The sequence below is a fragment of the Glaciihabitans arcticus genome, from assembly GCF_004310685.1.
Lineage (GTDB): Bacteria > Actinomycetota > Actinomycetes > Actinomycetales > Microbacteriaceae > Conyzicola > Conyzicola arctica.
This window is the reverse complement of sequence record NZ_SISG01000001.1, coordinates 1,523,503-1,581,173: the sequence shown is the minus strand read 5'-3', so window position 1 is coordinate 1,581,173 and position 57,671 is coordinate 1,523,503. Positions and strand designations below refer to the sequence as shown.

The 57,671-nt window shown below is 62.2% G+C and carries 45 protein-coding genes, 1 tRNA gene and 1 pseudogene (1 of these 47 running past the window's edge); 23 read left to right on the top strand and 24 right to left on the bottom strand.

Going from position 1 to position 57,671, the window contains the following annotated elements:
- The first annotated feature begins 489 nt into the window (after positions 1-489).
- From EYE40_RS07600 to EYE40_RS07585, 4 genes are all read left to right on the top strand, one after another.
- Positions 490-1,395: an ABC transporter ATP-binding protein gene (locus tag EYE40_RS07600; protein ID WP_130981383.1), complete on the top strand. Its 906-nt coding sequence runs from the start codon at positions 490-492 to the stop codon at positions 1,393-1,395.
- Between the two features lie 10 nt (positions 1,396-1,405).
- Positions 1,406-2,113, top strand: coding sequence for an ABC transporter permease (locus tag EYE40_RS07595; RefSeq protein ID WP_130981382.1), 708 nt, complete (start codon positions 1,406-1,408; stop codon positions 2,111-2,113).
- Between the two features lie 366 nt (positions 2,114-2,479).
- A complete protein-coding gene (locus EYE40_RS07590; protein ID WP_130981381.1) occupies positions 2,480-3,025 on the top strand; it encodes a HEAT repeat domain-containing protein in 546 nt (181 codons plus the stop codon).
- A 2-nt stretch (positions 3,026-3,027) separates the two neighbouring features.
- Positions 3,028-3,558, top strand: coding sequence for a HEAT repeat domain-containing protein (locus EYE40_RS07585; protein ID WP_130981380.1), 531 nt, complete (start codon positions 3,028-3,030; stop codon positions 3,556-3,558).
- A gap of 6 nt (positions 3,559-3,564) precedes the next feature.
- On the opposite strand, the gene EYE40_RS07580 is transcribed toward EYE40_RS07585, so the two are convergent.
- The 4 genes from EYE40_RS07580 to EYE40_RS07565 all read right to left on the bottom strand — a co-directional run bounded on the left by EYE40_RS07580 (position 3,565) and on the right by EYE40_RS07565 (position 5,540).
- Complete coding sequence (locus EYE40_RS07580; protein WP_130981379.1) at positions 3,565-4,323, bottom strand: DedA family protein; 759 nt, start codon at positions 4,321-4,323, stop codon at positions 3,565-3,567.
- A 129-nt stretch (positions 4,324-4,452) separates the two neighbouring features.
- A tRNA-Leu gene (locus EYE40_RS07575) sits at positions 4,453-4,534 on the bottom strand.
- A gap of 14 nt (positions 4,535-4,548) precedes the next feature.
- Entirely contained in the window at positions 4,549-4,998 is a 450-nt protein-coding gene (locus EYE40_RS07570; RefSeq protein ID WP_130981378.1) for a DUF1801 domain-containing protein, read from the bottom strand.
- Positions 4,999-5,042: 44 nt separating this feature from the next.
- Positions 5,043-5,540, bottom strand: a complete 498-nt coding sequence (locus EYE40_RS07565; protein WP_130981377.1) for a hypothetical protein — start codon at positions 5,538-5,540, stop codon at positions 5,043-5,045.
- 108 nt (positions 5,541-5,648) lie between these two features.
- On the opposite strand from EYE40_RS07565, the gene EYE40_RS07560 reads away from it, so the two are divergent.
- Complete coding sequence (locus EYE40_RS07560) at positions 5,649-6,149, top strand: Flp pilus assembly complex ATPase component TadA (protein ID WP_130981376.1); 501 nt, start codon at positions 5,649-5,651, stop codon at positions 6,147-6,149.
- 132 nt (positions 6,150-6,281) lie between these two features.
- Here the strand turns inward: EYE40_RS07560 and EYE40_RS07555 are convergent, their stop codons facing one another.
- The 10 genes from EYE40_RS07555 to EYE40_RS07505 all read right to left on the bottom strand — a co-directional run bounded on the left by EYE40_RS07555 (position 6,282) and on the right by EYE40_RS07505 (position 21,608).
- Positions 6,282-7,367 (bottom strand): CHAT domain-containing protein, encoded by a 1,086-nt coding sequence (locus EYE40_RS07555; RefSeq protein ID WP_130981375.1) that lies wholly within the window; start codon positions 7,365-7,367, stop codon positions 6,282-6,284.
- A 9-nt stretch (positions 7,368-7,376) separates the two neighbouring features.
- Positions 7,377-8,114, bottom strand: a complete 738-nt coding sequence (locus EYE40_RS07550; RefSeq protein WP_204742225.1) for a YfbU family protein — start codon at positions 8,112-8,114, stop codon at positions 7,377-7,379.
- A gap of 115 nt (positions 8,115-8,229) precedes the next feature.
- Positions 8,230-10,872: an ATP-dependent DNA helicase gene (locus tag EYE40_RS07545; RefSeq protein WP_240034754.1), complete on the bottom strand. Its 2,643-nt coding sequence runs from the start codon at positions 10,870-10,872 to the stop codon at positions 8,230-8,232.
- A 727-nt stretch (positions 10,873-11,599) separates the two neighbouring features.
- Entirely contained in the window at positions 11,600-16,099 is a 4,500-nt protein-coding gene (locus tag EYE40_RS07535) for an nSTAND1 domain-containing NTPase (protein WP_130981373.1), read from the bottom strand.
- A gap of 309 nt (positions 16,100-16,408) precedes the next feature.
- Positions 16,409-17,221: an AAA family ATPase gene (locus tag EYE40_RS07530; RefSeq protein ID WP_130981372.1), complete on the bottom strand. Its 813-nt coding sequence runs from the start codon at positions 17,219-17,221 to the stop codon at positions 16,409-16,411.
- Entirely contained in the window at positions 17,221-18,606 is a 1,386-nt protein-coding gene (locus EYE40_RS07525) for a Mu transposase C-terminal domain-containing protein (protein WP_130981371.1), read from the bottom strand. Before EYE40_RS07525 ends, EYE40_RS07530 begins: the two co-directional genes overlap by 1 nt.
- Positions 18,607-18,613: 7 nt before the next feature.
- Positions 18,614-19,210 carry a recombinase family protein gene (locus EYE40_RS07520; protein WP_130981370.1) on the bottom strand — a complete coding sequence of 199 codons (597 nt, stop codon included), beginning with the start codon at positions 19,208-19,210 and terminating at the stop codon, positions 18,614-18,616.
- A 185-nt stretch (positions 19,211-19,395) separates the two neighbouring features.
- Positions 19,396-19,815 (bottom strand): DUF2269 family protein, encoded by a 420-nt coding sequence (locus EYE40_RS07515; protein ID WP_130981369.1) that lies wholly within the window; start codon positions 19,813-19,815, stop codon positions 19,396-19,398.
- Positions 19,816-19,848: 33 nt separating this feature from the next.
- Positions 19,849-20,541 (bottom strand): ABC transporter ATP-binding protein, encoded by a 693-nt coding sequence (locus EYE40_RS07510; RefSeq protein WP_130981368.1) that lies wholly within the window; start codon positions 20,539-20,541, stop codon positions 19,849-19,851.
- Positions 20,538-21,608: an FtsX-like permease family protein gene (locus EYE40_RS07505; protein ID WP_130981367.1), complete on the bottom strand. Its 1,071-nt coding sequence runs from the start codon at positions 21,606-21,608 to the stop codon at positions 20,538-20,540. The genes EYE40_RS07510 and EYE40_RS07505 overlap by 4 nt, the downstream gene beginning before the upstream one ends.
- Before the next feature lie 165 nt (positions 21,609-21,773).
- On the opposite strand from EYE40_RS07505, the gene EYE40_RS07500 reads away from it, so the two are divergent.
- From EYE40_RS07500 to EYE40_RS15805, 7 genes are all read left to right on the top strand, one after another.
- Positions 21,774-22,958, top strand: a complete 1,185-nt coding sequence (locus EYE40_RS07500) for a sensor histidine kinase (protein ID WP_130981366.1) — start codon at positions 21,774-21,776, stop codon at positions 22,956-22,958.
- Entirely contained in the window at positions 22,955-23,581 is a 627-nt protein-coding gene (locus EYE40_RS07495; protein ID WP_130981365.1) for a response regulator, read from the top strand. Before EYE40_RS07500 ends, EYE40_RS07495 begins: the two co-directional genes overlap by 4 nt.
- A 277-nt stretch (positions 23,582-23,858) precedes the next feature.
- A complete protein-coding gene (locus tag EYE40_RS07490; RefSeq protein ID WP_130981364.1) occupies positions 23,859-24,440 on the top strand; it encodes a recombinase family protein in 582 nt (193 codons plus the stop codon).
- Positions 24,441-25,250: 810 nt separating this feature from the next.
- Positions 25,251-28,235, top strand: coding sequence for a LamG-like jellyroll fold domain-containing protein (locus EYE40_RS07485; RefSeq protein ID WP_130981363.1), 2,985 nt, complete (start codon positions 25,251-25,253; stop codon positions 28,233-28,235).
- 80 nt (positions 28,236-28,315) lie between these two features.
- Positions 28,316-35,344 carry a colicin D domain-containing protein gene (locus tag EYE40_RS07480; protein ID WP_161972362.1) on the top strand — a complete coding sequence of 2,343 codons (7,029 nt, stop codon included), beginning with the start codon at positions 28,316-28,318 and terminating at the stop codon, positions 35,342-35,344.
- A 1,816-nt stretch (positions 35,345-37,160) separates the two neighbouring features.
- Positions 37,161-37,673 carry a hypothetical protein gene (locus EYE40_RS07470; protein WP_130981360.1) on the top strand — a complete coding sequence of 171 codons (513 nt, stop codon included), beginning with the start codon at positions 37,161-37,163 and terminating at the stop codon, positions 37,671-37,673.
- Positions 37,674-37,768: 95 nt separating this feature from the next.
- Positions 37,769-37,888: an SHOCT domain-containing protein gene (locus EYE40_RS15805; RefSeq protein ID WP_130982836.1), complete on the top strand. Its 120-nt coding sequence runs from the start codon at positions 37,769-37,771 to the stop codon at positions 37,886-37,888.
- 117 nt (positions 37,889-38,005) lie between these two features.
- Here EYE40_RS15805 and EYE40_RS07460 read toward each other — a convergent pair whose 3' ends face one another.
- The 4 genes from EYE40_RS07460 to EYE40_RS07445 form a co-directional block, all read right to left on the bottom strand.
- Positions 38,006-38,269, bottom strand: coding sequence for a helix-turn-helix transcriptional regulator (locus tag EYE40_RS07460; protein WP_130981359.1), 264 nt, complete (start codon positions 38,267-38,269; stop codon positions 38,006-38,008).
- Between the two features lie 813 nt (positions 38,270-39,082).
- Entirely contained in the window at positions 39,083-40,543 is a 1,461-nt protein-coding gene (locus EYE40_RS07455; RefSeq protein ID WP_130981358.1) for a hypothetical protein, read from the bottom strand.
- A 530-nt stretch (positions 40,544-41,073) separates the two neighbouring features.
- The gene (locus EYE40_RS15800) at positions 41,074-41,364 is read right to left on the bottom strand and encodes a helix-turn-helix domain-containing protein (RefSeq protein WP_420810066.1); all 291 of its coding nucleotides are present in this window, start codon (positions 41,362-41,364) and stop codon (positions 41,074-41,076) included.
- Complete coding sequence (locus EYE40_RS07445; RefSeq protein WP_130981356.1) at positions 41,357-42,526, bottom strand: tyrosine-type recombinase/integrase; 1,170 nt, start codon at positions 42,524-42,526, stop codon at positions 41,357-41,359. The genes EYE40_RS15800 and EYE40_RS07445 overlap by 8 nt, the downstream gene beginning before the upstream one ends.
- Before the next feature lie 156 nt (positions 42,527-42,682).
- On the opposite strand from EYE40_RS07445, the pseudogene EYE40_RS07440 reads away from it, so the two are divergent.
- The 4 genes and pseudogenes from EYE40_RS07440 to EYE40_RS07425 form a co-directional block, all read left to right on the top strand.
- A pseudogene (locus EYE40_RS07440) lies at positions 42,683-43,495 on the top strand (CpaF family protein); the annotation flags it as partial.
- Positions 43,492-44,355: a type II secretion system F family protein gene (locus tag EYE40_RS07435; RefSeq protein ID WP_130981354.1), complete on the top strand. Its 864-nt coding sequence runs from the start codon at positions 43,492-43,494 to the stop codon at positions 44,353-44,355. The pseudogene EYE40_RS07440 and the gene EYE40_RS07435, both read left to right, overlap by 4 nt.
- Positions 44,343-45,290: a type II secretion system F family protein gene (locus tag EYE40_RS07430; protein WP_240034753.1), complete on the top strand. Its 948-nt coding sequence runs from the start codon at positions 44,343-44,345 to the stop codon at positions 45,288-45,290. Before EYE40_RS07435 ends, EYE40_RS07430 begins: the two co-directional genes overlap by 13 nt.
- Before the next feature lie 12 nt (positions 45,291-45,302).
- A complete protein-coding gene (locus tag EYE40_RS07425; RefSeq protein WP_130981353.1) occupies positions 45,303-45,761 on the top strand; it encodes a hypothetical protein in 459 nt (152 codons plus the stop codon).
- Positions 45,762-45,879: 118 nt separating this feature from the next.
- Here the strand turns inward: EYE40_RS07425 and EYE40_RS07420 are convergent, their stop codons facing one another.
- A complete protein-coding gene (locus EYE40_RS07420; protein ID WP_130981352.1) occupies positions 45,880-46,617 on the bottom strand; it encodes a phosphatase PAP2 family protein in 738 nt (245 codons plus the stop codon).
- Between the two features lie 204 nt (positions 46,618-46,821).
- On the opposite strand from EYE40_RS07420, the gene EYE40_RS15500 reads away from it, so the two are divergent.
- Genes EYE40_RS15500 through EYE40_RS07405 form a run of 4 tightly spaced genes read left to right on the top strand, consistent with a single transcriptional unit; the run spans position 46,822 to position 48,218 of the window.
- Positions 46,822-46,968, top strand: coding sequence for a hypothetical protein (locus tag EYE40_RS15500; RefSeq protein WP_193554491.1), 147 nt, complete (start codon positions 46,822-46,824; stop codon positions 46,966-46,968).
- Positions 46,932-47,360 carry a TadE/TadG family type IV pilus assembly protein gene (locus tag EYE40_RS07415; RefSeq protein ID WP_338029034.1) on the top strand — a complete coding sequence of 143 codons (429 nt, stop codon included), beginning with the start codon at positions 46,932-46,934 and terminating at the stop codon, positions 47,358-47,360. The genes EYE40_RS15500 and EYE40_RS07415 overlap by 37 nt, the downstream gene beginning before the upstream one ends.
- Entirely contained in the window at positions 47,329-47,784 is a 456-nt protein-coding gene (locus EYE40_RS07410; RefSeq protein ID WP_130981350.1) for a hypothetical protein, read from the top strand. Before EYE40_RS07415 ends, EYE40_RS07410 begins: the two co-directional genes overlap by 32 nt.
- Positions 47,781-48,218 carry a pilus assembly protein TadG-related protein gene (locus tag EYE40_RS07405; protein WP_240034752.1) on the top strand — a complete coding sequence of 146 codons (438 nt, stop codon included), beginning with the start codon at positions 47,781-47,783 and terminating at the stop codon, positions 48,216-48,218. Before EYE40_RS07410 ends, EYE40_RS07405 begins: the two co-directional genes overlap by 4 nt.
- Positions 48,219-48,220: 2 nt before the next feature.
- Here the strand turns inward: EYE40_RS07405 and EYE40_RS07400 are convergent, their stop codons facing one another.
- Both EYE40_RS07400 and EYE40_RS07395 read right to left on the bottom strand, forming a co-directional pair.
- Positions 48,221-48,613: a hypothetical protein gene (locus tag EYE40_RS07400; protein ID WP_130981348.1), complete on the bottom strand. Its 393-nt coding sequence runs from the start codon at positions 48,611-48,613 to the stop codon at positions 48,221-48,223.
- A gap of 62 nt (positions 48,614-48,675) precedes the next feature.
- Positions 48,676-53,553 carry an SdrD B-like domain-containing protein gene (locus EYE40_RS07395; RefSeq protein WP_130981347.1) on the bottom strand — a complete coding sequence of 1,626 codons (4,878 nt, stop codon included), beginning with the start codon at positions 53,551-53,553 and terminating at the stop codon, positions 48,676-48,678.
- A 144-nt stretch (positions 53,554-53,697) separates the two neighbouring features.
- Here EYE40_RS07395 and EYE40_RS07390 point away from each other — a divergent pair, with 144 nt between their 5' ends.
- From EYE40_RS07390 to EYE40_RS07380, 3 genes are all read left to right on the top strand, one after another.
- Positions 53,698-54,207: a GNAT family N-acetyltransferase gene (locus tag EYE40_RS07390; RefSeq protein ID WP_130981346.1), complete on the top strand. Its 510-nt coding sequence runs from the start codon at positions 53,698-53,700 to the stop codon at positions 54,205-54,207.
- A 9-nt stretch (positions 54,208-54,216) separates the two neighbouring features.
- Complete coding sequence (locus EYE40_RS07385) at positions 54,217-54,783, top strand: hypothetical protein (RefSeq protein ID WP_130981345.1); 567 nt, start codon at positions 54,217-54,219, stop codon at positions 54,781-54,783.
- 61 nt (positions 54,784-54,844) lie between these two features.
- Positions 54,845-55,501 carry a YajG family lipoprotein gene (locus EYE40_RS07380; RefSeq protein ID WP_130981344.1) on the top strand — a complete coding sequence of 219 codons (657 nt, stop codon included), beginning with the start codon at positions 54,845-54,847 and terminating at the stop codon, positions 55,499-55,501.
- A 3-nt stretch (positions 55,502-55,504) separates the two neighbouring features.
- Here the strand turns inward: EYE40_RS07380 and EYE40_RS07375 are convergent, their stop codons facing one another.
- The 3 genes from EYE40_RS07375 to EYE40_RS07365 all read right to left on the bottom strand — a co-directional run.
- Positions 55,505-56,764, bottom strand: a complete 1,260-nt coding sequence (locus EYE40_RS07375; protein ID WP_130981343.1) for an MFS transporter — start codon at positions 56,762-56,764, stop codon at positions 55,505-55,507.
- Positions 56,765-56,781: 17 nt separating this feature from the next.
- Entirely contained in the window at positions 56,782-57,597 is an 816-nt protein-coding gene (locus EYE40_RS07370) for an META domain-containing protein (RefSeq protein WP_130981342.1), read from the bottom strand.
- A gap of 68 nt (positions 57,598-57,665) precedes the next feature.
- Positions 57,666-57,671: the 3' end of an META domain-containing protein gene (locus EYE40_RS07365; RefSeq protein ID WP_130981341.1), read on the bottom strand. 813 nt of this gene lie beyond the right edge of the window; 6 of the gene's 819 nt are visible here — the last part of the coding sequence; the start codon falls outside the window, past its right edge — the gene reads right to left on this strand; the stop codon is at positions 57,666-57,668.

The following is a 57,671-nucleotide window of genomic DNA, read 5'->3' as shown; positions in this document are numbered from 1 at the left end:
TCGCTACGGGCAGCAGCATCACGGCGAGGGCCGCGGGTGCGAGCCACTTCCAGCGCCTCTGGGGCGCCTGCGAGACAAGCAGGGAGAGGGCGATGCCGAGCCACACGCTCGTTGCCGGGTACTCGCCGATCATGATCACGAAGACCCACACGGCGCCGGTCACGACGGGCACAACGATCGCGAGCCAGAGCGGCGGGCGACGTTCCCAGTGGAAGCTGAACTCGGTGATGAGAACGCCGGCACCGAGCAGCACGTACTGGAAGGGGATCTCGGTGGCGCCGAGCGCCAGCAGCAGCGAGAAGAGACCGATCATCACGACGAGCGAGGTGGTCGTGTAGGTGCGCATTCGCTGCAGAAGGCGGTCGCCGGTGGATGTCGTCACTCCTACAACTATGTCTTAGTCGTGCGCCCGGAACCCGTGACAAATGTCACTACTTCTCGGGTGCTTCGGCACTGGGGCGCGCCGCTTCTTCGCGCCATCGTTGGAGCATGACAAACGCAACCAGTACCGCAGGCCCGGTGGTCGAAGCCGCCGCGCTGAGCTACAACTACGGCGACAGGGGGGAGTTCCAGGCGGTGAGAAGCCTCGACCTGCGGGTCGAACGCGGGGAGCTGTACGCCCTGCTGGGCACCAACGGCGCCGGCAAGACGACCACGCTGGAGACCCTCGAGGGACACCGCACTCCGACCTCCGGAAAGGTGTCGGTGTTCGGCGGGGATCCTCGTGACCGGGCATCCATTCGTCCTCGTGTCGGCATCATGCTGCAGGACTCGGGCTTTGCCGGGGACCTCACCGTGGCCGAGTCGATCGGGCTCGCCGGGTCGATTTCGGGGCGTGAGGATGACGTTCGCCGGGTACTCGGGGTCGTGGACCTCACGGCTAAATCCTCGACCCGCGCGGGCATGCTCTCGGGTGGCGAGAAGCGTCGCCTCGACTTCGCGATGGCCATCTGGGGCACACCGGAGCTGGTGTTCCTCGACGAGCCGACGACGGGCCTGGACCCCAGCGCGCGCGACGGTCTCTGGGACGCGGTGGCTGAGATCCGCTCTGCGGGCTCGACGATCATCCTGACCACGCACTACCTCGAGGAGGCGCAGAAGTACGCCGATCGCATCGGGCTCATGAACAAGGGCGTGCTGGAACGTGAGGGGACGCTGGAGGAGCTTGTGACGGGGCATCCTTCGCACATCACGCTGGTGGCGCCGCACGGCGTGGACCTGCCGCTCACCGTGACGGCGACCGAGAACGGACTCAGCCGCATCGACACCGCCGACCTCCAGGCGGATCTCTCGACGCTGCTCGCCTGGGCGTCGGCCGGCGGGCACACGCTCGATCGTCTCGGCGCGACGAGCTCGAGTCTCGACGACGTCTTCCGCACCCTCGACCGTTCCTAAGGAGCCCACCATGTTCTCGATAGCCATCTCAGAATTCCGGATGCTGCTGCGCAACAAGCTCGTTGCCGCCTGCGCCATCCTCATCCCGCTCGCATTCGGCGCGTTCTTCATCTTCACCGGCAACCAGGGCGGCACTTCGGTGATCGCGGTGTTTCAGGTGCTCATCATGATCGCGATGGGCGTGTACGTCACGGCCACGACGACCCTCGCCGCGCGCAGGCAGACGCTGTTCCTGAAGCGGCTGCGCAGCGGCGCGGTCTCGGACCAGTCGATCATCGTCGGCCTCGTGCTGCCGATCGTTGTGGTGAGTGTGGTGCAGATCGGCATCATCCTTACAGTGCTCGGGATAACGTCGGGCCAGCCGCCCGCCAACGTTCTCCTCGTGATCATCGGGGTGCTGGCCGCGGAGGTCATGTTCACCGGCTTCGCCCTCGCCACCGCGGGTGTCACCAACTCGCCCGAGCACGCGCAGATCACCACGCTTCCGCTGTTCGCCGCAACGCTCGGCGTCGCGGTCTGGGTGACGTACACGGGCACCACGGAGCTCACCGTGCTCAAGCGGGCACTCCCGGGCGGCGGTCTCGCCGAGCTCATCTCGACCGGATGGGCCGGGGGTGCTATCGACAACGTGCTGCTGCTGATCCTGCCCTCGATCGGATGGGCCGCGGTCGCCGTGTCGGTCGCCCGGGCAATGTTCAAGTGGGAGCCGCGGGCCTGAGTCGGCCGCCTGGCTCGCCTGCCGCTCCGGCTGGCGAGCCGGTCGACGGCGCTGCCCCTGAAGACGTTCGTGTTAAACAGGACCACAACGCGCACCGAGAACAGGACTCCCCTCTACCCGGCGGTCCTGTTCTTGAGGCGTGTGTTTGTCCTGTTTAACACGAACGTTTTGGGGTCACGAGCCCCAGCCGGCCGCAGGGCGATCCCTTCCGTCAACCTTGAGTTAATCAGTCACCTAACCGCGGCCCCGCGAAGGTGACTGATTAACTAGAGCCCCTCGGAACGCGCCACGCATCGGCAACCAGCGACCGACCCAACAGCACCGACAAAGGGGCCGGGCGCCCGAGCCGCGTAGAATCATCCAGCTATGACTTCGACCCCCGCAGACCTGCCCATCGACGCCCCTCCGGCTGATCGCATCGCCCACGCCGTCGCCGCCCTCGGTGAGAACGAGGTCATCGACCGCGCCAAGGCGCTGCTCGCCGGACTGAACGCGGGCGACGAGTTTCTGCTCTGGGTCGGCGGCAAGCACGCACAGGGAATCCTTGACGGCGCCCCGCCCCTCTACTGGCCCGAGGTCTGGGGAGCCCGCACGTTCCTCTACGTCTGGAACGACACCGCGGCCCCCGGCATCGAAGCGGGCCTCACCAATCAGGCCTGGCGCGTGCGCGAGATGTGTGCGCGCGTCGCGGCGGCCCGCCACCTGCCGGTCGCGGAGGCGGTGCGTCCGCTGCTCCAGGACGAGGTCGCGCGCGTGCGCGCCTCAGGAGCCCGCTCGCTCGCCGAGGTGGGCGAGGCATCCGATGCTGACCTGTTCACGCCCCTGTTCCGCGACCCCGAGATCGAGGTTCGCCGCGCCGCCGAACAGTCGCGCAAGCGCCTGAACGCGCGCTTCGCGGCACCTGCCGAGTAGCCGTGCGCGTCCCGGTCGAGCTGTCGCACTCGGCGCGGCTCCGGGCCGCGGTCGACCGCTACGGCGAGCGAGAACTGGTCGAACGTGCCGCCGGGCTGCTGCGCACGGGCGAAGAGGATGATGACTTCCTGCGCTACCTCGGCGGGCGAGCCGCGCCCGGGATCATCGACGGCAGTTATCCGTCCTACTGGGCGAACGCCTGGGGCGCCCGCGCGCTCGAGTATTACTGGCTCGACAGCGCGACCGGTGCGGTGATCGCCGGCCTCGACCATGAACACTGGCGGGTGAGGATGCAGTGCGCTCGCGTCTGCGCCATCCGCGAGCTGGGCGCGCCCGAGCTCCTTGCCGCGCTCCTGCTCGACGAGAACTGGCGAGTGCGGGATGCCACCGCATGGGCCGTGGGAATCGTTGGGGAGTTCGAGCACGCGGAACCCCTGCGCGAGGCGACCGACGACCCCCACAAGAAGGTGCGGGAGCGCGCCACGACAGTGCTAGACGCCCTGCTCCATCGGCTGGAGCGCGAACTCGACTAGCCGAAGTCAGCTGGACTTGTTGTTCTTCTTGTCCTGGTCGAAGAGGGACTTGTCGAGAACGAGTTCGTCGGCCGTGACATCCTCACCGACACCGGCGAGACGCGCCTTGCGTGCCTTCATCGAGGACTGGATGTAGTGGTACACCGTCGGCACCAGGGTGATGACGACAGCGCCGAGCAGGATCACGTCGATGTACTCGGTGACGAACGCGGCAACTGGCGGTATGTAGCCCAGAAGGTAGCCGGCGAAGGTGAGCCCTGCGCCCCAGATGAGTGCGCCGATGGCGTTGTAGAGCGAGTACTTCTTGTAGTCCATGTGCCCGACACCGGCTGCGACCGGGGCGAAGGTGCGCACGATCGGAACGAAGCGGGCGACGATGATCGCGAGGCCGCCGAAACGCTCGAAGAACGAGTTGGTGCGTTTGACGTTCGCGACCGAGAACAGGCCGCTCTCCTTGCGCTCGAAGACGCGTGGGCCGAGCTTGTGGCCGATCAGATAGCCGACCTCGCCGCCTAAGAAAGCGGCGAACGCTATAGCGAGACACACCAGCCAGATCGGCAGGTCGATGATCTGCGTGGCGCCGGCTGCGACGGGGAACGTCAGCAATCCGGTGATGATGAGGAGGGTGTCGCCGGGCAGCAGGAATCCGACGAGAAGGCCGGTCTCGGCAAACACGATGAAGCAGATTCCGAGCAGGGCCCAGGCGCCGAAACCGGTGATCAGGTTCTCCGGGTCAAGGAACGGAATGAGTGCGGTCGAGAGCACGAGTGAGTCTCCAGTCGTCGGTTGCCGTTGAGGTCAATCGGCGGCGGCCAAGGGGCTTTGTCCAAGGGTACCGGGTGGCGAACAGGAGAGACTGGGAAACACGGCGAAATCATCCCGTAGTACTACAAGTGCGGAAGAAGGGACTTGAACCCTCACGCCTTTCGGCACCAGAACCTAAATCTGGCGTGTATACCAATTTCACCACTCCCGCGAGCGGGTATCAGTCTACTTACGGGGGACCTTCTCGTATTCGGCGATGAATTCGTCGACGGATGTCCCGGCTACCGTGTCCGCGATGATGGCGAGATCCATGTCCGCGAGTGTGCGGAAACGCAGGCAGCTCTTGCCCATGTTGAGCTTCAGGCCGGTTGCGGCCCACGCCTCGCGGAAGGCAACATCCTTGTCGGAGTCGCTCACGCAGGTCATCAGGTACAGCGAGTTGTACTGCTTCTGGGCTGCAAGGCCGACGTAGGCGAGGGGCTGCTTGTTGTAGGTGACGGGATACCGCTCGAGCGGCACCTGCCACCCGGGCATGCCGTACGAGATGGCAAGCTCGTAACCCTCGGGCATGGCCTCGAGGGCGGTGTCGAAGACTGCGCGGAGCGATTCGCCGCGGGCGCCCTCGACGGAGTCGAGGTAGGCGCGAACGTCATCCGGAATCTTCTGGCTGGACATGGATCCCACGGTAGACCGGCAACGCCGCTTCTGACAACGACCGACTAGTAGTCGTCCTGGTCGTCGTCGTCGAGGGTGCTGCCGGTGACGGGAGCACCGACCGAGGCGAGCGGGGTGTTGCTGATCACGCGATTCTGCAGCACGGCCAGCAGGCGCCCGAGAACCGTGTAGGACTGCTCGTGCTCGGCGGTCGCAAAACCGGTCGTGCGGTACGCCTCCAGCTGGCTCTCGATGCTGGAGACCGTTGCCTTCAACACCCAGAGCGGAACCTCGGAATCGGGAACCTTCGCCGTCCTGTCATGCAGCTGCACGAGTTGGCCCGACTCGGAGTCGAACTCCTTGACGTTCCAACTGTCGCGGTCGACCGCGAACACCGTGATGACCCGGTAGATGCCGACCCGCAGGAGCATGGTGGCGTCTGCGATACCGAGAGCCTTCTGCTTCTCCCGGGACGGGTCGATGATGTGTGGATCGAGCTCCGCGAGCAACGCTGTTATGGGCGCGGCGATCTTATTCAGTTGCCGTCTTTGGCCTGCACTCATGGCTCGAAGGTATAACGTTCTTCACCTTTCCGTGTATCCCCACTATGGGGATGTCGACACCTGTGGACAACCTGCTCGCGCCATTTTCCGCACGTGCACACTGGCCGGATGTCACAGGCGGTCACCCTCATCACCGACTCCGTGCGCGAGCGGGTTCGGCGCGACGGGGTCGATCTCTCAATTGATAAGGCGCTCGCTCACGATTATGTGCGGGATGAAGTGCAGCGCTACAGCGAGCGTGCGCTCGGCGGGTCCCTGCCGCTCCTCGTCGACGAGGCGGCGACCCTGCGTCAGGTGGTCGCGACGCTCACCGGCTTCGGCCCGTTGCAGCCCTTCCTCGACGACCCCGACGTGGAGGAGATCTGGATCAACGGCCCCGCCCTCGTCTTCGTGGCACGACAAGGGCGCCCCGAACGCACGAGCCTCACCCTCACCGATGTCGAGGTGCGCGACCTGGTCGAGCGCATGTTGCAGTCGTCGGGGAGGCGAGTGGACCTGAGCTCGCCCTTCGTGGACGCGTCCCTTCCGGACGGCTCGCGGCTGCACGTCGTCATCCCGGATACTGGTAGTGCGCAATATTCAAGTGAGCATTGTCGCCCGCCAAGCTAACGAGCGCGAACACTCGTGGTGCCATACAACTCTGGCACCTTGCAGCCTTAGATTCTTCGAGTGTGTACGCACCTTTTCTGGCTGACAAACGAGCTTCGAAGCGTTCAGGTCGTGCTTCGAATTTCTTTTGGGCTATGTTTCGAGCAGTGTCACAAGCCACGTCGAGCGCGGATCGCTGCCGACGGCGAACTCCAATGTCGGTAAATCGCTTCCAGGAAGTCCCGCAAGCTCGAGAGCTACTCGACCTATGCCGTCCGCGGCGGCGATGGATTGGCCGTTGGCTATTGCCGCGTAGAAGTTCGCGGCATAGCTGATCGCATCGCCGTCGTCGATCTCTTGCGCCATTCCGATAGCAAACGGGACTATCGACTCGACGAGGCGGGCTGCCTGTGGCGCCGAATTGCAGGAGTTGAAGAGTACGAGGAGAGGTGGTTCGTCGACGGACGCCAGCGCGCGGGCGAACACGTCGGCCGGGATGCTCACGCTCATGTCCTCATCCGCCGCATCGTCTTCGAAAATATCCTCGTCAGCTTCGAAATAGACGAAGCTCTCGTTGCTATGGCCCGAAAAATGGACCACGTGTGGCCGGAAACCGGTGAGGCCGTCGAGAAGGTCATCTGTAGTCGCAGCGGGGCTGATCTTCAGTTCGACGAGGTCACGACCGAGAGCATTGCGGATCGCGGCCTGGATGCGTTTAGCTTCCCGACCGATCCGAAGATCTCCCTCTGGGGACGCCGAGAGCATCAAGATGCGCAACTTCTCGGGCTTAGGCGGCCGAATTGTTTCCACGACAGCCGAAAGCTGCTCTTGATGTGAATCGAGCCGCCTGCTCGTGGACAGCTGGAACGCGCGGGCTGCGGACTCAGTTCGTTTTTCGAGGGCGGCGCGTTTCCTTTCGGCGGCGACTGTCTCTGCCTGCTCAGCCTTGTCCAGCTTTTCTTGAATGGCAGCTTCTTGTTTGCCGAAGCCGGCCGCTTTTCGTTGCCACTCGCCAACCTGTTTGCCGGCGGCGTTGGCCTCGTTCTCCTTTCGCGACGCCTCTCGCATCTTTGTCGACGCGGTGCTCGCGTTCGATGTCCGTCCTGCCGAAGTGCGCGCCTTTGTTGCGTCAGAGCGCCTTGAGTTCTCCTTGATTCGAAACTCGCTGGCCTTCTTCTCGGCATCAACGCGCTGTTTACGCTTTCGAGCGAGTTCCGCTCTGTACTGGCTGGCGCTCAAGGGTTTCCCTTATCGATTTGACGGGTGGATTCGTTCGTCGGCAATAGACTGCAATTCCTCCGCAGATAACTTATAAGCGTCGGACAGGTGACGCCGCTCGCGAGTTTCCATTACGCGCCGATATACCGTCAGCATCCGGCTGTAAGTCTCGAGCATAGGAAAGTGGGAGTTGCCGCCATCGTGATCGTCCAAGAACGGCTTTAGCTCGGACCACTTGTCGTCATCGACCAGGTGTTGCACATACGAGGCCATCTGTTCCTCGAGGGGGTGGTTGAAGTCGAAGCCGCGATAGGCCAGACGCTCGGCGACGGCGTCGTCTAGGGGCGTACCCTCATCGTTTAGCTGTAGGATGCTGAAGGACAGGATTCGGAACATCTGGAGTATGTCGGAGACTCGCTTGCTGTCCTGTTTAGACAACTCTGTTGCGAAACCGGCCGCTTCCATCCAGTATTCGCCTGTATATCCCTGCTCGAGCACATGTGCGCGTCGAAGCTGATATTCCAAGTCACCATCCTCGCCGTTCGCGTCTTCAGGAAGCACTCGGGCCAGGATGCGATGCAGGAGGGAGAGCACCTTTCGATCCATGAAATCTATTGACTCGGGCGCTTCTTCGTCTCCATGAGTATCTGCAGGGCGCTTCCACACAGGAACCACGGCTTCTCGGAGCAGCTCCCTGACGTACTCGCTGAGAGTGACGCCTTCCTCCTGCGCTCTGGACTCGAGTGCATCGCGAACGTAGTCGTCCACGCGGACATTGATATTTGCCATCATTCTCCAAGTTGTGTCACGGTGTGACGCCACTGTAACACAGCGATACTTGAAGTCGACGGCGCTTCAGATGGCGCACGCATCCTCCGCTGACTTATGACCGGACCAAGCCGCGACGAGCGATGAGAAGGCTCACATCTTTGGCGGTCGACTTCCGCTCGAGTTGAGCGACGATGGTCTTTTCCGTCTCTGGGGTCCAAAAGACCTGGAGGTACTCACGCGCTCGGGTGATAGCCGTGTAAAAAATGTTGTGAGTGATCGCGTCTTCATTTGCGTCGGTGATGACGATTTTCACGGATTCGTATTCAAGGCCCTGGGCGCGGTGTATCGAAGCGGCGTAAGCGACCTGAAACGGCACCGAGGTGTTCGAGGCTGCGTCGTCGTCGTCGCTATCCGCTAACTCGTAGACGTCGAACGCAACGACTGAATCGTGTAGCCAGGTGAGATCCAGGCCCCAAGCGTCGAGCTCGGTTACGGTGCGGTGAAGTTCCACATCGAAGCGGATCAGGCCCAGTTGACGGTCGATGCCGACAATAGTGCCTTTGAGGTTGTTGTAGATCAGCCCTTTGAAACGCTCGCTGTCATTGAAGACAATCGGGTCTCCTGCTTTGAACGTGGCTGGCCCCCATTCAATAGCCGGATTGGGATTGCTGCTTTGCAGGAATCGGTTCACGTTGTTGATGCCGTATAACCCGTCATAGTTGAGACAGAGGATGATCTCGTCGTCGCGGCGCTGGCTGAATAGCTCCGGGCTGAGCGGCGTGGAGTAGTGGCCGCGTGTCATGGTCTCGGTGATGTCTTCGCCGAGATCACGGACTTTTTGCCAGAGCGCGAGCAACTGCGGGTTGTCGGTTCGCCAAGGCTTGTCCAGTTCGAAGACGGAGGATACTGGGACGAAGGACCGCATGATGCTGAACCAGTTGCCGAACTGAATCGATTCGATCTGGTAGACGTCGCCGACCAGAAGCAACAGCTTGAACTTGGTGTTGCTCAGCACGGCTAGTAGATCTTCGTTGCTCACGGTGCTGCATTCGTCGATGACGAGGACCTCGTATTCCGTCGCTGAGGTCGAGTTCTTGTGGCTTGCGATGGTCCGGAACTCTGCGTGCTGGGTATGTACCCGACGTCGGAGGTTATCTACAGCGGGATGCGTGTTCGCGAGGAACAGCATCGGTTTGCCGTTGAAGTAGTTGGCAATGTGGTTGACCATCGTCGACTTGCCCGTGCCGGCGGCGCCGTAGATCATTGCGACGCGTGATTCGCTGTAGAGCGATTTCAGCGCGGCGGCTTTAGTGGGATCGTCGAGGGGGACCGGGAGGTCGTCCATCCACTTAGAAAGAGCCGGCTTCCACCCGCCAACGCCGCTGATGGCGTGGCCTTGGAGTTTCTCGACGATCTGGACGACATCGTTCTCGTAGCCACGGATGAAGACGTGACCCTTCTCAACTTCTAGAGTGCGTGCCAGGTGTCGCGAGTTGTTATACAAAAGCGAATTGTGCCTCTCGATGAGAGGCATGACCTCGTCGCCGAAGTCCTCGAGCTCGGAAAGTGGCGTGTAAAGCATGCCGTGGCGATCAACGTTGTTGTTTATTCGCCGGGCGAGCATTTCGTGCTCTCGTCCAGTCGGATCAATCGATTCCCACAGATCCCAGAAGCGTGTCCGGTGGCCCATCGGATATGTGCAGAACGGCATCGTCTCAAACGGGATGCAACCCCATTGCAGATGGAGGTTGGACAGCCTGTTGCACACACTCGGGCTGTACTGCTTGCGGACGACGACGTTGCGCAAGGACAGCAGCAGGTAGCGCAGCATCAAGTAACCGGGCAGAACCTTCTGAATGATGTCCCGAGCCGCATCGAGCGAGACATAGATGTGCGATGTCTTCGTGCCATCCAGCACCCACCCTTTAATGCGCTCGTAGTCGGTATCCGGGAGGTCTATGACGTCAAGCAGCGTTGACCCAGTTTTCGTGAGGTATCGCATCAGGTTCTTGTACTCGTTGCTAGTGGTGCTAACACGTGAGCGCGGCCCGAAGAAGCGGGAGAAGTTCTCGAGCTCGCACCCGCGGATGGAAACTTCCCAAGCTGTGATAAGCACGATCGGCATGGTCTGGCCGAGCACCTCAATAGTGTCGCTTCGCAAGGTCAAATTCGCGGCGTGCTTGTCGCTGATGTCGTGCTCCGTGAAGCCGATGACGTGATCAAACTTGCTGATACTGGGCCGGTCGGACGGGATGGCGAAAGTGACTTCGTAGTAGATTCGCCCTCCGTCAAAGAACGGCCGCGTTTTAAGAACGTAGTACCGTGACGAGCGGTCGCTGCGTGACGGAGTGCTGCGGGCATTGACGCGCTCGGCGATCTTCTGGTGATACTCCCGCAGCGCGGGGTCGAGGTCGACCGGAAAATCTTCCAAATTATGCAACGTATCCAGCCCGAATTTTCTGCTGAGGAGGTCGCGCACACGGTGGAGGTACTCGTAATACTTGAGCATCAAGCGCTCCGAGCCGTCACCATCGAAGGTGTAGTGCGACGTACTCGGCTGGAGCAACCGGTAAAAGCGGTTGAGGAAGCCGAGTTTGCCCTCCGTCTTTACGAATGCATGACCGGCCTCGATGGCGGGATAGTCGTACTCGGCTGTGGCGTCTTCCGTGTGGATCAGCACGGCGACGCCATCGACCAAGTTTCGAAGCTGGGATAGCAGATTTTGTGAAAGCAGCGCTCGGTCGTTTGCGAGCACAGATATGTTGTTGCAAATGACTCCATCTATGCTGCGAATATGTGCTTCGACACTGGTCATTTGACGCCATCCGATCAGGGAGATACCGGGTGTCTCTTGATTGACACCGGACATCGTTATCCGCTACAGCAAGTATCCACTTACAGCCGATGTTTGCTCAATTGACCGTTTCCCCGCTGTCGATGTTAGAAGTCGATTGCCGGATCCACGAAAGTTGATTGCCTAGGTGAGTCGGCGTCCTTTTGGCGGCGGTTGAACGTCGCCCGGCTCCATCCGACGAACTTGGCGGACTGCGCGGCCGTTCTGCCTTTCGCACGGGCGTCGTCGACGGACGCAAGCTTCGATGCAATGAGCCGCGGGTCTGCGAGAGGGCGGCCGAATGGAAGAAGCAGCTCAAAATGCGGCTCTCCAAGTTGCGGGAGCTCTTGGCCTCGGAGTGTGCATCGGCCACGAATCGATCGGGTGTATTTCGTGGAGGCGAATACAGTCCTCATCGTTTGGTGGAATCCCGCGGTCACAAGCTTTCCACTGCTTCGCGCGTAATCGAGTGCTGGTGGGGTCGGAGATCGCGTGCAGAACGCAATTGTGACACTGACTCTCGACCCGCCCACAAACCGAGCCGCGGATCTCCCCTATAGTCTCTCGACCGGACCTCAGGACCGCCGAGAACATCTCGATGAGCATGCATGCCGACTACGGCTGCCATTCGTGCCGAAGACTCAGCCGCTTATGCGCGTTCAGCCTGCTCGATTGATTGGTCCACTCCGTAAACGCCCAGTTCGAGCAGGCGATCGAGCACATCGAGAAGTGCGGATACGCGCAGCTTGTCGTGAGCCTGCGCCAAACCTCGAACCACTAGTTCCGAAATGTAGTGAGCATCACCGGCTGCACCAGTCCGCATGTCTTGCACATTGTTACCGTGGATGTCGAGGAAGCGATGCGCTGCGAGGTCGACCAACTCGTCCACCTCGTCAGGCGCCTCTTGCAATGTGATGAGCAGTTGCGGTGTGGCGTGGACGTAGCTTGGTGAAGCGATGAGGTCCGCTAGCAGACCGGCGAATGGACGCAAGACGTGGCCTCTGAGATTCGCTGCCAGTCTGCCGACTGCTTTGCGAACCTCGTCGTCAGGGTCGTGCATCAGCTGACGCAATGCTGAAATCACGAGATCGGAATTCGCGGCTCGTCCCACTCTGGCGCTGCAGACGAGAGCGGCGCCAGTCCGGACATCAATGTCCCCGACTAGAGCCCGTTCCAGAAGCTTGGGGCGCTCCCACTGCAGCGCCGCAAACGCAGCCATGCTGCCGCCTGCATGTCTCACCTCAGTGCTGTTGGACGTCATCATGCGGTCGATTACTGGGTCAATCCGATCCGGGTCGACGTTGCCGATATAAATCATCAGATCGCCAACCAGATTCGAAGCTAGAAGGACGTCGTCGGTATCGATAAGGCGCTCGAAGGCATCGTGAGCCTTTGGCCGTGCGTGTCGGAGGGAGGCAGCAATAGTGTGGGCGACACACGATCGAACGCTCAGTACAGGATCGCTGGCGAGGGCGAGCAAGTATGGGCTCACTAAGGCAGTGCGATCGCCATCTGGGTCGTGAATCAGTAAGTCGCCGAGATGTTCTGCGAGGCTGCCTCTTGCAGTATTGATGCCGTGCTGCCTCAGATCGCGACCTAACCTGTCGTTTGACTGACGGGTGGACACTAACGAGTCATCCTTCGGTTGCGTCGCGTGCAGGGCGCGGTCCCTCACCAACTCGACCAGGTCGAGAGGTGCGTCGTCGAGAAGGCGGCGCAACGACCATCCGAGCCACCGATCACATTCGTCCAGCTTCAGACTCGCGATGTGGCGAATGGCATTAAAGACGGCAGGTTGGGCTTCGGAGGGGATCGTCGCCTCTCCGAAACCCCACAGGATGGCACTGGGATACGCGACGTGGGTCGTCACCGTCATCTGCATGGCCAAGCTCGCAAATCGAAGGGGGTCATCAACAGTGCGATTCTTGAGCATTTGCGAGAGCTCGCGGGCACCACCGATGGTGTGGTCATCCCAGTTTCGATCGTCAGTGTCGTGCTTGACTAGGGCTCGCAGCCATTGTTGGTTGGACATCTTCGCACTTGCGGCATCCTCGATCGGAGACCCGACGCTGAAGCTGACGATGCCGGTAGGAGGCGCAGGCGCTTCAACGCCGAACTTTCTTCGGTACTCCCCAAGCCGTCGTCGGCCGAGTGAACTTAGCCGCTCTTGATCAAGCGCAGTGAGAAACTTGAAAGCGGTGTATCCGAATGAGCGGCCACGCTCGTACGGATTGCGAAGGTCGCGCAATTCAGTTTCGAGGCGCGCGTGGTCCTCGTCAGAGACGAACGGGGCAATCGCTTCTACAAGTTCTCGCGAGAGCCATTGGCCGTCTGAGGTGTAGCCGCTTTGCAGTCGGTTGCCGCCCTCGAGAATCAACTGGGCAGCCCAGTCGGTGAAGTGCTCTGCGCTGTGGACCAGAGCCCGGAACAAGAGGGCCTGAGCTGCATCGTGATCGTCCGCGGCGAGAGTATTCAACAGTGGTTCCACCGACTTTGGCTCGGTCGACGCCCAAATCGCAAGGGCGTCGGCAGCGCAGCTGTAGAGCTCCTCGCCTATATCGTCCGAGCCCGGTCGTGTTTTCAACCGAAAGCTGAAATGACGGTCACTGATCAGAGAGTCTTCGTGGCGATCGAACGATGTCCGGTCTATGACCGCTAACAGATAAGGTACGAGCGTTTCAGCGAACTTCTCGGGTTTGGCTTCGCTCGCCCCCTTGATCATTTCTGTGAAGCCGTAACTATGGGACTCGAGAATGCTGATCTTTCCGGTTTGGTCAGTAGCCCACGCCGATGGGTTCTCCATCAGGCACGCGTGAAGGAGCTCTATCGCCCACAGCGGTTCGTGCGCGGCGAGGTTATGGGTGAATAACCCAAGATTGTCGTCGGAAGGGTCCAGGTCGTTTGCTCGCACGGCCTCGAGCATCAAGTCAAACAGCGGCCGATTGCGGTGAAGCTCGGCACGCTGAGTGGTCCTAATCAACCATTCTCGGTAGTCAGGGGCAGCGCGGCGCGGCGCGAGGATTTGTGCCACCACAGCTCCGCGTTCGTCTCCGGCATTGGCGAGCCAAGCAGCTCCACGCTCCCGCAGTACCGTGTCCTTGCTGTCCAGCCAAATTTCGATGAGACCGCGCTTGTGGAATATGTCGAACCAACTCGGGCGGGTGATCTGCTGCCAAAAGCGCCGGCTCAGGGTCGAATCGGTTTCGCTGATACGCAGAAATAGTGCAAGATCCTCGTCTGTCGGCTCGATAACGTTTACGAAGACATTTAATACTGTCTCTTTGATGTGGAGGCGGATCGCCGGTGCAATGAGCACCGCCTCGATCTCCCTGCGGAAGCGTGATGGATCTCGTTCACGGAGCAGCTCGAGGATCTGTCGCACCTGAGCGCGGCGAAAGAGCTCTTGCTCCTGGCCTCCCAAGAACTCGATCATTGATTCGCGCCGCAATAGCCACTGCCGGGCGAAGGTGTAGTCGAAGAACGTTTCATGAAAGAACGAAACCGTGTCGCCGTCAATGGCCAGCACTTGTTCAGATGCCAGAACACGGGCGTCCTGAATAAAGTCCTCGGCGTCAAGCACTTCTACTGGTACCGATAGTGTCTGCTGATCGCTTGCAGCGTTTGCGACGCGAGCCAGCACTTCGTTGAAGCGCACTTCAGGTCGATAGCCCTTGATGGTTTGGAGTTTCCGCTCCCAAAAGGCCCCGAACAGGGATCCGCGTGAGGTGAAGTTGAGTGCGCCCGGTTGGCTCGCGACGGTTTCCAGCAGCACGAGGTTCAGTGGCGATTTGAGAAGCTCTTGTTGTTTCGGCGTTAACCTGCTCGCGTCAAGGCCCATCGCCCCCACCGCATCGATGACGGCCTCGTCGGACAGGGGCAAGACCGTCAGCCGCTTTACGTCCTCCCGGGCATCGAGCTTGCGAATTCGGTGATCGTTCTCGACGTCGAACAATCGACAGGCGAGGATGACCGTCACTCCCTCGACCGCGATAGCCTCGTTGATCAAGTCGGCGATCACGTCGTATCGGTCGGGTAGTCGACCCGACGCTAGTGACACAGCGTCCAGCTGGTCGATGATCAAGACAGCATCGCGGCCATCTGCCGCCATTCGGAGCGCGGCGACCGGTGAGGTTGAGAGGCCGAGCTGCACCCCTAACTCGGCTGTTGAGCTGAACGCTCCTCGACGGTCGAGGCGGAATGCCAACACCTCGGCGCCATTCGACTCGAGCTGGCTTGCCGTCTGGTAGACAACGGAACTTTTGCCGCCCCCGCCCGCGCCGACGACTAGCGCCAGGCGTGTCGCGCTCATCAGATCGACTAGCTCAGCGGACTCGGTTCGCGCAATAGGAGGGCTCAGCAGCTCGCGTTCCACGGTGCTGCGCCAGCTGAGGGTCGTAGCGCGCACCTCATCGTGTGCGGTCCGCTTCGCAGTGGCGTCACGTGCGACAACACCGTAGAGGGACAGGCCTTCGAGCAGTTCACGCCGTGTGAGGCGCCGGCGGAGATTGTCGAGCAAGACTGCACCTACGGCGAGAGGCAGGAGTGATTCCGTTGCGCCCTCAAGCATGGTGGCGGCAAGCATTGCGTTCGTCTTTACCTGCTGCTGCTCGTCCGCGACCTCGAACCACATGCCGCGGAGCACTCGCCAAGCGTTCTCCGCACCGCCGAGGACGTCGGGCGCCGAGAGTTGATCGAAAACTAACCCGAGCTCCTGGGTCAGCTGTTGGCTGATGAATTGATGAAGATTGGCAGATTCACGAGCTCGTCCGCTTAGCTCCCGTAGCGAGGCGGTCGGCGTCATCGAAGTGAAGTGGTAGGCGCGACCGGCAATGATGTGATGCCTTGCCGCGTCAAATATGCCGTGACTTCGAAGAGCCGCAATACTCCATCTGTCTGCGATGCTGTTTTGACGTTTGACCTGCGTGACAGCGAAGTGGCCGTGCTCGTCCACATACGTGAACTCAGAACCCTGGGCGAGGTCTCCGTCGAGGTCTTCAAGGGTGATGCTTCTCCTCACGTCTTGTATGCATTGCAAGGCATGCAGAATCGCCCACGAGAGCTCGAACATATTGCCCCGTTTGTCGGCTACCCCGCCGACTGTACTTTTCTTGCGCGACTCAGTCGTGCGCAACTGATCGAGGTTCTCCATGCTGACCATTGTGACCGGTGGGACACCATTCGCCGTGGTGGCTCCGCGGGCACGCCCGTTCTCGAGCGTCGGTCGATAGAGGTTCCTCCGAAAACAGGTGGAGTAGTTGTTGGGATGGAAGGGCTTCGGGATGTAAGCGGCGGCTCAGTAACGATGTGTATCAGGCGAGTTTTGCGGCGCGGATGCCAGCTGCTGCTGATAGCCGGCTGTCTTGTATCCCATCGGTTATGAGGCGCCTCGTCGGTCGTCGGTGCGATGGTCTGTGGAGTTTGGCGCTTTGTGGCGGCCTTTTGTGATCGCTTCGTGTCGCTAGTTACCTATGACGAGGATGCTGGCGGCGGCTTCGATGACGTCGTCGGTGATGGTGTCGAGCTGGTTGATCTTTAGTACCCGGTTGATATGGGGGAAGAGCCGTTCGAGGAGGCGGAAGTTGCCTCGGGTGATGCGCTCGATCGCGGCAATGGCTTGCGCGTCGGTGAAGTCGTCAGGGTCGAGGGTCTTGCCAAGGCGTTTCCAATGGCGGTCTAGGACGAAGAGTAGTTCGTCACGTCCAAGGGTCCGGTAGTGGTGTGAGAATCCGAGGCGGCTGTAGAGCTGGGGGTAGTGGCGGAATCGTTCGTCGATGCCTGGCATGCCGATCAGGATTATCGCCCGGTGGGTGCGGTCGTGCTGATCGCGGAGCAGCTCCAGGGCAGTGGGGGTGAGTCGCTCGGCCTCGTCGATGATGAGCAGCTCGACAAGCTGTGTGACGTCTTTCTGCCTTACCGTTTCCGGCTCCGGCAGGAGAGAGCGGAGGTACTCATCGGCGCAGATCCCGACCTTGATCTGCCAGTGCATCAGCTCACTCATGAGGTCCTTTGGTCGACAGAGGACTTCTGGCGTGTAGAAGACGGTTCGAGATCGGTTCGCGAGGGCGTAGTGCTTCGCGTCGCGCTCCCCACGCGGACCCCACTCGTTGATGTATGCCTCGAGCGCGTCCCAGTTCGCGTACCGACGGGCGGAGTTAGTTTTCCCCACGCCGGCAGCGCCGTGACAGATCCCGATGGTCTTCTCCTTCCGCACAGCGTTGGCGAACTCGGTGAATCGCCGATGTTCCTTGGTCACGATGAATGCTTGGTTCATCACTCGTCCTCTTCGTAGGTGCGCAGCTTCGGCCTCCGCTTAGTGGGTTCCGGGGTGCGAGGTTCCTCGCGAGTGGCAACGGTCGGGATGCGGTCGTTGATGGCTCGCCGCAGCTGCTTGCGACGGGCGCGGCGGGCAGTTTCGATGTCGCGAAGGCTGAGGCGCAGGTTGGGGTGGGCTTCATCGATAGCGGTACAGATGAACGTGTCCCGGTCATAGACGCGGATCTCAGAGATGTCGCGGGGGTCGTAACGGATCGTGATGGTGTGCCCGACAAACGGAGCAAGGGTCGGAGCGAGGTAGCGCTGACCTTGGAAGTGAATGCCGTCGCGCTGTACAACTCGGTTCTTTGGGACAGTAAGGAGCAATCCATCCAGTTCTTGGAGACTTTCGGGCATCCGTGGCAGCCACCCGTCTGCGACCCAGGAATCTCGCGGCGACATACCCAACTCGCGATGGGTCCGGTCGTTGTAGGTGCCGATAAATACGCCGACCGCACGATCGAGCCCAGCAAGATTCAGGACCGGCGTGGGGGTCCGGCTGCCGGGTCCGAGGTGGCCGGGGAGCGTGGCCAGCAGTTCGGAGTTGATGGTGCCGAAGAACCGTTCGATCTTTCCGCGGCCCTGGGGTCGGCCGACGGTCGAGTGGATGATCCTGATGTGCAGGGCGATGGCAGTCCGCTCGAGGTGGTGGCTGATGAAATCGGAGCCGTGGTCAACGTGCAAGATGTCGGGGATGCCGCACATTGCCCACGCTGGGTCCGTCTTCCGCCAGATCGCCTGCCGGAGGGCGAGGGCGGTGTTGATGGCTGAGGGGGCGCCGCTGAAGACCATGTACCCGCAGATGGCGCGGGAGTAGTCGTCCATCACGGTCGTCAGCCAGGGCCGGTCGGGTTTCCCGTCGGCGCCGACGATGAGGATGTCGAGTTCAGTGTGGTCGGACTGCCAGGTCTGGTTCGGGTGTTCTGCCCGGCGGCGCAGGACGAGTTCGTGTTTGTCTCGGTAAGAGACCGGGCCCTCCAGAGCCAGAGTGACCAGAGCCGGGTCAAGTGCCCGCACGATTTGCCGCACTGTCGAGTAGCTTGGCGCCGGCAGCTCGAGAGCTTGCGCATCATTCACTGCAAGGCGGTGCAAGGTAGCGATGCTCGGGCGTGGTCGAGTGAGGGCCAGCCGTTCGATGAACGCGACTATCTCTGCTGAGGTTCGGCGCGCACCCTTGTCGATGCGGTCATGAGGATCGAGGGCAGCGACGCCGCTGGCCCGGTAAAGCTGGTTCCAACGATGCAGGGTCCGTGCGGAGATCCCGGTTTCGCGTGCGAGAACCGTGAGCGGAATCTGGTCTTCGACATGCAGCCGAAGAACACGCCACCGCTCGGCCGCGTCCAAAAGTCACCTACACGGTGGTGCTCTCGCGGGCCGCAAGGGCCTGCTGATGCCGGTAAAGAGTGGCCCGGCTCCACCCTACGAGCTTTGCCGCATCCTCCGCAGTGCGGCCCTTCGCCCGGGCATCGGAGACGAGCTTGAGTTTGTCTGCCACAACCACAGGATCGGACAAAGGCCGACCAAACTTGGTGCCGCCATTTCGGGCGGCTGTGATCCCTGCGTTCACCCGCTCGGTGATCAGCTCGCGTTCATACTCGGCCAAGGTGGCGAGCATATTCAGCATCAGCCGGCCCGACGTCGTCGATGGGTCGATTCCATCGGAGATGCTCTTCACCTGTATGTCACGCCCCCGGAGCAGCTTCACCGTGTTCAGCACATCGATCAAGGATCTTCCGAGGCGATCGACCCGCCACACGACGACGGTGTCGCCAGGCTGGGCGTGCTCGAGGAGCTTCTTTATCCCGGGGCGTGAGATCGCGGTCCGGCTGCCCGAGGTGACGTCGGAGAAAATGTCCCGCTCCCGCACGCCCGATTTGACCAGAGCGTCAACCTGCAACTTCGCGTCTTGGCTTCTGGTGCTGACCCGCGTATACCCAAGATGTCTCACGGATCTATTCTGCCTTGGAAACTGCTAGAAGCGTCGTTGCAAAGACACTTTGCGGTGAGACATGTTTCCAAGACAGATCGGGTCCCGGAAATCCGCCACTCCCTACCGAGGCTCGGAGGAGCTTTCGCGTGCCTCGGAAAGCTATTGTTTTTCAAGACATTCGACGGTGAGTGTGAGACAAACAGTCACGGTTTCCAGACCATAAGGACGACTACGGCGGTGAGGCAGAGGGTCGCGATTCCAGAGCTTGCTGTTGCACGCGCGTATGCGGACGCCCCTCTATCGCCGTCGGCGTGCTTTAGTGCGGGCGCCGTGATGGCGAGTGTTGCGAGTAGTGCGACGCCGTAGAGGATCAAAGATGTGAGTACCCAGGGTGTCGTGATGGTGAGGTCGTACTTAGGGTCGGACATTCCCATGACACCGAATCCGGTGATTGCGACGAGCAGTGACAGGTAGCTGAAGAGGCGAATACCCTTCGCTGCGGTCGCTGCTCGTGCGGTGTCGCCGGTTCGGAGTGTGCGTAGTGCGGTCATCGGCATGATGGCGAGGGGGCCGACGATGAATACGGCGGCAACGACGTGGAGGATGCTGAAGATGGTTTCCATGGTGAGTTTCCTGACTGGCGTCTGCGGATGGGGTTATGCCGTGGCGAGGGCGTCGACGAATCGGCCGTCGACGATGTGGACTACGCCATGCATGCGTGGAAGGTGGACGAGGTCGTGGGTCACCAGCAGGGTTGAGGTGTTGAGTTCGTCGGTGAGTCGCAGGATGAGGTCGATGATGCTGGCTCCTCGTTCTTGGTCGAGGGCGCTTGTCGGCTCGTCGACGAGGAGAACGCTGGGGTCATTCATCAGGGCTCGGGCGATGTTGATGCGTTGACGCTGACCGCCAGAGAGCTGGTGTGGGCGCTTGCCGCCCTGGTCGCTGAGTCCGACTGCGTCCAGGAGTACATCCGCTCGTGCCGCGGCCTTGGCGCGGTTGCGTCGACTGTGCTGGGCGCCGAGCTCGTTCATTACGGTCAGCTGCTCCCGCGCGGTCAGTGCGGGGACCAGGTTGGATTGCTGGAAAACGATCCCGATGTTGTTGCGGCGTAGGTCCGTTGCTTCGCGGGGGTTCAGCTGGGTGGCGTCGATGTCGTCGATGAGTACCTGCCCGGAGTCGGGACGGATGAGGGTTGCAGCGACGGCGAGGAGGCTGGATTTGCCGGAGCCGCTGGGGCCGGTGATGCCGGTGACGGTTCCGGGGTGGGCGGTGAGTGAGATGTTGTCGACGGCGGTGACACGAGTGTCACCGTCAGGAAAGGTCAGGGTGATGTTGTTCAAGCGGATCATCGGTTGCTCCCGAGGGCAGTGAGGGGGTCGGCGGAGGTGACGGAACGAAGAGCGAATGCGGCCCCGGCGAGCCCGAGAACGATCATGATTACGCCCGGAAGGACGGTTGTTATCGGGCTGAGTAGGAACGGCAGGGCGGTTCCGGCGAGAGCGCCGAATACGGTGACGAGTCCGAGGCCGATCCCGATTCCCAGCAGCAAGACGATCAGCGCCTGGCCGAGTGCGTCGCGGACAAGTGACCGGGTGCTGGCACCAAGTGCTTTGAGGACGGCGATGTCGCCTTTTCGTTGCATGGTCCAGACGGTGAAGAACGCACCGATCACGAGCCCGGAGATGCCGAAGAGCATGACAACCATCAGGAGCAACGATCCGATCTCGGATCGGAATGCGCTCAACGCCATGAGCGACCCGAGTGTGGCCTCGGAGACGGTGCTGTTGGCGGAATCGGCGGCGTCCCAGTCGGGGCTGCCGGTGACTGCGAGAACAGTCGCGAATGCGTCGGGGTTGCCGGTCGCGGCCGAGTAAGCCTGCCAGTCGTGGAGGGTCATCTGTACGACAGGGGTGTGGCTGTACCACCCGTCCCCGGCGATTGTCTCGACGGTATACGTGGTGCCCGCGATGGTGACGTCATCACCGGTCGTCACGTCGAGGGCTTTTGCTGCGGGATCGGAGAGACCGAGTCGGCCGTCCGCCGAGGGGGTGGTGGAGTCGAAACCGGTTTCCACTCCGAATACGGCAATCGCTGCGCGGGTGTCGCCGGCCTCGCCCCGTGTTTGACTGATGCCCACCGGCTGTGCAGCTGTGACTCCGTTTGTTGTCGCCCAGTCTGTGGCTTGCTGCTTCGTGATAGCGGAGTCGGAGAAGGTGGCGCTGGCCTCCCCTGTCGTTGGGGCGGAGAACACGATGCGATCCGCGGGCAGCTCGAGCACGGCCGAAATGTTCTGCGTGGCAAGTCCTCCCGTCAGGCCGCTGAGGAAACCGACGAGAACGGTGATGAGTGCGACGACAGAACCGATGAGGACGAACCGGCCCCGGGCGAAGCGGAGATCGCGTAACGCGACGAACATGGTGTGTGCCTTTCCTGCCACCGTTTTCGGCGACTACTCCACTCTCGCTTTCCACCAGAGCCTGGGCATCGGCCACCCGGACACCGTTTCACGTCTGGAGTGTGTACGCGCCCGTCGTACTTTTGAACGATGAACCGGCCAGGACGGCGGCGTAAAATTCAGCCCATGGCGCACACTGCATTGACCCCCGTTTTCGTGGGTCTGCGCACCGGCCTGCATGTCCTGTTCATCGCCCTCACCGGCCTCGTCATCGCACGCGCGATCTTCGCCACAACAGATGCGAGCGTCACGGTGATCGTCGTATCAGTGACCCTCGGGCTGACATACGCGCTCGGCGCAGTTTTGACCCGCATCACTCGAGCACGTGGCCTGCTGCGACTCGGCTGGTTGACAGTGCTGACCGGGGAATGGATGGTGCTGCTGTGGCTGATCCCTGATGCCGCTTACCTGGTATTTCCGTTGTTCTTCCTCTACATCCATCTCCTTGGCCGCTGGTGGGGCGCAGCCGCGATCCTGGTGTCCACTCTCGTCGCCATCTGCGCCCTCGGGCTGCACAGCGGATGGACCGTTGGCGGAGTCGTCGGCCCGCTCGTCGGTGCGGGCGTCGCGCTACTGATCGGACTCGGCTATCAAGCTCTCGCCCGCGAAGCCGAGCAACGCGAAGCGCTCGTCAGGGAACTGATCGCCACTCAGGGGCAGCTCGCCGCAACGGAGCACGAATCGGGTGTTCTGGCCGAACGCGCCCGACTCGCCCGCGAAATTCACGACACCCTTGCTCAAGGCCTCTCCAGCATTCAGATGTTGCTGCACGCCGCCGAACGCGGCGACCCCGGACGGCCCGGCATCGAACACATCCGACTTGCCCGCGAAACAGCAGCCTCAAACCTGGCCGAAGCACGCCGCTTCATCCGCGAACTCACCCCACCGCAGCTCGACGACCAGACTCTCGGCGGAGCCCTCCGCAGGCTTGCTCGCACTCAATGGGCAAGCCAAGGGCTGGACGTCCAGGTGCGAGTGTCCGACACGATCATCCTGCCCATGCATCTCCAGACGGCGTTACTTCGCATCGCCCAAGGAGCGATCGCGAACGTCATCCAGCACGCCCACGCCACCACTGCAACCATCACTATCGCCATCGAAAATGACCAGCTCCAGTTCACCGTCGCAGACGACGGGAGCGGGTTCGATCCATTACTCAATTCGAAAGAGGCCACAGAAAAGTCCGACTCGTTCGGCCTTCAGGCTGCGTCAGAGCGGGTGCAGCAACTCGGTGGGACCCTCACCGTTGATTCCCTACCTGGTCATGGAACGACTCTGACCGTCGATCTCCGACTGACGGAGCCCGAATGATCCGCCTCGTGATCGCGGACGATCACCCCATCGTCCGCGCGGGGCTCAACGCCCTATTTAGCCTTGAACCAGACTTCGAGGTTGTCGCCGAAGCGGGTACACCCGATGAAGCCGTTGATCTCGCCGAGAACTCCAATCCAGACGTCGTCCTCATGGACCTTCAATTCGGTTCTCACGCAGCAGCCACCGGCGCAGATGCAACACGACGAATCCGCGACCTTGACGCCGCCCCGTACGTGCTCGTGCTCACGAACTACGACTCAGACGCCGATATCCTCAACGCTATCGAGGCAGGGGCCAGCGGCTACCTTCTCAAAGACGCCCCACCCCACGAACTCATCGCAGCCGTTCGCGCGGCCGCAGCGGGCGAAAGCGCTCTCGCTCCGGTCATCGCATCCCGGCTACTCAACCGGATGCGTGCCCCCCAAATCAGTTTGAGCAGCCGCGAGATCCAAGTGCTCGATCTCGTGGCCGCGGGCCGATCAAACACCGAAGTTGCAGAAGAACTTTTCGTCAGCGAAACGACGGTGAAATCGCACCTCGCCCACATCTTCTCCAAGCTCAACGTCAACTCCCGCACCGCAGCCGTCTCGGCAGCACGACGACAAGGAATCCTCCGCTAGAACCAGCCCCATAAGTGGTTCAGATCACTAAGTTGATCAACTGAGGCGGTTTGTTGATCGAGCACAAATACTGTGTCACTCATTCCGGGCGAGGTACCAGGCATTGCCTACCCCGCGCCATTTATCGTCAACAGAACACCGCCAGCTAGCGACAACAATCACAGCGATGGTCCATGACGCCGTGTCTTGAATGGCAATCTAGTCTTACAACCATGTATTGCAAGTAAGCTAAGTGACCAATGTATTGATGCACCCTTGCGAGACACGGAGGCGTGAAGTGACGAAGCTAATTGGATACGCCCGAGTCTCAACGCGACAGCAGAGCTCGGATCGCCAGGAGACGGATTTGCTAGCTGCCGGCGTTCGGCGGGACGACCTTTATCGAGATCATGGAGTTCCCGGAGCACGCGCGTCGCGGCCGAATTTCGACAGGGCGATCGACGCGCTCCATGCCGGCGACACGCTAGTAGTCACGACGCTAGATCGCCTAGGTAGGTCGACCCAGAATATGCTCGCCCTCTCCGAGGAGTTGAGGGTTCGTGGCTCGGGACTGCGCGTTCTTAACCTCGGGGGAGGGGACGTTGATACGTCAACTCCCATGGGGTCAATGCTTTTCACGATAATGGCTGCTCTCGCTCAGATGGAGCTTGAGGTCAAGCGAGAGCGTGTAGTCGACTCTGTGAGCAAAAGACGTAAGGCCGGAATGGACTTGGGTGGGCGCCGGCAGTCGATCAGCGAAAGCCAAATTCGAAACGCTGTTCGTCTTGTGGACGGCGGCGAGCCAGCAGCCCAGGTGGCGCGCGACCTTGGGATGTCTCGCGCTACCTTCTACCGCCGCTCGCGCGCCCTTGCCGATTGATCAGGCTGTTGCTCGCCAGGCGCTCCAGGCCGTCAGCCATGTGATCCGCCGCGTTCCGACAACAGAAGTCAGCCAGTCTTCTGCCGGCGACGTACGAGTGTGCGACTGCTTAGCTCGAATGTCTTATCGCCGAGTGCCGCATCGCAGTCGCAAAATGTTGCCACGCGCCGCTCGCGATCGCATCTAAGAGCAATATTGCGCAACGCCTTGGACCGAAGTAGTCTGGCAAAATCGATTGATCGAGGGCTGTATTTCGACGATTATTCCCGCGATTTCTAAGTAGGGGGCTCGCCGCACGAGCGGCCGCTTCGACGGTAGAACAGGAATCACTGGCGGGAAAGGACGGTCGTCGAACTGCCGATCCCTTCCGTAGCAGAACGGCCGCGGCCTCTCAGAACTGGTGGCGAAAGAAGCGAACTGATCCGCCAGCCATTGCAACGCTTGCCGAGTCGAGCGAGCAGTTCGCCATTTCTCGCACGTCCACGAACCGCTGGCGCGCCCGCGGGAATCAGAGGAGCGGCACCGGCCCGTTGACGGGAGTCCTGCCAACAGGGCTTCGGGTCGGGCGTCCGACGCCGGGCGGATGCAATCCGCGGCGGCCTAATTCTGCGGCGATATTAGCGAGTCGCAGGAGACGGAGTGAGTCCCCCCTTTAGGGGTAGAGCGCCGATCCGGTTTTCCCGATAGATTCTCGACGACGGACTTAGTGACGTTACTAACTAGCGATGTGTTTCACGTCGTGATGGGGCCACATCAAGTTCGCTTGTGTAGCCAACGCGACTGCGCGCGGCGTGGGACAGGGGCTAGACAATGGCGTGGATCGTGTCGCGGTGGCGAATTCTTGTAGCCTCCGCTCTGGCAGTTGCCTTGGTGCTCTCGCTTGGTGTCTGGTTCATTCAGTCGGATCTTGCATCGCGCAACGAGGCCGTGGATTGCTCGCAGTTAGAGGCTGACGACTTTGACCTCGCGGACACATTGGCTACTGCGTGCGACTCGGATGTCGAAGTCCTTTCGGCTCGCACCCCCTGGCAGACCTCGTGGGCGACTCCGCGGAGCGATGTGCGCATGGAACTTTCTGCGGTCCCCGTTCGAGTTCAGGACGAGGGCAGCTGGAAGTCGTTGGATACGTCCCTCGCGGCGGATGCCGAAGATGGCACGCTGTCGGCCGTGGCGCCCGTTTACCCGATTGAGCTGAACGCCGGCGGACTGGCGGGGCGCAACGACCCTCTGGGTTCGATCACTCGCGACGGTAAACGATTCGATGTCTGGTTCCCTCTCAGTCTTCCCGTACCGACAGTCACGGATTCGCAGGCGATCTACGACCTTGCCGTGGGCATCAAGTTGTTCGTGTCCATAAATATCGATGGCACAGGTTTCCTTCCTGTAGTCGAGCTGGAGGATGCCGCGGCCGCCGACAGATTTACCGGACTTCTCGAAGCTGAGCGCATAGTTAGTGGTGGCGAAGCTGAGGGATCTGACCTGGAATTCGAGACGGTTGCGTCCGAGGGGCTCACTCTGACAAAAGACGACGACAACGCAATTCATGTCGTTGACGGCGACGGCGAGACGCACTTTCTCGCAACGTCGCCGTTGATGTGGGACTCCGCCGGTCAGACGATCCCGGCCGATACCAAAGCCACCGAAGTAGGCCCGACCGACCGCACTCGAACACCAGCCGATGGAGACGCAATTGCAGCGATGGGAGTCGATATCTCGGGGGAGACGATCGTGATCTCCCCGGACGACTCGATGCTCGAGGACTCGGAAACCGTCTGGCCTGTGTATATCGACCCGAGTTTCAGCGGTAAGGGGGCGTCCTCATGGGAAGCAGTCCGCTCCGGTGGTTACACCGGCACACTGCACCAGTGGGGCGACATCAGTGCTTCGTCACCAGGGCAAGGATCCGGCTACTGTTCAGCTGCGGCCTCGTGCATCAAGGTATTCAAACAGCGCCTGGCCTGGCGCTTTACGGGCCTCTCCAATGTCAGCGTGCTTGCCGGAGCCGACATCTCGAGCGCTCAGTTCCGCGTAAACGGAGTTCACTCTGCGTCCTGCACTGCGGCGCGCACTGACTTCGTGAGGACGTCACCGATATCTACCGCGTCGACGTGGTCCAACCTCACCTATTCGTCCACCATTTCCGGATACCGGACGGAGGCGCACAGCGTCTCGTGCGCGAACCGCGGGTTCAAAGAGTTCAACGCGCTCCAAGCGGTGCGCTACGCCGCCGACAATAACCAGACGTACATCAACGTCGGGCTCAAAGCGAACAACGAAACGACCATGACGGGGTGGAAACGATTCCGTCATGACGCGACCCTGCAGTTCGTTTACAACAGGACCCCTGCGGTCCCCTCGCTTTTAACTTTGACCGATCCGGTGGAGCCGGCATGCACGACGGGCGCATCTCGCCCCGCGATCGCGACCACGACTCCCACCCTCTCAGCAATCGCATCCGATCCCGACGGACTGAACGTGATGGCCGCGTTCGAAGTGTCCGCGGTAGCTACCCCAACGGTTGTGACGTGGTCGTCTGGAAACCTTGCTGCAGCAGCGTCTGGGTCCCGGCGAACAGCCGCGGTGCCCACCGCGAAGCTCGTTGATGGGGGGATCTATCAATGGAGAGCTCGAGCCAATGACGGCGCTCTCACATCAGCGTGGTCGCCCTACTGCGAGTTCAAGGTTGACACCACTCGACCCCTCGGTCCTGCAGTGACCGCGCTCTCCGCCGGCACCGGCATTCAAGCCGTCTACCGCGAGAATCGCATCAGTGGAGGCGCCCACCAGGCCGGATCCTTCTCCATAGACCGGGGCGCAACCGGCACCGACGTAACCGCGTTCGTCTACGGGTTCAATAACGCCGGCTCGACCCAGACTGTGACACCCGATATAAACGGGATCGCCACGGTGAGCTACACGCCAGCCGCAGCAGGCCCAGTCACGCTGTCTGTGAAGTCGCGAGATGCAGGCGGAAATCTTTCTCTGGCGACCAACTACACCTTCACTGTCGCCACCCCAACCGAGGACGCAACGTGGACTCTTGATGAGGGTCAAGGCGCAACCTCCGCGGGCAGCGTCGGCGAGAACCCTTCCTCGCTGACCATTTCTGGAGCCCAGTGGGGCGACGGTCCTCATGCGCTCTTCAACTCACGCCAGGGCGATCACGCCCTGGCATTGGATGGAGTCAATGACTTCGCGTCAGCCGATCTTCCCGTCGTCGACACCGAGGAATCGTTCGTCGTCTCCGCACATGTTCGGCTCAATGCCGCCAATATTGGGCAGAATTCCTACACAGCGCTCGCCCAAGACGGAGCTCAAACCTCCGGATTCCGTCTCGAATACGACAGCACGTGCATAGGGATGCCAAGCGGCTGTTGGGCATTCGCCATGTCGGACACTGCAGCAGGGGGTGCGGAACACTCCGTCCAGTCCGCCGTCACCGTCAAAGGCGATGAATGGGTGCACTTAGTGGGAGAGCGAAACGCAACAGCAAACACGCTTCAAATCTGGGTGTGCGAGATCGGCACGCCTGAGAATCCCGCAGTCGGCAATCCAGTGGTCACGTCCGGCGCAGATCCGACGGAATCCTGGCCAGCATCAGGTGCGTTCACCGTGGGCCGCGGACTCACAGCAGGGGAGATGACCGGCTTCTGGCCCGGCGCGATCGACAACGTGCGAGTTTTCTCCGGAGAAGTCGTCTCCGTGGAGAAGATCCGCCGCCTATGTCAGGGCGCCGAGGCCACCGATTTCGACGGCCGACAGGCAGAGCTCGACCCGACCACGGAGGTGGAGTGATGTCCCGTATCCGAACCGACAACCTGTGGAAGCGAAAAATGTCGAATGCAAGCAGGGGTCGAGGACGCAGCAGCATGAGAATGCGACGACTGACGGCGGCGGCAATTGGAGGTGCACTCACCATCCTCCTCACGGTCGACCCGTTCGGCCTCAGCCTCCTCGTCCCTCACCTGCAAGCGAACGAAGTCGGAGAAGGGCTCCTGTCACGCGAAGACCGCGCCGACGCGATTATCGACAGCCTCGATGTGGAGACCGCCGTCCCGGCAGAGCCGCTTACGGGATCCTGGGACGCCGCCGCCGGAACCGGTGACCTGCCGATCCTCCCGACAGCGCTACCCACTCAGGACGAGCAAGTCGTCACCCTTTCCGGCGACGAAAACGAGCCAGAGGAAGGCGAACCCGCGGTCCAGGAGAACCTCGGGGAAACGCAGCTGGGCGGCATGGACGTTACAGTCACCGCCACAGATACTGCGCCGATCCCCGAGGCGGTGCTCCTGCGTGTGGCCGGGGCAACCGAAACAGCTGAGGCCGGTATCACCGGCGTACTTCTCGAAGTCTCTGACGCATCCGAGACCCCTGTCGCCGCCGATTCCGAAGTTGACCTCACCGTCTCCTACGAGAGCTTCGCCGGCGCCGGGTCTAACGGAAACGGCGACTGGGCATCCCGCTTACGAATCGTTTGGTTGCCCTCTTGTGAGACGGCGGGGGACGAGTGCGCTCCGGTCCCGCTGGAGACCGACAATGACCTCGCCGCACAAACCGTCACAGCCACTGTCCCCGTCGAAGACGGTGGAATTTCCAGCGCTCGAGGCGCACTTGCTGTTACAGCGGCCGCGTCCGGTTCCGGTGGCAACTGGTCGGCGACCAGCCTGTCGCCGTCTGCAACATGGGGGTCCGGTGGATCAACCGGAGCATTCTCTTGGACCCTGCCTATCGGCGTTCCGCCGGTCGCTGCAGGCCCAACACCAGAGCTCTCCATCTCGTACTCGTCGGCCAGCTCCGACGGCAAAGTAGCGTCCACCAACAACCAATCCGGCCCGATCGGCGAAGGGTTCGACATAACGACCGGGTACGTCGAACGCTCCTACATTCCCTGCAGCCAAGACGAAAGCAGCTCCTCCAACAACGAAGACCGCGCCAGCGGTGATCTGTGCTGGGGGCCCAAAAACGCAACGCTGATGTTCAACGGATCAGCGGTTGAGCTTATTCAGGACGACGCCGGCTTCTGGAAGTCAAAGAGCGATGACGGCTCCCGCGTCGAGAAGCTGACGGGCTCATGGAACGGTGGTCAGAAGAACGAATATTGGAAAGTCACCACAACGGACGGAATCCAATACTTCTTCGGACGAGGAAAGGTTTCCGCCAGTTCCGAAGCGCTGAACTCGGCCTGGACCGTCCCTGTGTATGGGAACAACTCGACCGAAGCCTGCTACCACCCGACGGCCGACGGCGGGTTCAAAGACTCCCGCTGCACCCAAGTGTGGCGCTGGAACCTTGAATACGTGCTCGACCCTCTCGGCAACACCATGACGTACCACTACGCAAAAGAAACCAACGAGTACGTTTACGACCCGTCCCACAACACCTTCGACGGACCCGACGACAACCTTGACACCGTTTCCTATGTCTCCGGCGGACGCCTCACCCGCATTGACTACGGAACCCGCACCGACGACGCTGCCACCGTTGAAGCCCCCGCAAGAGTCACCTTCACGTCATTGCCGCGGTGCATCACCAACATCAACGACCCCGATTCTTTCTGCACATCAGGTCAAACGGACACCGAGTCGCACAAGTGGCCGGATACTCCGATCGATCAAATCTGCAACTCGACTGACCCGTGCACGAACTTCTCCCCGGCGTTCTTCGATCGCTACCGTCTCGCGAAGATCAGCACCTCTACCTACGGCGATTCGGCCTATCAGCCGGTCGATTCCTGGACGATCCAGCAAGAGTTCGTGGGGCAAGGCGACAGTGGCGGGATTGCCCAAGCCACCGGCGTGATGCTCAAGACGAAAGCCATCATCCAGACGGGGCACGCTGGCACCGCTACCCTCACGGACGACTTGTCGCTGCCGGCCAACGAGTTCAGCTACACCTTCCTCCCCAACCGGGTGGACTCGGGAACGGACGGCCAGCCCCCGCTGGTGCGACCACGTGTGACAAGCATCCGCACGGAATCCGGCGGTTCGGTGAATGTCAATTACAAGACCGACTGCACCGCGACCGACAACCCCAAAACGAATGAAGTACTGCCGCAGAACAACGACCGGCTCTGCTACCCCGTCAGGTACTACCCGAACGACAACGAAATCCCCGTTACCGACTACTTCCACAAATACGTTGTCGATACAACCGTCGAATCAGGCGCGCCCCCGACCGGGGGCGCAGCCGGCGAACTCATCACCGGCTCCCTCGAGAAGTTAACAACCTACGAGTATGGTGGCGGCGCGGCGTGGAGGAAGCCCACCGGGGCCATGGTGAAGCCCAAGGAAGTCACATATTCGGACTTCCGAGGATTTGCAAATGTCACCACCATCCTTGGATCCGGGGACGAGAGCTCCACCACTCGCAGCAGCTACTACCGCGGACTCGGAACCACACTTACCAGTGGTCCCGGTACCGGCCCCATCACGGCCAATGACCATCAACGTTTCCAAGGCCAGGTCTTCGAAGTCGTCGAATTCAACGATGGCATCGCCATTTCTCGGACGGTCACGAAAAATGATGCGCCGGTGGAAGTTGCGAAAGACTCTGACCTTCTGCGGGCGTTCCGTGCGGCCTCCTCGACGACCTATGGATTCACCTTCGATGCTGCAGGCACCCTTGAGCACAGCACCAAGACATCCACCAAGTTCAACTCGTATTCTCAGCCGGTCGAGGTTAGCGACGACGGTGATGCCACGCCGACATCTGACGACATCTGCACAACGATCACCTACGCTCACGAAGGAGCCGGCAGCCCTCTCGCGTCTAAGTATCTGGTGAGCTTGCCCGCTCGAACCGATGTCGTTGCCAAGACCTGCGGTGTTACACCTCAACTTCCCGCCGACCTAATCTCGAGCGACACTGCCACCTATAGCGAGACTGGCCTCACTCTGGTCGCGCAGCGCATCGACCCCACGGATGGTGTCGGATACATTCCGGTTCAAACCACTCTTAGCTACGACGCTCGCGGACGCCCTCTCGAAGTTGAAGACGCCGAAGGACGCAAGTCCACGGTGGCCTATGCCCACTCTTCGGGAGGTTTACTAGCGTCGATGACCTCGACTACACCGGACCCGGATGAGACAGGCCCCCTAGCCGGTTTCACGTCCACCACAACCTTCAACCCTCAAACGGGGTTGGTGCTTTCCACGACCGACCTGAACGGCCTGGTCACCTCAGGAACCTACGACGCGTTGGGGCGGCTACTTACCGCGACGTATCCGCAGCACCAATCGAACTCGCCCAACGCGAAACCATCGGTGCAGTACGAGTACAAGGTTCGAGCGAACGGTCTAAACTCCGTCACCACCAGAACGCTCGGAGCTGATGGGACGACGCAGCACGTTAGCGTCTCGCTCTACGACGGACTGCTGCGCCCATTCCAGACTCAGAGTGAGAGCCTGGACGCAGGGAACCAAGACAACGCTGACGCAAACGCCCGCGGCCGAAATGTGGCACATGTTTACTACGACTCCGCGGGCAACGTCGCCAAAGAAACTGGAATCTGGAAAGCTACGGGAGCGCCAACAGATACCGCCATCGTCCCGATAGCTGTACCCCCCTCGCTAACCACTTACGAATATGACAGTGCTGGACGGGTGACTGACCAGGTCTTCTGGGTCGGCACGGAATCTAACCCCTCCAACGAAAAGTGGCGCACCATCACGGCGTATGACGGGGCAACCACCATTCAGGTGCCACCTCTGGGCGGCGTTCCTCAGGCGACCATCTCCAACGCGCGTGGTCGTGTTGTTGAGTTGCGCGAATACCTGCGCAACTCGAGCGCGACGAGCCCCGCCGTTACTGTGTCAGCAGTGCGGTCGCTGCCTCATCAGTCAACGAGGTACACCTACGACGTCGCCGGCCAGCGGACACAAATGCGGGACGTTGCGAACAATCTCTGGACGTACGCCTACGACAAGGGCGGGCGTCAGATCAGCGCGACCGACCCCGACGCTGGAACATCAACAACTACCTATGACGTGGCGGATAAGGTGGTCACGCGGACAAACGGGGCCGGCGAAACCCTTTTCTACAAGTACGACTCTCTGGGTCGGACGACGGAATTGCGCGACGACAGCGCATCGGGCGGCTTGCGCGCAGCGTGGGCCTACGACACCGCGCGATTCCCCGGCCCGGATGCGCAGTCCCAGGGCGCAGCGGTACTCGGCCAACTCGCGTCCGCTACAAGGTTTGATGCTGGAAATGCGTACGCAACGTCGGTGCCCAGCTATGACACGGCCTACCGTCCTCTCTCCACGACTGTCACACTGCCCGACATTCCAGAATTCGATGCGCTGGCCACCGCACCCGCAACTGAGGCGCCAAGTTTCACCACCGCATACACCTACACGCCGGATGGACAGGTCAAGTCGATCAGTCTGCCCGCTGTGAAGTCCGCAAATGGCGGCACTGTTCTGGGTCGTGAGATCGTTACAACCAGCTTCGACACAGCGTCGATGCCAGCCTGGATGAGCGGCGGCTTCGGCTGGGGCACCTACGTCGCACGCAGCCTCTTCGATGACAAGGGACGACCCACATTCGCCGACCTCGGCAACACATACGGGACGTACTTGACCACAGACTACGAAGAAGGAACAAACAGACTCAGCGCCCTCACTCTGGAGCGAGAAGGATTCGAACGTAAAGCCGTCGATATCAAATACAAATACGACAACGCCGGCAACGTGACCAGCGCGCAAGACCAGCCCACCGCCACGGGCCTCGACAACCAAGCGCACCAGGACAACCAATGCTTCAGATACGACGAACTGCGTCGCCTCAAGACTGCATGGACCGCAGGTGAGGGCAATTGCAACGATTCTCAAGCATCGGTAGAAACTGCAAACGTCGGTGGAGTGGCCCCATTCTGGACCTACTACACCTACGACGTCATGGGAAACCGTACCTCCATGATGGAGCACGCCGTCGCTGGTTCGGCCACCAAGGCAACTGCCTACACTCATGGCTCAAATGGCGCTGGTCCTCACCAGCTCACCAGCATGACGGAAACGGCCAACGGATCAACACAGTCGACCGGATTCCAATACGACGCTGCAGGCAACCGTGTCGCCAAGATCATCGATGGACAGACCGAGCCATTCGCCTGGGACGCTGAAGGCGAGCTCACTGGAGCAGGGGAAGACAGCAATCTCTACGACGCTTCAGGTGACCGGCTTATCCGACGCGACGGTGCCGGCCTGACCGTTTACTTGCCCGGCGGCCAAGAACTCGTCATCAACGGTGACGACGTCTCAGCGTCGAGGTACTACTCGTTCGCAGGATCAACCGTTGCCGTACGAAACGGCTCAGGTCTGGGGGCGGTGACATCTCTAATGTCGGACAATCATGGATCAGTCGTGGCGATGGTGCCCAACACCCATTGGACAGCGTCGAGCATCACACGCGTCTACTCCGACCCCTTCGGTGCAGTCCGCGGCAACTCGGATGTGGGTGCCGTGGGCGACCGGCGATTCTTGGGCGCTGTGATGGATGCTGGTTCTGGGTTGTCCCTCCTAGGCGCTCGCTTCTATGACCAAACCGTAGGTCGCTTCATCAGCGTCGACCCCCTGCTGGATCCTGCACTCCCGGCACAATTCAATGCCTACGTCTACTCCGGCAATAATCCCATGACCTGGGCGGATCCCACCGGGGAATCGTGGAATAGCTTCTGGGGAGGAGTGGGCAAGGGCTTGAAGCATGCATGGGGTGCCACCAAGTCCTTCGTCAAGAAGTATCAAGCCGAGATCGTCGGAGGCATTGTCGGGGTGGCGGTGTTCGCCGTCTGCACGGGAGGGACCCTGGGCGCCGGCGCCATCGGATGTGCCGTGGCTGCGGGAGCGGCTGGCAGTGCCGTGACCAGCTTGTGGAAAACCCAGGTCAGTAAGACGGAAAAGTTTAGTTGGAGCAACCTCGCTCGAGACACAGTTGTGGGAGGCGCCATCGGAGGTCTTACCGGCGGTGCAGGGGCGGTACTCGGGGCAGTCGTCAGGACAGCTATGGCTTCACCGGCGGGAATGGCCGCGAAGGCAGCCCTGACTTCCGCGGCCAAAACCGTGATGTCAAAAGTTGGCTCTGCGTTCTCCTCAACCGTTCGAAGCGGCTCTAAACCAGCGGCTTCCGGGTCTAGTTCGGGGGCGGGTGCGGCCGCTTCAAACGGAGCCAAGACGGCAGCTGGGGCTTGCTCGTTTACTGGAGCGACCACTGTACTGATGGCAGACGCATCAGCCAAAGCGATCTCCGACGTCAAGGTCGGTGACTTGGTTGTCGCATCGGATCCAGAAAGCGGGGAGCAGGAGGCCAAGGCGGTGATTGCTGTCTACTCCCATGTCGACAACGTTGTAGACCTCGAAATAGATGGAGAAATCATCTCCACAACAGAGGATCATCCGTTCTGGAGCGTTACTGATCAGCGTTTCGAACGAGCAGATGACCTGGCAATTGGCGAGCTTGTGCTGAACGCTGATGGAGCCGCGTTGCGTGTCGACGGCCTAAGGGGCACCGGAAGTCGCCGGGCGTTGGCTTTCAACCTGTCTATCGAAGGAATTCACACTTATCACGTTGGTGAGTCGCGAGTCCTGGTTCATAACACATGTACTGTGTTGCTTCAGACGCGAGCGCAGTTGCAGTCCAAGTTCAAGCATGCTGCCGATTTTGGAGTTGAGGGCAATTACAACTCCACGAATGCGGGACAATTTAGTGCCGCACTGAATCAACACATCAATTCGAGCGGCACCCGAGCAATTGTTGGAACCTATCGCAACCAACCAGTGATTCATTACCTAGACCCGGCGTCAGGATTGAATGTCGTGACGCGGGGTGGAGCTTTCATTTCAGGTTGGCGCCTCAGTCCCGGTCAACTGGCCAATGTTCTAAAGCACGGAGGACTCGGTGGAGGATAATAACGTCGAGATAGTGCTCTCTGCAGACGAAGCTTTAGTATTGCTCGACTGGCTGGCGCGGACGACCGAGCAAGCGCACCCAGCCCCGTTCAATGACCAAGCCGAGCAGCGAGTGCTATGGGATCTAGAGGCATCTCTGGAGTCGATATTGACGGCGCCCCTGGACAGCAACTACGCGGCACTGATCGAGGCCGCGCGGGGACGTATCCGGGATCCCTCAGATTAGAAAAGCGCAGCGAGGAAGCACCCCGGCGATGGTCCTCGACGACGATGGATTCCTCGATATGGACTATGAAAAACGGGAACTGTCAACGAATATGCACGCTGCCGAATGAGATCGAGACAGATCTCTCGGGCGCGCGCACAACACTGATGACCGTGATCACCAGACCAAGCGGACGAGTGGTTATAATGCACCCAGGCCTTCCGAGGGGATACTGAATGGCGGTGCTATTGCGGATTGAGATCGAGAATCAACTCCACGAGGTAGTACGAGAGTACGAAGAACCGATCGACGAGCCCTTCCTGCGATTCTGCCGAATAGCCGGAAGGCTTGGCGTGAGATATGTGGAATTCATTGGGCCGTATCAGGATGCGATGTTGAATACCCAACAACTAGACGCCTGGATTGAAGACTTTCCGCGCGCTCTAAATAGCCCTGAAATGGGTGATCGCGAGCGCGCTAGTGGGCAAATGGTTCTCGAAGCCGCTAGCGAAGCCGCTGAACTCGCGGGCTACCTAACTATTCGAGGCTGATCGCTCATAGGAGCACAACAGAAGTCTCTTCTATCTCTGGGGCAACACTCGTCCTAATAGCTGACGGCAGCGAAAAGAAGATCAGCGCAATCGCGCCAGGAGACATGGTCGGGGCTTCAGACGCCGAAACCGGCGAGCAGTCGGCCGAGCCAGTTCGAGAAGTGTTCGTCCACGAAGACGTCCTCGTAGACCTGATAGTCGCTGGCGAAACGATCACCACGACAACGGATCATCCCTTCTGGTCGGTGGACGATGCACAATAAGGGTTGCGAGCGGCGTTCGAGAAGCGCGACCAAAGGACTCGGCGGGGAAGGTCCGCCGGATTCGAAGTAGGTGGCTAGCTGGTTGGAGAGCGGGGACCTGAAAATATGTCTCGCGAATGTGCTATGACACTGGAGCGGACGCGGCCTATGATCGGCTCGCGAACAAACACTCGATGCACTGCCTCAGGAGATGGCGCCATGAGCTCTCACTGAGCAGAAGATCACTGGGCAATAGATGTCCCTGGGCTTACTTTCGAGGGTGCGCAAGAGGTCCGCAAACTTCTGTTCCCCGTGGCCCCTTTTGGTGTTGTGTTGAGCGATCCCAAAGTCTTCATGGTTCGCGGATTCGACCTTATGGCTGTGGAACTCCTAGTGAAGGTCCTCGAACATTCTCTGGCAGAGGACCATTTAGACAGCGAGTCAAAAGACGGTGCGCGCCGGCTGCTCGAAAACTTCGAAGCCTGGATCGCTTCGACTAAGGAAGATCAAGCCGAGCCCGGCGACGTCCCTATCGCAATCGAAGATCCGGCGGCTCAGGAAGCAAATCGGGCACCGAAATTGACAGCGCTTGAGCCACCGGCAACGGATCATAAGGGACGAATTTTTGCAGATGTCCGGAGGAAACGGTCTGCCCCCAACGTGACAAGCGTTCGGATCATGTACCCAGTCCTCAAGGGCCCACACCCGCAGCCAAACGGTTATGCTTCATACTCGAACACCGGTGGGCAGACCATCAGCTCTGAAACCGGGAGAACTGTGTCACGATCTGATCCCGTCTGGCACTGAGGTTTCGCAGAATGAACGTTGGCCATTTCGACAGGTATTCCTCCGCCCTCTCGACGGTGCAGGTGCTATCGGCCGCAGAAGACCCCTTGCTGACCGAGGGACTGCTGGTCGAGGCGTATCCGATCGCCGCGCGGATTGATTTCTTGCGGTCGATAGCATCGGTGCTTCTCGACTGCCGTTTCGCGGTTGGTGTGGAGGGCAACACGGCGATATTAACGGTGTCCGGCGCGCTTCTGTTTGCAACTCGGGGACATCGGGAACCAGTGCCTCAACAGATGACCATCGTCGAGTGGCTTCCTCGCATCACAGACGTCTGGAGCGCGGATATCCCGATCAACTGGACCGGCCCGGGACAGATGGAGATTGGCGGGTCGAACGTTCTGTTTGTATCCGGCGATGTGCCCGGCATGGACGGCGCGCCCCCAGATTTCACATCAGTCGACCAGGCGACCATCGCTGAGGGTCTTGCGAACTGGGAGTCGGAATTCCTGGCGACCCAGTATTCGCTCCTAGATCTGCCATGACGCGTAACTCAACGTCCTATGACTGCTATCCGCAATGAAATGGCAACAGGAGCGTCGACCCTTCGGGACTCAAGAAAGCACCTTCTGCCGTCGCCATTTCGGCCGTCCCCGATCCGATCGAGCACATTCAACGACTTGCCGGTCTCCGGGACAAGGGAATCCTGAGCGAAGCCGAGTTTCAAGCTCAAAAGATCCCGTCGCTCGCAAATATGTGATGACGCCAAGCGACTACGGCCACAGCGGGACATCAACCGCGAATACCGCCGCCTTCGCAGTGTCGAGTGCTCCATGCGTGGCACCTATTCCGTTACGACGAATGTGGCACCGGGTCTCTAGCCTGTTGTTTGCGTCAGGACGACGAGGTCGACGTCGAGCACCGAGGCGATAGCAAGTATGTTCCGCAGTGATGGATTTGCCGGCGAACCCGGGCGTGATTCGCCCTTTTCGAATTTTTGATAGGTGTATCTGCTGAGACCCGCAGCGTAGGCGAGGTCTTCCTGACTCAGGCCACGTTCAATCCGAATCCGGTGCAGCCTTTGCCCCAGAGCGGATGCATACGCTGCCCACTCGGCGTCGGGAACGGGACTGGCGGACATAGAACCAGCGTGGACGCAGAGACCTCTGCCACTAGCCTCCTGCGTATGGCATAATTCAGGAGGCCACACGAAACACATTTCTTACCCTCAGATAGTCCAGAACTGGATATCGAGGAACTGCACGTCGGCACTTCATCAATGTTCCCGGCACGACGCCGGTTACGCCCGACTGCAGAAGGATTCATCTTGCCGGAAGTTTCAAAGCTATCGAGCCGGTCGCCGAAGGGTCTGCCGGCTGACTTGCAGGTGGCGCTCACGAGCATCACGAATGACGATCGACATCCTTGGGGGCTTGAGGCCGCTATTGCCATCGCCCGGTTCCGGAAACGGAATGGGCGCAATCCGTCCTTTTCCGAAATGTTCGAACAGGTGCTCAGCCCGCACCGCCTGCTGCGCGTGGATCTCATCCTCGACTGGGCAAGTCTCGACAGGCGGTCAATTTTCATCTTTCGTCACCACCTCGCTGTTCATTGGAGACGGGACGGTTGGATTGTCTGGACTCGAAACGCGAGGTCATTGCGCGCGGGGACGGCGTTCACTGCGGCTTCGCGCCTCCACAGATCGAATGCGAAGCCCCGATAGGCACGATGTTGCGATCATTCGCCTCGCGTGCCGGTGAGCGCCCACGACCTAAGAGGACAGCGCACTAATCCGTGGCCGCGCCGTTTTTTCCCGCGTTCAGATAGTGATGATAGAAGCTAGCGCGGGGTGGGATCCGACGGCAGAGCCGAGAATTCTGTCCGCCCAGCGCTCCTCCAGGTGAAACGCAAGTTGCCCCGCACGCTGGTGCCCTACTCGACTTCGCCGATCGTGCTACTCGTCCTCAATGAAGGACAGGGGGTGTTCTTCGCTCTCCACCGCGCTCGTCATTTCGCCTACTGCGTCGTCGACTAGGTCCGATGCCCAGTCCGGATCATAGAGAACGGGGATCTCGTTCCAGCCTGAGCCACTGGCACTGACGTACTGCCCTGCCGTTGATGCGCTGAGGCCCGTTGTTTCTGAAAGTAATTTGGATGACATCTCACCCGCCAGTTGATAGAGAGCTGCTACTCGGAGATGAGTACTGGGTATGCCGTATCTTTTCATCCACGTGCCAATGGCGTCTGGTGTGATGTGTCGATTGAATCGGCGGCCCGGGAAGAGCCACTCGTTGTCGGCGGGGAGGTTGAGGACGTGCAATCTGAACAGTGTTGCCAGTGGGCCGGGCAGTGGGGTTGATTTGCCTGGGCTAAGCGTGACACGAACCTGATCGTTCGTGACTTCAAATGTCGAGGGCCGCAGCTGCGAGATCCGGTTGATGGAAATCCCAAAGACAACCAGTAGTGCGCAGGCGAGTCGGTGTCCCGGGGGACGATCGTCGTTAATGATGGCGCGATAGACAGCGAGTCGTTGAAGCTCGGAAATGCGCAAGCTCGGTGGTGTGCGTCGGGCAGGTTGAGCGGAGGCGCGAGTGCCGTGCGCTCGGCGTGCCCAAACAATGAACGCGGGCATCCAACTCTCATGAGGCACGCTGGAGAGGAAAGTTTCGAGGGCCGGTTGCGGGAGGGTGCGCAGTGACACATCATTGTCGTCCATCCACTCCAGAAACTTCACAATTCCTCGGAGGGTGTGGCGCGCGGCTCGTCCCTGGGTTTTCCGGGTGTCCTCGTATTCAGCGGAACGTCGCAGTCGACGCAGAATCGTCCAAGTCGCGTATTCGTGAACGATGAGCGCGTGATTGGCCGGAAGCTTGGCGCAGAACTCTGTGATCCAAAGCTCGAGGTTGTGGAGCTGATGGTCGATAGAGGGGAGCACATCGCACTCGATGAGTAATTCGCGAACGAATTGGCGGCGCGGCCCGCCGGGTATCGAATCTACCGTGGCGTGATCGACGGGAAGGCGACCAAATGCCATGTCTGAGAGCACGCTCGAGAAGCCGTCGCCCAATAGCCACGCTCGGGCGTTTCGAGGATCTTGGCGGCCGTTGAAGTGGTCGTGAAGGGCAGTAGCGAATGGGGTGCTTTCGCGCTGACCGAAGGCTGCATCGAGAGAGTCGGAGAGCAGGCAGGCGCCGCACAGCGCGCCTACGTAGAAGCGTTCGCTTCCGCACCGCGTGCAGCCATATCTTTCTGGCGCACCTGCGCACGTCGCGCACACTGCATTCCCCGCGTCCCCGAGTTCTGAAAGGATGCGATGCTCGCCACAAATCGGGCAGGCGCGTGCGTGCCGTTTGATGTCGCCGTAGCAAGAGGAGCAGACGAAGCCGCCAAGCATGCGTCCGATCGGGCGGGCCAATTGTTCGCATCGCACGCAAGGCTGCAGGGCGATCTCACGGCAGCCGATACACACGAATCCGCTCTGCGTAACTGTCCCCAGCTTGCTCGGACGGCTGCATCGTGTGCATTCCCTTTCTATCCGGGGGTGTCTGCAGGTCCGGCAGATGACCTTTCTATCCCGGGAGCGGGGAAGCACGCGGCGCTGGCCGCACTCGCTGCAAATTCCGCGGGAGTGATTTTCGTGACAGCGTCGGCAAACGCGGGTTCTATCTGGGCCGAGGAACCACATCGTTGCGGTCTGGGAACATTTCGGGCAGCGCGGCCAGGTTGGGCTGGACGAGCCTTCCCGCCGCAGGGCATGGGTAAGCAGCAGTAGTGCAGCAGGCATGCCTGCAGTGAGGGTATGCGCAGCTTCCGGTTGTTCTTCGATCACTCTCGACACGTAGTCGGCGGTCGACGGTTTCAAGGCTTCCACTGCCCGTCGAATAGATGCCTCATCAGCATTTGAGTGTTCGGAGAGACTCCGGATCAGCGCCGTGAGGCGCGGCGTCATCGGGGCTTGTGCACCGTTACGGGGAAAGGTCGATCCTCGTGGCGTTCGGAGGGGTCAATCGAGGGACCGTTGCTTCGTGCTCGCAGAGGACTGGCTGAGCCGGTGGATTTGGGCGAGTCGAAGACCACGAGCTCGTCTAACTGACAGTCCAGAGTCACGCAAAGAGCGATAAGCACTTCCATATTGAGCCGGCGAGGCTTTATTGCCACGATGCGATAGATCTGTTCACGAGAGATGTCAATGCCCTGGGCTCGGAAGGGCGCGACGAGATCGCTGGTCTTAAACATGCCGCGGTCCGCCATGACCTTGCGGGCGTTCCACACCCACTCGGTGGTCGCCATCCTGCCCGTCCCATCGGTCGTAGTCGCTCAACGCTGTTGCAACCACCCTAGACCGATAGTCATTCGATGGACTGGTGTACCTGGCTGTTGTCGCAGCGTGGGAGTGGCCAGCCTGATACTGAGCAAACAGAGCAGGCAGTCCACTCTCTTGAATGTGGGTGAGGTAGGACCGGCGGAGACTGTGCATTGTTAGCACTTTCGGTAGCCCGGCGAATTCCCGTAAAAGGGCGAACCGAGCGTCAATGAGTCGAAGACTCACTCGGCTATGCCGCTCCGTCACAAATAGCGCAGGAAGATCGCCCGGTTCAGTTTGCGGTCGCAGCTTTTCGACCCACCTGTCCAGTTCAGGAATCACGTCCTGGTGGGTGGGGACCAAGAAGACGTTGCGCTGCTTCGGTTGACCACCGTTAGACGACTTGCCGTAGCTGACGTTGATCTTTCCGTATTGCCCCCACTTGGGGATACGCGGGTTGTAGTTGAGGTCACTGATGTCAAGCATTCGCAACTCGTTTCGGCGCAAGCCGAACGCCCACGCTGTTTTGAAAAGTGCGATGTCCCGCATAGCAGCGAGCCAGCCCTTTTCGCGCGACCGATCGATTTCCTCGACCCATTCGCCGGAGGCCTGCCAGAAAGTTGCCAACTCGTCGTAGCTGAAGCCACGAACAGATGGGTTCGCCTCGCTCTCGGACGTGTGGCTGCGCGTGTTCCAATCGAAACACACTTGGTTCGGAAGTGCGCCGAATCGCTCCTCGCATACACTCGCCCAGTCATTTCCGTATGACAAGAGATAGTTGCAGTAGCGGCGGATCGCCCCGTGCATCCCGACGATTGTCGAGTGGACGACGGCCTTTGTATCGACATCGCCGACAATCCGGGCGGTCGTGTATTCCGACATATCAGCAGTCGTCCACTGCCAAGGAAAACGGTCGGCGAATTTGGCGAAGTTCTCGACCGCGCTTCGGTCTTGGTGGATCGTCGCGAGTTTCCTCCCCGCAGATCTTCTTTGTGTCCCCCAGGCGTCCAGAGTGGCAACAAAAAACGCTTCCTCTTCGCGCAGGAATTTAAGTCCATCGACCTTCAGGGCCCGCTCATACCAGTTTTTGTTCACGCAGGGACTGTGACATTAAGGGACAGGCCGTGACAAGAAGGGCACAGTTCGTCACGAAAAAATATTGAGAGATTAGCGTATAAAACAAGAGAGTACAGGCTTCGAAATTTCGCCATAGCCGCGGAAAATCAACACAAAAAAAGTTTGTTACATTTTCTGCACAACAATGCTCAGACCATCACTCAGAAGCACTGGGCGGTCAATATCCGTAAGTTCACGCGGCGCATCGGCAGCCTGCACGAACTCGTCGAGCTCGGGTCGCTCACGCGGCAGGCGGCGGAGTTCCTGCGCATGAGCGTGCTGGCCGGCAGCAACATCATCGTGTCGGGAGCCACGCAGAGCGGCAAGACCACCATGCTCAACGCGCTGCTCTCGAGCGCCCGACCGACCGAGCGCGTCGTCACCGTCGAGGAGACCTTCGAACTCGACTTCGGCGCCCTCGATCGCGTCGCCATGCAGTGTCGACAACCATCGCTCGAGGGCACGGGTGAGATCACCCTGCGCCGCCTGATCAAAGAATCGTTGAGGATGCGCCCCGACCGTCTCGTGGTCGGGGAGGTGCGCGAGGCCGAGTCCCTCGACCTGCTCATCGCGCTCAACTCGGGGCTGCCCGGCATGTCCAGCATCCACGCCAACAGCGCCCGCGACGCCCTTGCGAAGCTGTCCACGCTGCCCTTGCTCGCCGGGCGCAACATCGACAGCGCCTTCGTCGTGCCGACGGTGGCCGGCTGCATCGACCTCGTCGTGCACTGCGAGCTGGAGCGCAGCGGACGACGGCGGGTGATCGAGATCGTGGCCCCGAGCGGCAACGTCACCGGCACGGTGATCGAGGCCAGCACGATCTTCGCCCTCTCGCGGGTGCACTCCACTCGCGGCGAGCTCGAACCGACGGGCGGCTACCCGACCCGCATTCACAAGTTCGCGGCAGCCGGATTCGACCCGTCCGCGGTGCTGGGGGTGAGCGCGTGAGCGTGCTGTGGGGCGCCGTGCTCGGGGCGGGTGCGCTACTCGCGGTATCCCCGGTGCTCTGGCCGGCGGGCGCCGCGCGGGCACCACGTCGACCGGGGGTAGTCGCCGGAGCGCGAGTGCGGCTGCTGCAGGCCGGATTGGGGCGGGTGTCCGTTGCGGCGTTCGCCGTGGCATCCACTCTTCTGGGGCTCGTGGTGGGCGCGGTGACGTTCGTCTTTCTGCCCGTCACGGCGCTCGCGATCGCTGCCGCGCTCGTTGCTCTCGTCCTGCCCGGCATCATCGTCGCCCAGCGCGCCCGCGCCCGGCGACGAGCGACCCGCGTTGTCTGGCCGGACGTCGTCGACCACCTCGTCTCGGCGGTGCGCTCGGGGCTCGCGCTGCCCGACAGCGTCGTCACGCTCGCGCGCTCCGGCCCGCCCGAGACGAGGTCCTCGTTCGCACGCTTCGAGGAGGAGTATCGCGCGAGCGGCAACTTCGGGCTCTGCCTCACCCAGCTCAAGGAGCGGCTGGCCGACCCGGTCTCCGATCGCATCCTCGAGACGCTGCGCATGTCGCGCGAGGTCGGCGGCAGCGAACTCACCCTCGTGCTGCGCAATCTTGCCGCGTACCTGCGGCAGGAGGCTGCGATCCGCTCCGAGGTGGAGGCGCGACAGTCCTGGGTGCTGAACGCCGCCCGGCTCGGGGTAGCAGCTCCCTGGATAGTGCTTCTGCTGCTCGCCTCGCGACCCGAAGCAGCGGCCGCCTACAACACGGCCGGGGGCGGCCTCATGATCGTTGTCGGGCTGGCCGTCACGGTGGTCGCCTACCGGCTGATGATCGGCCTCGGTCGGATGCCCGAGGAGCGGCGGTGGTTCGAGTGACGCCGACCCTCGCGCTGGCACTCGTCTGGGGGCTCCTGCTCGGACTCGGCCTGTGGAGCGTCATCGGTAGCCTGCCTCGACTCAGTCGCCCTAGTCTCGCCACCCGCGTCGCCCCCTACGTTCGCGACGTCTCGCCCGGCGCGCGCGAGATGCTCGGCCGCACACCGGTCGACCCGCTGCCCGTGTTCGGCTTCCTCCTCACACCCCTTCTGACCGGGATGCGGCACGCCGTCGCCGCGCTCGCCGGCAACCCGACGCAGACCGCCCGGCGGCTGCGCCAGGCGGGCTCACCGCTCGCGGTCGACGAGTTCCGCTCCCGCCAGCTCGCGTGGGGCGCGGCGGGCGCCGCCCTCGGCGTGCTCGCGTCCCTCGCGGCCGTGCGCAGCCAGGGCATCCCGTTCGTCGCGCAAGTGGTCATAGTGCTGGTCTTCGCCGTCGGGGGAGTCGTCGGGCGGGACTACCTGCTGCAGCGCCAGGCTCGCGCTCGACTCGCTCGCATGGCCGAGGAACTGCCGACCGTTCTCGAGTTCCTCACGCTCAGCCTCTCGGCAGGCGAGGGCATCCTCGATGCGATCCGTCGGGTCTCGCGGGTCAGTTCGGGCGAGCTGTCCGCCGAACTCGCGGGGGTCATCGCCGACGTGAACACCGGCACGCCCTTCGCCGACACCCTCACCCGCCGGGCCGCAGACCTCGAGCTGCCCGCCTTCACCCGCTTCACCGAGCAGCTCACCGGCGCACTCGACCGCGGCACCCCGCTAGTCGAGGTACTGCGCGCCCAGGCGCAGGACTCTCGGGATGACGCCAAGCGCCGCATGCTCGAACTCGCCGGCAAGAAGGAGGTGGCAATGCTCGTGCCGCTGGTGTTTTTGATACTCCCCGTCACGATCGCGTTCGCGATCTTCCCGGGGATCTGGGTGCTGCAGGTGGGGTTCTGACACTATCTAGTCATGCAGTTCGACTTTGAGATCGTCGGAACAGGGTGGGCTCGGTCGTCTGTCAGCGATGGTAACTCCAAGGTGGAGCTCACTGCCTCCTACCTCAGTGACGCCCTGGGTGATCTTTTGGCAGCGATCCGCAGTCTTCTCGAGGGAGGCGACGCTGCCCGCTGCTCGTGGGAGGAAGAGCCCGGCGAGTACCGCTGGATTTTCACCCGTGAAGGCGGCGAAGCGCAATTGGTGATTCTGGTGTTCCCGGACAACTTTCCGCCCATGCGCGATGACGAAGGTGTGGAGATTTTCCGAACCTCCGAACCGCTGACCGATCTCGCAGCGAGTGTTGGTTACGCCGCGCAGCGAGTGCTGGACGAATATGGCGAGGCCGAGTACTTGCGCCGTTGGGTCGAGGCGCCCTTTCCCACTTCCCATCTGCGAACGATTCAAGAGATGGTGGCGTCGCATCCCCGGTAGCCAAAAGAGTCCTATTTCTCTGGCGAGCCCACTCGTGTTCCTGATCCTGCCGGTCATCATTTCCTTCGCGATCTTCCCGGGGATCTGGGTGCTGCAGGTGGGGTTCTAGCGTGAGCCGCTACTCGGCCGACGTCGTGCGCTTCGTATCGATCGCCATTGCAGCACCGAGAACCACGAGTGCGAGAAAAATGGCACCGATGGCATCAGTCGCCCAGTGATAGCCGAGGTACAGGCGGCTCAGAGCCGTCGCAATCACAGCGATCCCTGCAAACACGAAGGACAAGGTCGCAATCCAACGAGCCTGCCGACGCGAGAAGACGAGGTAGGCGATCAGGAGGATGAATATCGCGGCGCCGATGACGTGACCCGAAGGAAATGACTCGCTCGAATCGACATCGGTCAGCATGTCTTCGACCGGCGGACGGGCGCGACCTACGACCTCGGCGATACCGCGAACAGCCACAATGCCAACCAGCGTGCCGCCCGCGAGGAGGAGGGGGCGCCAGAGGTGGCGAGCCTTGATGACCCACGCGACCGTGATCGCAAGCGTCATGTAGGGAAAGAACAACGGGCCGAAGACGAGTGAGAGCACGAGCATCGCCGGGGTCCAGGTCTTGGATCTGCCGGCCATGAGCCAGTCGCGAATTGGCTCGTCGATGACTGTGAGCCCCTCGCCGCCGAGGACGCCGATGAGCACGACCGTGAAGCCGACGAGCCCAACGCCCGCCAGAACCGCCGAGATGATGAACAGGTTGCGCCGCTGCCTCGAATCCATCGGGCGCCGCTCAACGAGGAACTTCTCGTTGGCCTCGCGAATCCGCCCTGGCTTCGCGCCGATCAAGCCTGTGGCTGCCACTGGATCTCCGTTTCTCACGCCCCGTATGAGCGGATGAGGCTAACGGTAGTACCGCGAGTTACGATGCCGCACCTCGGAGGGAGACGAGTGGGAAGTGCCTGTGGAAAGTTCGCACGCCGCTCTCGACACCGGTTCACCATGGGCTCGTGACTCCCCAGGAAAGGACGGCCCCCGGTGAACGGATTACGACGCGCTGCGAATCGAATGCTCAGGGAAGAGCGCGGCGACGTGCCCGGTTGGGTGCTGATCACCCTCATGACCGCTGGCCTTGTGATCATCATCTGGGGGCTCGCCGGCCCGGCGCTCAGCAATGTATTCCAACAGGCAATCGAGCGCGTGACCGGCTTCTGAGAGCGCGATTTCTACACGAGTCCGGGTCGGCTGTCGCCGAGTTCGTGATGGTGAGCGCGCTGCTCACTGTGCTCACGCTGTCGGTGCTGCAGCTCGGCTTCGCGCTGCACATCCGCAACACGGTGCTCGATGCGGCCGCTGAGGGCGCTCGATACGGGGCGCTCGCCGACAACGAGCTCGGCGACGGGGTGGTGCGCACCCGCGACCTCATCCTAAGCGCGCTCGGTCCGGGCTACGCGCGCGACGTGACCATCGCGCGCGGCATGTATCGCGGGTATCCCGCAGCGACGGTCACGGTGCGCACCCCGCTGCCGCTGTTCGGTCTGGTCGGCATCGATAGCGGTCTGGAGGTGACCGGCCATGCGGCGATCGAGACTCTGGGACAGCGATGAGACTGGGTCGTCATCCCTCGAATTCGTCACGACCGGGATGATCCTGCTCGTGCCCCTCGTCTATCTCGTGCTCACCGTGTCTGCGATCCAGGCCGGTGCGCTCGCGATCGAGGGCGCCGCACGCCAAGCCGCGCGCGTGTACGTGCAGGCACCGACCACCGCGGAGGCGAAGGCCGACGCCACCCGCGCGATCGAGTTCGGGCTCGCCGACTACGGCATCGACGCCCGGAAGGCGAAGGTAGCGATCAGCTGCGCGCCGAAACCCCGCGACTGCCTCACCCGACGCGGCTTCGTCACGGTGTCGATCGCGGTGGCCGTGCCGCTGCCACTAGTGCCGCCGTCACTGAGTCTCGACCTTCCGTTCGCCGTGCAGCTCGAGTCGTCCGCGACGCAGCAGGTGTCCCGGTTCTGGGGTGCGCCGTGATCGATCACCGCGACGAGACTGGCTCGACCCTGCCGCTAACAATCTTCTACGGGTTCCTATCCCTGGTGTTGATCCTGCTCGCGGTGGCGGCGACATCCCTGTACCTCGAGCGCAAGCGTCTTTTCACTGTGGCGGATGGCGCGGCTCTCGTCGGAGCGGAGGCCTACGACCTCGGCGACCTCGCCCCCACGGCCGACGGGCACCCGAGGCCCGAACTCGAGGCGTCCGATGTTCGGGCCGCCGTCGCCGCGTACTTCGACTCCGCTCCGGTGGACGGTTTCGAGCAGCTCAACGTCGAGCGAGCCACCACCGTGGATGGGCGCAGCGCCACCGTCGAGCTCTCCGCCTACTGGAGGCCGCCAATCGTCTCACTGCTCGTGCCGGAGGGCCTCAGGATCGAGGTGACGGCGGTCGCCCGCTCGGTGTTCGACTGAAGTTACCGGTTCGCGAGCATCTCGACGCGCACGGGCGGCCACAGCACCGCCACCAAGGCGATGGCCGAGAGGATGATGGTCACCCAGCTGACGTCGACGTGCAGGTAGGGCACTGCGAGGCGGGTGACCAGCGCGAGCGCGATGACCGCAAATCCGACGGACTGCACGGTGACGAACGCCCACCACGCCCATGAGGCCCGTTTCCTCACCTGCGCCAGAAGCACAACACCGAGAAGACCGAACATCACCGATGACATCCCGAGCGCGTTGTTGTGCAGCATGCCTGCCAGCACCGTGAGCAGCTGGGCCGCGAATGCGATCTCGACCAGCACCGAATACTCGACGAACGCCGGGGCTTTCTCCGGTGCGGCAATCGCGCGATCATGCCTCGTCATACGCGCAATAGTGGCACAGACCCCGACCGCTGACCAGCAGTCGGGATCCGTGCGCAGGATGACTAGATCGCAGCCCGGCGGCGGAAGAACACGACCGCACCCGTGATCAGCAGGATCAGCAGGATTGCGCCGATCGCCCACAGGATGATCGCTATGACGTCGATGCCGGATTTGGCGTCATCAGAGGGAGTGGAAGACGGGGCCGGGGGAGTCGCGGACTCCGTCGGCTCGGGAGTCGCGGTCGGCTCCACGGTGGGCTCGGGCGTGGCCGTGGCGGTCGGCTCCGGGGTCACCGTGCCGGAGCCCGATCCAGATCCGGTGCCGGAACCCGAGCCGCTGCCCGTACCCGGGGTCGTCGGCGTTGCGGGCGGAACCACGACCGGCTTGGCGGGGAGGCGCGGAGTGGTCGCGGAGCTCGAGTCGTTCGAGGCATCCGCGTCACCCGTGCCCGCGGCCACTGTGGCGGTGTTCGAGAGGGTCGCCGGGTAACCGCGGTAGCTGGTCACGATCGGGAACGTCAGCGTCGCGCCCGAGGCGAGCGGGGCAGCCGAGACACAGGACACCGTCTGGCCGGTGGTCGAGCACGTGACATCCGCCGAACCGCCGCTCACGAAGGTGAGCGTGGTGGGCAGCACATCCGTGACCGTCACGGCAGCGGCCGTTGCATCGGGGCCGGTGTTCGTCACCGTCAGGTTCCAGGTGACCCGGCGCATCGAGGTGTTGACCGAGCCGAACGACTTCACGATGGAGACGTCGAATGTGCGGGTCATGAAGCCCGCGTCGATCGTGTCGTTGATGAGCGTGGCGTCGAGGGCACCGTCAGCGGGGACGACCGCGCGGGTGTCCCCGGTGGCGCTAGCTGCGACGGTGAACGCCGCAGTCATGCCGTTGGCCGCGAAGTTTGAGTCGGTAGCACCGGTACCCGCACCGAGCGGGCTGCGCACGGCGCCGGTGACCAGGCCGGAGCTCGCAATGTAGCTGCCCGGCGTGAGGTCGTCGAAGGCGTAGAAGCCGTTGGCGTCGGTGGTGGTGTAGGTGACGATCGAGCCGTCGGTGTTGAGTGCGCTCCCGCCGGAGCCGCTCAGCAGCTTGACAGTGACACCGGCGATGCCGGGCTCACCGGCATCCTGAATGCCGTCGCGGTCGCTGTCGAGCCAGACGAAGTTGCCGATCGCGACCTTCGGTGGGAAGGCGGTGGTCGTCGCGGTGTCTTCGTTATTGGTGAGGTCGGTGTCGGCGGCGCCGGCGACAACTGTGGCGGTGTTGCTGAGGGTTGCCGGGTATCCCGAGTAGTCGGTCACGATTGGGAAAGTGAGCGAGTCGCCCGAGGCGAGCGGCGCGGCCGTCACGCAGGTCACGGTCTGGCCCGAGGTCGTGCACGTGACATCCGCCGAACCGCCGCTCACAAAGGTGAGGTCGGTAGCGAGTTCGTCCGTGACGGTTGCGACCGCGGTGGTCGCATCGGGGCCGTCGTTCGTGACGGTCAGCTCCCACGTGATGCGCTTCGCGGAGGTGTCGACCGAGTCGACGGACTTCGAGAGAGCGGCGTCGAAGGCGATGAGCGTGAAGCCCGCGTCGATCGTGTCATTGATGAGCGTCGCGTCGAGAGCGCCATCGCCGGCAACGACCGCACGGGTGTCACCGGTAGCCGTGGCGGCAACCGTGAACGCCGCGGTCATGCCCGTGGGAGCGACGTTCGAGTCGTTCGCCGAGGTGCCCGCGCCGAGCTGTGTCTGCCGGTGACCGGACAGCGGCCCGAAGCTCGCGATGTAGGTGCCGGGCGTGAGGTCGTCGAACGCGTAGAACCCGTTCGCATCGGTCGTCGTCGCCGTGACTATGGTGCCGTCGGTGTGGCGCGCTGCACCGGTCGGCGTGAGCAGCTTGACGGTGTGGCCGGGTACGCCGGGCTCACCTGCGTCCTGGATGCCGTCGCGGTCGGTGTCGATCCAGACGAAGTTGCCGATGGCGACCTTCGGCGGGAATGACGTCGCGGTTGCGGTGGCCGAGTCGTTGGTCGAGATGAGGTCGAAGGCGTTCGCCGCGGTGACCGTGTTCGCGATCGTCGCGGGGTATCCCGTATAGCTCGTGACGAAGGAGTATGTCACGGCAGCCCCCGAGGCGAGTGGCGCCGCGAGCTCGCAGGACAGTGTCTGGCTGGCCGTCGTGCACGTGACATCCGCCGAATCATCGCTCTCGAAGGTGAGCGCGGTCGCGAGCGTCGACGAGACGGTGGTCGGCGTCTTCGTGGCATCGGGGCCGGTGTTCGTCACCGTGACGTTCCAGGTGATCGTCTTCAGGGTGCTGTCGACCGAGCCGACCGTGTGCGCGATCGACACGTCGTTCGACTGGGCGAGGTAGCCCGCGTCGGCGGTGGTGTTGATGAACTGGGCAGTCACGCCATCGCTCGCAATTGCGGGGCGCGAGCTCGCCGAGAGGCTGATTGTGCCGGTCATGCCTGTGGCGATCGCCGCGTCGGAGTCGGTCGCATCGGTGGCAACGGCCGCGTCGGCGGTGGAGCGCGAGTGATTGGTGACCGCTGCAAACCGCAGCTTGTACGTTCCCGCGCGTCGGCCGTCAAAGACGTAGTAGCCCGCGGGGCCGGACGTCGTGGTCGCCAGCACGATGTCGGCCGCCGAGAGCAGCTCAACGGTGACGCCCTCGAGACCGGGCTCGCCAGCGTCCTGTCGACCGTTGCGGTTGGTGTCGCTCCAGACGAAGTCGCCGACCGCGTACAGCGGCGCGAAGCCGAAGTCGAGGGTCAGGTTCGAGGCGCCATCAACCAGAAGATCTCCGGATGACGCTGAGCCGTCAGACGAGTCGGTCGCTGTCGTGCCCTGGCCCGTGACGGTGGGCACGTAGCCGGCCAGCGCGGCCTGGCTATTATCGACGCGCACCGTGTACGACTGCCCCGAGGGCAGCACGCGCAGGTTGGTAAAGCTGTAGCTGCCGTCTGGGCCCGTGGTCACGGGGCCGACGGTGGCGCCGAGCGCGGTGAGAGCAGCAACTCCGCCGGGGCCGACGATCGTCACGGTCACGCCCGCGATGCCAGGCTCGCCCGCGTTCTGCACGCCGTTCTCGTTGGTGTCGCGCCAGACGAAGTCGCCCACGCTGACGGACGGATCGGTGAAGCCGAAGTCGACGGTGAGGTCGCTGTCCACATCGCGCTCGCCCTGGTTACCGTGGCGGCCGAACTGGTAGAACGGTGTCTCGCCGGTCGGCTCCGTGCCGGCCGAGAGGGTGATCATGGGACTCACGAATCCAACGCCGGAGACGAATGCATCGCGACCGGTGTCGTTGTTGTCGACCTGGTTGTCAACCGCGAGCGGATTCGGTGCGACGCTGCGGCTGCTGACCTTGCCGAACAACGGACCGCCGGCGGGGAAGTTGTCCGCCTCGACGACGACCACGTAGTTGCCCGGAGGCAGGTTGCTGAAGAGGTAGAAGCCGTCTGCATCGGTGGTTCTGCGCAGACCGGTGTCTTCGCCGGCATCCACTGAGCCGTTGGCGTTCACGTCTCGATAGAGCGCGACGGACACGCCCGATGTGACCGGCTCGCCGGCGTCCTTCAGCCCGTTGTTATTCGTGTCGGCCCACACCTGGTTGCCGAGGCTCGTGGGTGCACGAAGGAAACCGAAGTCGATGGTGAGGTCGCTGTCGGAGTCCGTCTCGCCGAAGCGACCGTGCGGCTGGGTGGCGGCCCGATCGGACTCGCCGGTCGGCTCGCCCAGGTAGGCCAGCTCGATCTGTCGAGAAGCGACTCCCGTGGTGGTCTCGCTCGTGGCGTCGATCCCGTTGTCGTTGCCGTCAGTCTGGTTGGTGGGGCTGACCTGCGCGACTGCGTCGTAGCTGCTGCGCAGGCCGTTGAGCGGCTGGCCGGCTGCAAATTCTCCGGACGGGACGCGCACCAGGTAGCGACCAGGGGCCAGGCCGTCGAACAGGTAATAGCCGTTGGCAGCGCTGGTGGTCGTGGAGACGAGGGTGTCGCCCGCATCGATGATGCCGTTGTTGTTCTCGTCGAAGTAGAGCTGCAGGTCGACATTCGCGATACCGGAATTCTGGATGCCGGCCAGCGCCAGGTTGCCGTCATCCGTCGCGTCGATCAGCCCGTTGTTCCGGCTGCCGCCTGGACTCCACTGGGCCGGGTCGCTGCTGTCATCCAGCCAGACGCGGTTGCCGATCGACATGGGCGGCACGAAGCCGAAGTCGACGGCAATGTTGCTGCCGGCGTCGGCAGAGCCGCGTCCGATGGAGCCGGCGCCGTCCCATCCGGTCGGGCTGATCTGTTCGTCAGTGGGGAAGCCCGGGGAGGGCTGCAGGCTCAGGTCGGTCTCGCCGGTCACCTGGTTCGCTGCTGCGAGCTGGATGACGTTGCTCGCAACGCCCGACAGGTCCGGACGACGATTCGCGGGCTCGGCACCATTGTCATCGAGGTCGGTCGCGGGGTTGCCCGCGGCGCCGGCCGCTCCCACGGTCGCTGTTCCATTGAAGGAGCTGCTGTGCCAGCCGGCGAGGGGGCCGCCCGCGGTGAACTGGGTCGAAGGGATGACCACGATGTAGGTGCCCGGGGTCAGGTAGTCGAAAAGGTAGTAGCCCTTGGCGTCGGTACCTGGGCGACCGGCGCCGGCCTGGCCGCTCGCCGTGACGTCGAAGCCGGCCCACTCGTCGGCTGACGCCTTTCCGTCGAGGTTGAGGTCTTCGTAGAGTTCGACGCGAACGCCGTCCACGCCCTTCTCGTTGGAATCCTGCACGCCATTGTTGCGCTGCGCTGCGTTGAAGCCGGAGCCGCCGTCCGTACCGTCGTCGAGGAACACGCGGTTGCCGATGCTCAGGGTGCCGGTCGTGGGGTCAACGCCCGCCACCGCCGGGGCGGCAGCAACCAGGCTCGAGCTGATCAGCGCTACGGCGAGGAAGGCGGATGCGACGGAACGTGTGGCAGACATGGAGAGCCCCCGGTGAAGAACGCGCAACCCCTCCGCGCGAGCGGTATCAGGTATGCCGCTGCGGTCATTGTAGGGGCGAATGCGAGCAAACCGTGAGGTTCGTTAGCGTTTCGGAATGACGGTCGCCGGTGCGACAGTGGGCCCATGAGCACAGTGACGATCGAGCCATGGGGCGAGGGCGACCTGCCCATCCTCGAATTGAGCAACGAGCCGGCCATGATGCAGCACCTGGGCGGCCCCGAGGCGCACGAGAAACTCCTCGTCAGGCATGCCAGATACCTCGACGGCTGGGCGTCGGGCACGTCGTTTATGTTCCGCATCGAGGCCGACGGCGAGCCGGTCGGCGGCATCGGGTACTGGCCGACAGAGTGGCACGGCGAGCAGGTGTACGAGACGGGGTGGTCGGTGCACACGGCGCACCAGGGACATGGCCACGGGACATCCTCGCTGCTGCTTGTCATCGAACACGCGGCACGCCATGGCGATCGCGACGCGCTGCACGCCCTGCCGCGCACCGACAATCGCGCGTCCAACGCGGTCTGCCGCAAGGCGGGCTTCAGGCTGCTCGGCGAGGTGGACGATGAGTACCCGCCCGGCAATCCGATCCGCTCCAACGATTGGGCGTTCGATCTGCGCACGAGACGAGCCGGTTAGGGTCGAGGCATGAGATTCGCCGCTCTCGCCCTGCTGGTTCTGCTCGGCACCGCCGCGTGCGCGCCGCCCCCGCCTCCCGGCGTGCCGACGACCACACCGGTCATCGAGGATCCCATCGTCTTCACGGTTGTGCTGTCGTCGACCGAAGTGAGCCTTCTCGACGAGGATGGCAAGCGTGTCAGCACGTTCGAATACGCCGAAGAAGATGCAACACCTCTCGTCGCCGCCCTGAACAAGGCCTTCGGCACCGAGGTCGGGCCCGTGCCGCAGGGTGGCGACACCATCTACTCCTGGGACGGACTGCAACTGCAGGATTTCGCGGACGTTGATGCGGGCACCCGCATCAACGTGGTGAAGCCGACCGTCGAGGGTGTCGACGTGCAGGCGGTGGGCGGTGTGGGCATCGGCACGCCCAGCGCGACCGTCGAAGACGTGGCGTCATCCAATTCTGTCGAGTCGGTGACCGGAATCGACATCCGGGTGTTCTTGCTCGATACACAGGACGGCCGTAGCGTGGTTCTCACCGCGGACGAACCGGACGGCCACGTATACGACATCGTGGCCGGTGGGCCCTAGTTCCCACACGGTTCTGAGGCTCTGCCGGTAGGGTCGCGGCACGTCCATCGAGAGGAATCCCGTGAGAAAGCGCAACGTCGCCCTGATCGCAGTTCTCGCCATCGGCCTCGTCGGTTGTGCTGCAAACCCGACCCCCGAACCGACGAGTCCCGTCGAGACGCCCGAGGTGCCCACGGCGGCATCTATCGTCGTCTCGGCGGAGACCGTGACCGTGTTGGACGACGAGGGCACCGAACTCACGAGCTGGAACTACTTCGAGCCCGATGCGGAGCGGGCCATCTCAGAGCTCACCTTCATCTTCGGTTTCCGGCCGGAACTCACCGTGCAGGAGGCGACGCCCGAGCAGCCGGCCACCACCGTTCACGTCTGGAATGGCTTCGAGTTCACGGAGTACCAGGATGTGACCCCCAGCTTCCCGGAAGTCAGCTCTTTCAGCGTGGGGGTGACAGTCCCTGAGGTCAGCGGCGTCGCCATCACCACTGAAGACGGAGTCGCCGTCGGCACCGAGGAACTCGCCGCATCGCCGAACGCCTATCGGCACGTGCCGAACACGGGCGAGGCCGACCCCGTGGATTTGTACTACTACGACGAGACGCCCGTCGATATCTCCGTGGTTCCCGACTACGAGCCGGCCGCCCTGTCCGTCGAGGCGTGGGTCACCGGCAAGGACCGCCTCGTCAGCCGCATCTACGCACCCATTCGCAATTGGGGCGTGTAGCTCTTACTTCTTCGGGCGCGGTGCATAGCGCGGGATGTAGCGAGCCAGGATCCCCGCACCGACGAGCCCCAACACGCCCATCGCTCCGGCGGCAAGGGAGATCGTTGCGACGGCGGTGAGGCCGGAGACCAGCAGGGGGGCGCCCGCGCCGCCGAGTCCGCCGGTGAATCGCCACGCGCCGAGGAAAGGCGCCGGGTTGGTCTTGTCGGCGAGGTCCGCCCCGAGGGTCATGAGAATCCCGCTGCCCAGTCCGTTGGCGACGGACATGAACATCGCGGCAAAGACGAACCACTGAACGTTACTCGTCAGGTCGTGGCTGAAGGCGAGCACGAAGTGGCCGACCCCCAGGCCGATCATCGAGGGCAGGGCGCTCGCGAGGCGACCCCAGCGATCCATGATCTGCCCACTCGCGTAGAACAGGGCGAAGTCAGCAGCACCCGCGATACCGATGATGAGCGCTGTGTTCGTTTCGCTGATGCCAATACTCAACGCCCATAGCGGCAGGATTACCGCGCGCGAGGCGCGCATCGCGCCGATCAGCGCGGCGCCCGTGCCGAGCTTGCCGAGCACCCCGCGCTTCTCGTACATGGTGCGGAACAGGCCGGTGGCCTCTTTGGCAACGAGGGCCTCGCCCTCGCGCAGCTGCTTGCCGTCTTCGCCTCGCTCGGTGCGCAGCACCCCGAATGACTTTGTCGGATCGCGGAGGGCGATCAGCAGCGCGGCGGCGGCTAGGCAGGCGACGATGTGGATCCAGAACGCGGATGCCGCCGTGCCGGTCAGCTCGATCGCGAGCGCCGTGAGGAAGGGCCCCACGAAGAACCCGAAGCGGAAGATGCCGCCCAGAGTGGACAGGGCGCGAGCTCGGTGACTGATCGGCACGAAGCTGGTCATAAACGCGTGACGGGCGAGGGCGAACACGGCTGTGGCCAGTCCGATGAGGAAGATGCCGAGGCCGAGCGCCACGGGGTTCGGTGCGAGCACGCAGAGGACGAGTCCGATGACCGAGAGCAGGCTCGCGCCGATCATGGCCGGGCGTTCGCCGATGCGGGAGACGAGCCATCCACTCGGAATATCGCCGACGAGCTCGCCGATCATGAGCAGCGCGGAGATCAGGCCCGCCAGCGCCAGCGTCGCCCCGAGGTTGCCCGAAACGATCGGAATGATCGGGATGATCGCACCCTCGCCGATCGAGAACAGCAGGGTCGGCAGCAGGGCCGGGAGTGCTATCGAACGCCAGCGGAACGGGAGCTCGGAGGTACTCATCTACTCGATGCTACGCCTCAGTTATTGCTTGCCCGGAACTGCAGGCCGGACTTGGTCGTCGCCGAGGAGAGGGTGAGCGCGACGTCATCGATGATGACGGTGGGGCGGGTGCTCAGCGTGTTGGCGAGCACCTTCTCGCCGGCGGGCAGCGGCTTGCCGCACGCGCTGAGGTCGTTCGCCACATCGGTGAGGAGCAGCAGGCCGCCGGCGACGGTCCAGGAGCCGGTGATGACGCTGCAGGTTCCGCGGGCTTCGAAGTCGGACTCGGTGAATAGGATCGAGCCACCGGTAGCACTCGTGGGGACCGCCTCGTCGCCCACCCCGGCAAGCAGGCTTTCGAGCTGCCAGTTGATGCCCACCAGAGCCGTCTCGTCGACGGCGGGTGCTGCAGCGTACGTCAGTGCGATCTTCTCGTCCTCATTACTCAGCACGAGCTGGTTTTCCACAACGTCCGTGCGGATCACGAGTGCGAGGGCTGCGAGGTAGCGCGTTTCGACGGCGGTCAGCGCGGCGTCGGTGCACGCGACCTTCGTGGTGGCTCCGGGGGTGATGACGACGTCGTGGCCGGCGCCGATCTCGACCGTGGCGCGGTAGACATTGCAGGGAGCCTGTCCGCCGGTCTCTTCACCGGTGAGGGTGATCGTGGTGATCGAGGTGCCGAGATCCACCTTGCCCTTGGCGTCGGTAGCGCTGACGAGACGCCATTCCCCATCGAGAACCGATGCGGTGGGGGCGGTGCTGTCGGCGGTCTCCGGGGCGCTCGGCGTTGCCGTGGCGCAGCCGGTCAGGGCCACAAGTGCGACGAGCGCGAGGGCTCCGATGGTCGTGCGCATACTGCTCCCTTGGTCGCGATCTGCAACCAGACTGTCAGACTCCGCTCCAACGACGTAGTTGAGATTTCTTACGC

Excerpts from the sequence above, each read along its gene's own strand:
- EYE40_RS07600 (WP_130981383.1), top strand. The coding sequence starts at position 490 with ATGACAAACGCAACCAGTACCGCAGGCCCGGTGGTCGAAGCCGCCGCG.
- EYE40_RS07595 (WP_130981382.1), top strand. The coding sequence starts at position 1,406 with ATGTTCTCGATAGCCATCTCAGAATTCCGGATGCTGCTGCGCAACAAG.
- EYE40_RS07590 (WP_130981381.1), top strand. The coding sequence starts at position 2,480 with ATGACTTCGACCCCCGCAGACCTGCCCATCGACGCCCCTCCGGCTGAT.
- EYE40_RS07570 (WP_130981378.1), bottom strand. The coding sequence starts at position 4,998 with ATGTCCAGCCAGAAGATTCCGGATGACGTTCGCGCCTACCTCGACTCC.
- EYE40_RS07565 (WP_130981377.1), bottom strand. The coding sequence starts at position 5,540 with ATGAGTGCAGGCCAAAGACGGCAACTGAATAAGATCGCCGCGCCCATA.
- EYE40_RS07560 (WP_130981376.1), top strand. The coding sequence starts at position 5,649 with ATGTCACAGGCGGTCACCCTCATCACCGACTCCGTGCGCGAGCGGGTT.
- EYE40_RS07535 (WP_130981373.1), bottom strand. The coding sequence starts at position 16,099 with ATGGAGAACCTCGATCAGTTGCGCACGACTGAGTCGCGCAAGAAAAGT.
- EYE40_RS07530 (WP_130981372.1), bottom strand. The coding sequence starts at position 17,221 with ATGAACCAAGCATTCATCGTGACCAAGGAACATCGGCGATTCACCGAG.
- EYE40_RS07515 (WP_130981369.1), bottom strand. The coding sequence starts at position 19,815 with ATGGAAACCATCTTCAGCATCCTCCACGTCGTTGCCGCCGTATTCATC.
- EYE40_RS07510 (WP_130981368.1), bottom strand. The coding sequence starts at position 20,541 with ATGATCCGCTTGAACAACATCACCCTGACCTTTCCTGACGGTGACACT.
- EYE40_RS07505 (WP_130981367.1), bottom strand. The coding sequence starts at position 21,608 with ATGTTCGTCGCGTTACGCGATCTCCGCTTCGCCCGGGGCCGGTTCGTC.
- EYE40_RS07500 (WP_130981366.1), top strand. The coding sequence starts at position 21,774 with ATGGCGCACACTGCATTGACCCCCGTTTTCGTGGGTCTGCGCACCGGC.
- EYE40_RS07495 (WP_130981365.1), top strand. The coding sequence starts at position 22,955 with ATGATCCGCCTCGTGATCGCGGACGATCACCCCATCGTCCGCGCGGGG.
- EYE40_RS07485 (WP_130981363.1), top strand. The coding sequence starts at position 25,251 with ATGGCGTGGATCGTGTCGCGGTGGCGAATTCTTGTAGCCTCCGCTCTG.
- EYE40_RS07480 (WP_161972362.1), top strand. The coding sequence starts at position 28,316 with ATGCGACGACTGACGGCGGCGGCAATTGGAGGTGCACTCACCATCCTC.
- EYE40_RS07470 (WP_130981360.1), top strand. The coding sequence starts at position 37,161 with ATGAACGTTGGCCATTTCGACAGGTATTCCTCCGCCCTCTCGACGGTG.
- EYE40_RS07460 (WP_130981359.1), bottom strand. The coding sequence starts at position 38,269 with ATGTCCGCCAGTCCCGTTCCCGACGCCGAGTGGGCAGCGTATGCATCC.
- EYE40_RS15800 (WP_420810066.1), bottom strand. The coding sequence starts at position 41,364 with ATGTTTAAGACCAGCGATCTCGTCGCGCCCTTCCGAGCCCAGGGCATT.
- EYE40_RS07425 (WP_130981353.1), top strand. The coding sequence starts at position 45,303 with ATGCAGTTCGACTTTGAGATCGTCGGAACAGGGTGGGCTCGGTCGTCT.
- EYE40_RS15500 (WP_193554491.1), top strand. The coding sequence starts at position 46,822 with ATGCTCAGGGAAGAGCGCGGCGACGTGCCCGGTTGGGTGCTGATCACC.
- EYE40_RS07410 (WP_130981350.1), top strand. The coding sequence starts at position 47,329 with ATGCGGCGATCGAGACTCTGGGACAGCGATGAGACTGGGTCGTCATCC.
- EYE40_RS07400 (WP_130981348.1), bottom strand. The coding sequence starts at position 48,613 with ATGACGAGGCATGATCGCGCGATTGCCGCACCGGAGAAAGCCCCGGCG.
- EYE40_RS07395 (WP_130981347.1), bottom strand. The coding sequence starts at position 53,553 with ATGTCTGCCACACGTTCCGTCGCATCCGCCTTCCTCGCCGTAGCGCTG.
- EYE40_RS07390 (WP_130981346.1), top strand. The coding sequence starts at position 53,698 with ATGAGCACAGTGACGATCGAGCCATGGGGCGAGGGCGACCTGCCCATC.
- EYE40_RS07385 (WP_130981345.1), top strand. The coding sequence starts at position 54,217 with ATGAGATTCGCCGCTCTCGCCCTGCTGGTTCTGCTCGGCACCGCCGCG.
- EYE40_RS07375 (WP_130981343.1), bottom strand. The coding sequence starts at position 56,764 with ATGAGTACCTCCGAGCTCCCGTTCCGCTGGCGTTCGATAGCACTCCCG.
- EYE40_RS07370 (WP_130981342.1), bottom strand. The coding sequence starts at position 57,597 with ATGCGCACGACCATCGGAGCCCTCGCGCTCGTCGCACTTGTGGCCCTG.